The sequence below is a fragment of the Bordetella tumbae genome (assembly GCF_054780995.1).
Map to the genome: position 1 here is coordinate 284,026 of NZ_BAAGVG010000024.1, position 45,017 is coordinate 329,042.

The 45,017-nt window shown below is 56.1% G+C and carries 43 protein-coding genes (1 of these 43 running past the window's edge); 21 read left to right on the top strand and 22 right to left on the bottom strand.

The genetic code is table 11. From position 1 onward, the window contains the following. Positions 1–596, top strand: the 3' portion of a protein-coding gene (locus ACYVI2_RS26495; RefSeq protein ID WP_415817235.1) for a beta-keto acid cleavage family enzyme. 346 nt of this gene lie to the left of the window's left edge; the window shows 596 of its 942 coding nt (coding positions 347–942); the start codon falls outside the window, past its left edge; it ends in the stop codon at positions 594–596. A gap of 63 nt (positions 597–659) precedes the next feature. Here ACYVI2_RS26495 and ACYVI2_RS26500 read toward each other — a convergent pair whose 3' ends face one another. Continuing rightward, positions 660–1,805: an MFS transporter gene (locus ACYVI2_RS26500; RefSeq protein ID WP_460490376.1), complete on the bottom strand. Its 1,146-nt coding sequence runs from the start codon at positions 1,803–1,805 to the stop codon at positions 660–662. A gap of 228 nt (positions 1,806–2,033) precedes the next feature. Here ACYVI2_RS26500 and ACYVI2_RS26505 point away from each other — a divergent pair, with 228 nt between their 5' ends. The 3 genes from ACYVI2_RS26505 to ACYVI2_RS26515 all read left to right on the top strand — a co-directional run bounded on the left by ACYVI2_RS26505 (position 2,034) and on the right by ACYVI2_RS26515 (position 3,907). Continuing rightward, positions 2,034–2,648 carry a TetR/AcrR family transcriptional regulator gene (locus ACYVI2_RS26505; RefSeq protein ID WP_415817233.1) on the top strand — a complete coding sequence of 205 codons (615 nt, stop codon included), beginning with the start codon at positions 2,034–2,036 and terminating at the stop codon, positions 2,646–2,648. A 32-nt stretch (positions 2,649–2,680) separates the two neighbouring features. Beyond that, a complete protein-coding gene (locus ACYVI2_RS26510; RefSeq protein ID WP_415817231.1) occupies positions 2,681–3,400 on the top strand; it encodes a hypothetical protein in 720 nt (239 codons plus the stop codon). A gap of 141 nt (positions 3,401–3,541) precedes the next feature. Continuing rightward, complete coding sequence (locus ACYVI2_RS26515) at positions 3,542–3,907, top strand: hypothetical protein (protein ID WP_415817229.1); 366 nt, start codon at positions 3,542–3,544, stop codon at positions 3,905–3,907. Positions 3,908–4,136: 229 nt separating this feature from the next. Here ACYVI2_RS26515 and ACYVI2_RS26520 read toward each other — a convergent pair whose 3' ends face one another. Beyond that, positions 4,137–4,790, bottom strand: coding sequence for an HAD family hydrolase (locus tag ACYVI2_RS26520; protein ID WP_415817227.1), 654 nt, complete (start codon positions 4,788–4,790; stop codon positions 4,137–4,139). Positions 4,791–4,923: 133 nt separating this feature from the next. Between ACYVI2_RS26520 and ACYVI2_RS26525 the strand changes: the two genes are divergently transcribed. Beyond that, positions 4,924–5,367 carry a GNAT family N-acetyltransferase gene (locus ACYVI2_RS26525; protein ID WP_415817732.1) on the top strand — a complete coding sequence of 148 codons (444 nt, stop codon included), beginning with the start codon at positions 4,924–4,926 and terminating at the stop codon, positions 5,365–5,367. 17 nt (positions 5,368–5,384) lie between these two features. On the opposite strand, the gene gph is transcribed toward ACYVI2_RS26525, so the two are convergent. Both gph and ACYVI2_RS26535 read right to left on the bottom strand, forming a co-directional pair. Further along, the gene (gene gph / locus ACYVI2_RS26530) at positions 5,385–6,077 is read right to left on the bottom strand and encodes a phosphoglycolate phosphatase (RefSeq protein ID WP_415817225.1); all 693 of its coding nucleotides are present in this window, start codon (positions 6,075–6,077) and stop codon (positions 5,385–5,387) included. Positions 6,078–6,086: 9 nt separating this feature from the next. Continuing rightward, positions 6,087–6,875, bottom strand: coding sequence for a helix-turn-helix transcriptional regulator (locus ACYVI2_RS26535; RefSeq protein WP_415817223.1), 789 nt, complete (start codon positions 6,873–6,875; stop codon positions 6,087–6,089). A 112-nt stretch (positions 6,876–6,987) separates the two neighbouring features. Between ACYVI2_RS26535 and ACYVI2_RS26540 the strand changes: the two genes are divergently transcribed. After that, positions 6,988–7,893: a DMT family transporter gene (locus tag ACYVI2_RS26540; RefSeq protein WP_415817221.1), complete on the top strand. Its 906-nt coding sequence runs from the start codon at positions 6,988–6,990 to the stop codon at positions 7,891–7,893. A gap of 113 nt (positions 7,894–8,006) precedes the next feature. Here ACYVI2_RS26540 and ACYVI2_RS26545 read toward each other — a convergent pair whose 3' ends face one another. Further along, a complete protein-coding gene (locus ACYVI2_RS26545) occupies positions 8,007–8,723 on the bottom strand; it encodes a TetR/AcrR family transcriptional regulator (RefSeq protein ID WP_415817219.1) in 717 nt (238 codons plus the stop codon). Between the two features lie 176 nt (positions 8,724–8,899). On the opposite strand from ACYVI2_RS26545, the gene ACYVI2_RS26550 reads away from it, so the two are divergent. Genes ACYVI2_RS26550 through ACYVI2_RS26575 form a run of 6 tightly spaced genes read left to right on the top strand, consistent with a single transcriptional unit; the run spans position 8,900 to position 15,402 of the window. Continuing rightward, on the top strand, positions 8,900–10,159 hold the full coding sequence (locus tag ACYVI2_RS26550; RefSeq protein ID WP_415817217.1) for an alpha/beta fold hydrolase: 1,260 nt from the start codon (positions 8,900–8,902) through the stop codon (positions 10,157–10,159). 20 nt (positions 10,160–10,179) lie between these two features. Further along, on the top strand, positions 10,180–11,076 hold the full coding sequence (locus ACYVI2_RS26555) for a VOC family protein (protein ID WP_415817215.1): 897 nt from the start codon (positions 10,180–10,182) through the stop codon (positions 11,074–11,076). A gap of 18 nt (positions 11,077–11,094) precedes the next feature. Continuing rightward, positions 11,095–12,771 carry an AMP-binding protein gene (locus ACYVI2_RS26560; protein ID WP_415817213.1) on the top strand — a complete coding sequence of 559 codons (1,677 nt, stop codon included), beginning with the start codon at positions 11,095–11,097 and terminating at the stop codon, positions 12,769–12,771. After that, a complete protein-coding gene (locus ACYVI2_RS26565) occupies positions 12,768–13,244 on the top strand; it encodes an acyl-CoA thioesterase (protein ID WP_415817211.1) in 477 nt (158 codons plus the stop codon). Before ACYVI2_RS26560 ends, ACYVI2_RS26565 begins: the two co-directional genes overlap by 4 nt. After that, positions 13,241–14,404: an FAD-dependent monooxygenase gene (locus ACYVI2_RS26570; RefSeq protein ID WP_415817209.1), complete on the top strand. Its 1,164-nt coding sequence runs from the start codon at positions 13,241–13,243 to the stop codon at positions 14,402–14,404. The genes ACYVI2_RS26565 and ACYVI2_RS26570 overlap by 4 nt, the downstream gene beginning before the upstream one ends. Before the next feature lie 26 nt (positions 14,405–14,430). After that, complete coding sequence (locus tag ACYVI2_RS26575) at positions 14,431–15,402, top strand: Bug family tripartite tricarboxylate transporter substrate binding protein (RefSeq protein ID WP_415817207.1); 972 nt, start codon at positions 14,431–14,433, stop codon at positions 15,400–15,402. A 51-nt stretch (positions 15,403–15,453) separates the two neighbouring features. On the opposite strand, the gene ACYVI2_RS26580 is transcribed toward ACYVI2_RS26575, so the two are convergent. The 4 genes from ACYVI2_RS26580 to ACYVI2_RS26595 all read right to left on the bottom strand — a co-directional run bounded on the left by ACYVI2_RS26580 (position 15,454) and on the right by ACYVI2_RS26595 (position 20,293). Continuing rightward, positions 15,454–16,440, bottom strand: coding sequence for a Bug family tripartite tricarboxylate transporter substrate binding protein (locus tag ACYVI2_RS26580; RefSeq protein WP_415817205.1), 987 nt, complete (start codon positions 16,438–16,440; stop codon positions 15,454–15,456). Between the two features lie 103 nt (positions 16,441–16,543). Next, complete coding sequence (locus tag ACYVI2_RS26585) at positions 16,544–17,563, bottom strand: cyclase family protein (RefSeq protein ID WP_415817203.1); 1,020 nt, start codon at positions 17,561–17,563, stop codon at positions 16,544–16,546. Positions 17,564–17,594: 31 nt separating this feature from the next. Further along, positions 17,595–19,103 carry a class I adenylate-forming enzyme family protein gene (locus ACYVI2_RS26590; RefSeq protein ID WP_415817201.1) on the bottom strand — a complete coding sequence of 503 codons (1,509 nt, stop codon included), beginning with the start codon at positions 19,101–19,103 and terminating at the stop codon, positions 17,595–17,597. Then, positions 19,100–20,293, bottom strand: a complete 1,194-nt coding sequence (locus tag ACYVI2_RS26595; RefSeq protein ID WP_415817199.1) for an acyl-CoA dehydrogenase family protein — start codon at positions 20,291–20,293, stop codon at positions 19,100–19,102. Before ACYVI2_RS26595 ends, ACYVI2_RS26590 begins: the two co-directional genes overlap by 4 nt. 184 nt (positions 20,294–20,477) lie before the next feature. Between ACYVI2_RS26595 and ACYVI2_RS26600 the strand changes: the two genes are divergently transcribed. After that, the gene (locus tag ACYVI2_RS26600; protein WP_415817197.1) at positions 20,478–21,260 is read left to right on the top strand and encodes an IclR family transcriptional regulator; all 783 of its coding nucleotides are present in this window, start codon (positions 20,478–20,480) and stop codon (positions 21,258–21,260) included. Between the two features lie 110 nt (positions 21,261–21,370). Here ACYVI2_RS26600 and ACYVI2_RS26605 read toward each other — a convergent pair whose 3' ends face one another. The 3 genes from ACYVI2_RS26605 to ACYVI2_RS26615 form a co-directional block, all read right to left on the bottom strand. Next, on the bottom strand, positions 21,371–22,165 hold the full coding sequence (locus ACYVI2_RS26605; protein WP_415817195.1) for an SDR family NAD(P)-dependent oxidoreductase: 795 nt from the start codon (positions 22,163–22,165) through the stop codon (positions 21,371–21,373). Positions 22,166–22,278: 113 nt separating this feature from the next. Then, positions 22,279–23,292: a DMT family transporter gene (locus ACYVI2_RS26610; RefSeq protein WP_415817193.1), complete on the bottom strand. Its 1,014-nt coding sequence runs from the start codon at positions 23,290–23,292 to the stop codon at positions 22,279–22,281. Positions 23,293–23,389: 97 nt separating this feature from the next. Beyond that, entirely contained in the window at positions 23,390–24,103 is a 714-nt protein-coding gene (locus ACYVI2_RS26615; protein WP_415817191.1) for an SDR family NAD(P)-dependent oxidoreductase, read from the bottom strand. Positions 24,104–24,234: 131 nt separating this feature from the next. On the opposite strand from ACYVI2_RS26615, the gene ACYVI2_RS26620 reads away from it, so the two are divergent. Further along, positions 24,235–25,194 (top strand): LysR family transcriptional regulator, encoded by a 960-nt coding sequence (locus ACYVI2_RS26620; RefSeq protein WP_415817189.1) that lies wholly within the window; start codon positions 24,235–24,237, stop codon positions 25,192–25,194. Positions 25,195–25,348: 154 nt separating this feature from the next. Here the strand turns inward: ACYVI2_RS26620 and ACYVI2_RS26625 are convergent, their stop codons facing one another. After that, the gene (locus ACYVI2_RS26625) at positions 25,349–26,023 is read right to left on the bottom strand and encodes a glutathione S-transferase (protein WP_415817187.1); all 675 of its coding nucleotides are present in this window, start codon (positions 26,021–26,023) and stop codon (positions 25,349–25,351) included. A gap of 114 nt (positions 26,024–26,137) precedes the next feature. Between ACYVI2_RS26625 and ACYVI2_RS26630 the strand changes: the two genes are divergently transcribed. Beyond that, entirely contained in the window at positions 26,138–26,722 is a 585-nt protein-coding gene (locus tag ACYVI2_RS26630; protein WP_415817185.1) for a TetR/AcrR family transcriptional regulator, read from the top strand. 57 nt (positions 26,723–26,779) lie between these two features. Here ACYVI2_RS26630 and ACYVI2_RS26635 read toward each other — a convergent pair whose 3' ends face one another. Then, a complete protein-coding gene (locus ACYVI2_RS26635) occupies positions 26,780–27,676 on the bottom strand; it encodes a LysR family transcriptional regulator (RefSeq protein ID WP_415817184.1) in 897 nt (298 codons plus the stop codon). A 110-nt stretch (positions 27,677–27,786) separates the two neighbouring features. Between ACYVI2_RS26635 and ACYVI2_RS26640 the strand changes: the two genes are divergently transcribed. Next, positions 27,787–28,776: an NmrA/HSCARG family protein gene (locus tag ACYVI2_RS26640; protein WP_415817183.1), complete on the top strand. Its 990-nt coding sequence runs from the start codon at positions 27,787–27,789 to the stop codon at positions 28,774–28,776. A 511-nt stretch (positions 28,777–29,287) separates the two neighbouring features. Then, positions 29,288–29,578, top strand: a complete 291-nt coding sequence (locus ACYVI2_RS26645; protein WP_415817181.1) for a hypothetical protein — start codon at positions 29,288–29,290, stop codon at positions 29,576–29,578. 145 nt (positions 29,579–29,723) lie between these two features. Here the strand turns inward: ACYVI2_RS26645 and ACYVI2_RS26650 are convergent, their stop codons facing one another. Both ACYVI2_RS26650 and ACYVI2_RS26655 read right to left on the bottom strand, forming a co-directional pair. Then, positions 29,724–31,058 carry an MFS transporter gene (locus ACYVI2_RS26650; protein ID WP_415817179.1) on the bottom strand — a complete coding sequence of 445 codons (1,335 nt, stop codon included), beginning with the start codon at positions 31,056–31,058 and terminating at the stop codon, positions 29,724–29,726. Positions 31,059–31,137: 79 nt separating this feature from the next. After that, the gene (locus ACYVI2_RS26655) at positions 31,138–32,466 is read right to left on the bottom strand and encodes an amidase (protein ID WP_415817177.1); all 1,329 of its coding nucleotides are present in this window, start codon (positions 32,464–32,466) and stop codon (positions 31,138–31,140) included. Between the two features lie 163 nt (positions 32,467–32,629). On the opposite strand from ACYVI2_RS26655, the gene ACYVI2_RS26660 reads away from it, so the two are divergent. The 4 genes from ACYVI2_RS26660 (at position 32,630) to ACYVI2_RS26675 (ending at position 37,842) form a co-directional block, all read left to right on the top strand. Beyond that, the gene (locus ACYVI2_RS26660) at positions 32,630–33,691 is read left to right on the top strand and encodes a LacI family DNA-binding transcriptional regulator (protein WP_415817175.1); all 1,062 of its coding nucleotides are present in this window, start codon (positions 32,630–32,632) and stop codon (positions 33,689–33,691) included. Positions 33,692–34,381: 690 nt separating this feature from the next. Continuing rightward, entirely contained in the window at positions 34,382–35,383 is a 1,002-nt protein-coding gene (locus tag ACYVI2_RS26665) for a reverse transcriptase domain-containing protein (RefSeq protein WP_415817173.1), read from the top strand. Further along, positions 35,380–36,939, top strand: coding sequence for an AAA family ATPase (locus tag ACYVI2_RS26670; RefSeq protein ID WP_415817171.1), 1,560 nt, complete (start codon positions 35,380–35,382; stop codon positions 36,937–36,939). The genes ACYVI2_RS26665 and ACYVI2_RS26670 overlap by 4 nt, the downstream gene beginning before the upstream one ends. 288 nt (positions 36,940–37,227) lie before the next feature. Further along, positions 37,228–37,842, top strand: a complete 615-nt coding sequence (locus ACYVI2_RS26675) for a hypothetical protein (protein WP_415817169.1) — start codon at positions 37,228–37,230, stop codon at positions 37,840–37,842. Positions 37,843–37,980: 138 nt separating this feature from the next. Here ACYVI2_RS26675 and ACYVI2_RS26680 read toward each other — a convergent pair whose 3' ends face one another. The 6 genes from ACYVI2_RS26680 to ACYVI2_RS26705 form a co-directional block, all read right to left on the bottom strand. Beyond that, on the bottom strand, positions 37,981–38,277 hold the full coding sequence (locus ACYVI2_RS26680; protein ID WP_415817167.1) for a DCL family protein: 297 nt from the start codon (positions 38,275–38,277) through the stop codon (positions 37,981–37,983). Between the two features lie 26 nt (positions 38,278–38,303). Beyond that, positions 38,304–40,904: a DEAD/DEAH box helicase gene (locus ACYVI2_RS26685; RefSeq protein WP_415817165.1), complete on the bottom strand. Its 2,601-nt coding sequence runs from the start codon at positions 40,902–40,904 to the stop codon at positions 38,304–38,306. Continuing rightward, positions 40,901–41,851: a HamA C-terminal domain-containing protein gene (locus tag ACYVI2_RS26690; protein ID WP_415817163.1), complete on the bottom strand. Its 951-nt coding sequence runs from the start codon at positions 41,849–41,851 to the stop codon at positions 40,901–40,903. The genes ACYVI2_RS26685 and ACYVI2_RS26690 overlap by 4 nt, the downstream gene beginning before the upstream one ends. A gap of 413 nt (positions 41,852–42,264) precedes the next feature. Continuing rightward, a complete protein-coding gene (locus ACYVI2_RS26695) occupies positions 42,265–43,860 on the bottom strand; it encodes a GmrSD restriction endonuclease domain-containing protein (RefSeq protein WP_415817161.1) in 1,596 nt (531 codons plus the stop codon). 339 nt (positions 43,861–44,199) lie between these two features. Then, positions 44,200–44,334: a zinc ribbon-containing protein gene (locus tag ACYVI2_RS26700; RefSeq protein WP_415817159.1), complete on the bottom strand. Its 135-nt coding sequence runs from the start codon at positions 44,332–44,334 to the stop codon at positions 44,200–44,202. A 109-nt stretch (positions 44,335–44,443) separates the two neighbouring features. Continuing rightward, positions 44,444–44,947, bottom strand: a complete 504-nt coding sequence (locus ACYVI2_RS26705; protein ID WP_415817157.1) for an SH3 domain-containing protein — start codon at positions 44,945–44,947, stop codon at positions 44,444–44,446. Positions 44,948–45,017: the final 70 nt, after the last annotated feature.

The window sequence follows — 45,017 nt, forward strand, 5'->3', positions numbered from 1 at the left end:
CGATGAACTTTTCCATCCATCCCGCGGCCCGACGCATCTCGCAATGGCAGCACGATTGGGAGAAGCCTTATGTGGAAGGCATGGAAGACCTTATTTTCCGTAATACCTTCCGCGACATCCGCCACATTCTCAAAGTGCTGGGCGAGGAATGCGGCACGCGGTTCGAGTTCGAGTGCTACGACCTGGGGCACCTGTACAACCTGGCCCACTTCGTAGACGAAGGCGTGGTGCAGGGACCTCTGTTCATCCAGAGCATCTACGGCATATTGGGCGGCATGGGGCCAGACCCAGAGAACCTTGCCACCATGAAGACCACCGCCGACCGGCTGTTTGGCCGCGGCGGCTATCGCTTTTCGGTGCTGGGGGCTGGGCGCCATCAATTACCGCTAGTGACTATGGGAGCCATCATGGGCGGTAACGTCCGCGTGGGGCTGGAGGACAGCCTCTACCTCGGCAAAGGCCAATTAGCCAAATCGTGCGCGGAACAGGTATCCAGGATCCGGCTCATTTTGGAAGCGCTGTCGCTGGAAGTCGCCACACCGGACGAAGCGCGCGTCATGCTGGGCCTAAAGGGCAGAGACGCGGTCGGGTTCTGAACTGGCCAGTTTTCACAGAGTACGAAAGCACGCTTTCCGGCTTCTAGCCCGAAACACACTCTATCAATGACCAAAAGCCTGCGTTTTTGCGCGTCGTGGTCCAGGCGTGAAAGCATGTGAGTGCGCAAACCATGTGGTCAGCAGCGCGACGACTAGCAGTAGTACGAGCGCCCATGGATATGACCTGACACCCCAAATGTCGAGAAGCATGCCCCCCACGACTCCCCCTCCCGCAATGGCGGTATTCCATGCCACCACGTTCATGGAAAGCGCAACATCTGCGCCGCCTCCAGCGGCATCTGCCAGTGCGGTCTGCAGCAACGTGGCGGCACCGCCAAACGTCACTCCCCAAACCATGACACCCAAGTAGACGACGAGCGGAGTGCTTGCACCGATCCCGAAGATGAGAGCTGTGATTGCAAATGCAGCTAGGCTTGTCAGGACAGTGGTTCGCAGAAAGTTGTCGACTAGTTTCCCTGTCATCCAGATTCCCACAAGCGCCGACGCACCAAAGATCAATAGAACAAGGTCAACCCGCTCGCCTAGACCAGCGGGCGCGACGAATGGCGCAATGTAGGTATACAGAATGTTGTGCGCCAGCATCCAAGCTACAACGACCGCTAGAACGGGGCGCACGCCTGGCGTCGTGAAAACGCGACGCAGAGGCATGCGATCCCGGGAGGACTGGCCAGGATAGTCAGGTAATTTTGCGATAACCCATAAAACCAGCGTCAGTGCCAAAGCTGACATGACCCAGAATGAGGAACGCCAGCCGATAGCAGCGCCCATGAAGGTGCCCAACGGCACGCCAAGTGAGAGTGCGATGGGGGTGCCTACCATTGCTACGGCAAGCGCTCGTCCTTGCTGATGGGGCTCGACCATGCGGCGTGCATATCCCGCGACCAAACTCCAGGCCAATCCGGCTGCCATACCGGCACAGAATCGTGCAAACAACGTCAGCCCATAGTGACTCGAATACGCCGTAATCGAGTTGAAAACGAGGAAGCCGCCGATGGTTAACAGCAACACATTGCGACGCCGCCAACCGCGTGTTGCGATGGTAAGGGGGATCGCCGCCAACAACGATCCAAGTGCATAGGCTGTCACCATTTGACCAGCAGCCGCCTGACTGATCATGAGCCCGGAACTGATCTGCGGTAACAGGCCTGCGGGAATCGTCTCCGTGACGATACAGATGAAGCCGGTCATGGCTAGTGCTAGCAATGCGGTGATAGGTAAGCGATCGGACTGTGCTCGCTGGGCCGGTGTTCTTTCCACAACAAATTCCTTCTGAGGCGTAGGGTTCGGCACGTGCTTCGAGCCTCTTTGCTCAATATATGTACCGATTGATATAAATGTATCGATGCACGCCACTCTTGTCAACGATTTATGTATCGACTAGGATATAAATCCGTAAGGAAGCTTTGGGAGGTGCATATGGCGCAGATGGGACGCCCGCGGACATTCGATCGCCAAGAAGCCGTTAAGCAAGCGATGCACCTGTTCTGGGAACAGGGGTACGAAACGACGTCCTTAAGCCAGCTCAAGGCGTGTATGGGCGGTGGAATCTCTGCGCCGAGCTTCTACGCCGCCTTTGGTTCCAAGGAGGCCCTGTTCGGCGAAGTGGTCCAGTGCTATCTGGAGAGCTACGCTCAAGTGACGGCTTGCCTTTGGGACGATGGGATACCACCAAGAGAGGCGATTGAGCGTGCGTTGCGCGGATCGGCGAAAATGCAGTGCGAACCGGGTCACCCCAAGGGCTGCATGGTGACGCTGGGCATCGTGAGCGCCCCCACGCCAGAGCATGCCCACGTTGTAAAGCCCCTTGCGGCATCGCGAGCACGCACTTTGGAAGGCTTTGTGCGGTGTGTCGAACGCGGTGTTGTCACGGGGGAGCTTGCCCAGGGCACGCATGCTCGTGCCATGGGCAATGCCTTCAACAGCTTCCTTCTGGGCGTGTCGATATCGGCTAGGGATGGCGTGAAGCTGTCTACTATCAATATGTCCATTACAGAACTCATGAAGCTGTGGGATATCTGTAAAGTTGAGTAAACATCTAATAGCTAACATAGGAAACATCGACATTGTCGCGCGCCTTTCGATATCTCTCATCGCCGGCCTTACGCTGGGCATTGCCGACGCTGATCCTTCTGGCCGCCGGCGGCTGTGGGTCTAATTACGCCGATACCCAGGCCAGAGTTGACACCACACCCAACACGCTCACGCCGCCGCTGCGCAAGCTGAACCCCACTCCGACACAGGCCTATGAGATACGGCTGACACTTTCCAATGCGTCGGATCTCTCAAGCACAGCCGACGGCAAATCGCCGTTTACGGTGGTAGAGGGCACTGTGCAGTTTGACGCCAGCAACGGCGCCCGTTGCGGAAAATCCAACGCCTTGTCCGGCCACGTGCCGAGCTTATCCAGCCACGAACCATTCCGCCTTTCCCGTATATCCGCCACCGAGTATGTAGGCACCATTTATGCCGACATGCTGCTCGATGAGAATTATTACGGGCGCGAGGTATGCCATTGGACATTGACCGAGGCCCGAGTCGCTTTGCGAGCGCGGCCGGACATCGCCGATACGCGCTTCGTAGCCGGGCTGCCTGCGAAAAAAGTGCTCGCGGGCGGGACACAGGCGCGCTATTTCTGGAAAGGGTATTACCCTCGATTCGAGAACGGGCAACATGCCGATTATGGAAGTAACCAGCTGGATGCCGTTTCGGCCGATAAGCGCGGCGAGTTTTTCACCGTGACGCTGACGGCCAGGAAGATCGCTGGCGACTCGCAAGGCAAGTAAATAACAGGCTGGAGAATACCGAAGCCGCCCCAGGCGCCCTGTGGAAATGCCCGCGGCGAGGCGGCAAGGTTTCTGATACATTGACGCCTTGAAAATCAAGCACTCAGCTCTCAATAGTCGAACTTTGCGGTAATACTCAAAATGAAAAAATTAGCACTGCTTGTTGTTCTGCCGTCGTTGCTCGCGGGATGTACTTCTGCACAGATGAACATGCTGATGGGCAAGCGGAACAAAACCTACAACGACGCCAATGCAACCTGGGTCGGCAGCACAGAAGAGCAATTGATTTCCAAGTGGGGGCCTCCCAAAAATGGCTATACGCTTGAAAGCGGGGCAAAAATCGTTTCGTACGAACATGTCTGGGGCCCTATTTCTGCATATCACGTATGCGTAGAAAAATTCATGATAGAGAAGGGTGTGGTCACCAAGTGGGGGATTTCGGATTGCCCATCGCGCATTTCGGGCACGCTGCCGAAAGACACGCCGATTCCGCAACCTACCCTGTAGGGCGAGCGTCCCGAGGCTCCCAGCCCCTTACGCCCCAGCTCTACACAGCCGGTACTTGGAGAATGTCCGCGCGGCAGTCGCTGCAGATACGCGGCTGACCGCGCTGCTCGCAGCGGGTTCGTATATTCACGGCGGCTTTGACGAATATTCTGACTTGGACGTCGTCATTAGCATAGGTCTTGCCTAAGTATCGACAGGTACGCATCACGCCTGCCACGTTATCCCTTGTTTAACCCCTGTCAGGAGGCAAGACACCCAACTCCTGTAACCGGGCAACCAACTCATCTGCGTTCTGAAAATGAATGCCGTGAAGGCCTTCTCGCTCTGCCGCGTCAACGTTGCGGACGTTGTCATCAATGAAGACCGTTTTCTCGGGGCTCAGATGGTAGCGATCGATGATCAGCTTAAAGATGGCTGGATCGGGTTTGATGACACGTTCGCGGCCGGAAACCACGATTCCCTCAAACCAATTCAAAAATGGGAACCGTGCCTCCGCAATGTGGAACGTCTCTGCCGACCAGTTTGTCAACGCCAGCAATCGGAGGTCGAGGTCGCGCAATTGCGCCAGAACCTTGACTGTCCCCTCGACCTCGCCCGGTATCATTTCTGACCAACGATCGAAATAGGCATTGATGTTCGACTCGTGTTCCGGATGTCGTGCGACCGCTTCTGCGATAGCGTCCTTCCATAGACGGCCACGGTCCTGTTCCTCGTTCCATTCTGGAGTGCACACGACGGATAGAAAATGCTCCATTGCGACTTCGTCAGAACCAAAGATTTTTCTGAACAGATGGCGTGGGTCCCACCGGATGAGAACATTACCCAGGTCAAAGATGATCGTATCTATACAACGAGGCGACGGTCGTGCAATGCGATGGCTCATGTTTTTTGGGTCTTCCTTGTCAGTGGCTATACGATGGGACTGGACCTATTGTAGGAGTCTTCGATTTAACCCAAAATAGCCTGATAACAAGGGGAAAGTCTTGAACACTAAATTCTTGTCGGCAGCGGCCGGCTTGAAGCTAAGCTTTGCTAGTACAGATTCATCCGATGCTGATGTACTGGTCGACATTCGTATCGCTGCAATGCGCGAGAGCCTAGAGCGCATTGGGCGTTTTGACCCACAACGTGCTCGAGAGCGCTTTCTGGCGTCTTTTGATCCCTATCTGTGCCGATTCATAGTCGCTGACGGTGTTCGAGCTGGCTTCATTTTGATTCGCCCACGAGAGGACCATTGGCTTCTAGATCATTTTTACATCCTGCCCAACCATCAGGGAAAGGGGATTGGCGCCGCAGTCTTGCGCGACGTATTCAAAGGTGCAGACGCCCATCACATGGAAATCCGCTTAGGAGCCTTGCGCGGTAGCGGTTCAAACCGTTTCTATCAGCGCCATGGCTTCGTGCCGACTTCTGAAGGTGAATGGGATATCTATTACGTTCGAAAGCCGGGTAGAGAATGACCTCGCCATCCAAGCGGTTACCCGTCATTGAGCAAGGCGACGCAAGCGCCCACTAGGTCATCAAAGTGATGCAGCAGAATGTCTGGGGCCAGTTCGGCAGCGGGGATTTCGGTATAGCCGAAGTCGACCAAGATCAGAGAAGTCCCAGCAGATCTTGCGGCTCCGGCGTCGGTGTCAGCGTCACCTACCATGACTGTGCGCGCAAGATCGCCGCCTACGGCATCCACGGCCTCAATAAGATGGGCGGGATTAGGCTTGGCCGCTTTTACGGCGTCCAATCCTACTATTGCGTCAAACAAATCTGCCATATCTAGTTTGGCCAGCAACGTTCGTGACAAATCGGTGGGTTTATTGGTGCATACCACCAGCTTCGCGCCTGCCGACTTCAGAATCCTCAGAGCATCGATCACGCCAGGGAAGGGCTTACTTTCGTCCGCAACATGCTCAGCATAGTAACTAATGAAACGGCCAAACAAAGCCGCTGTGTGGGCTGCTGGATCTGGATCACCAGCGTTCTCAAGCCCCCACTGCAACAGCCATCGCGCGCCACGGCTAATAAACGGACGGCCTGCTTCATACGCTAGGGGCTTAAAGCCCTCCGACATAAGGATTGCGTTCACAGCACCGATCAGATCTGGAGCTGACTCGACCAAGGTGCCGTCCAGGTCGAATGCGATGGTTGCTCCGTTAAGAATGCTTAGATTCTTCATCTATAAAAATCAATGAAAGACAATTCGACGGTAAATCGTCGGCGAAACCCCGAACCTGGACGTGAACGCAGAAGTAAGATGCGCGTGGCTTGAAAAGCCACAATCCAGGGCTACGGTGGTGACGGGCACATTTGTGTTTCGCAGCAACTTCTGAGCTCTGTTCAGACGCCGACTGACAATGTACTGATACGGCGTGACGCCGGTTGCGCGGCAAAAAGCGGTGGTGAAGTGGAACTTGCTCAATCCCGCCTCATTCGCCATTTGCTCCAGCCCTATGTCCCGGTGCAAGCGTTCTTCCACCAAGTCTGCTAGCCGTTTGACAATAGTCGAATTTAGCGAACTTGACCGTCGGCCTAGAGATACTGGATCTATGCACTGGCGGTACTGATTCGCAAATTCGGCTCCCAACTCTTGCCGCAAGAAATCTGCTTCGCAAGGTGCGGCAGTCAGCACGCGATAAGCAGATCTCATTAATGCCGGAAAATTCGCACATCTATGTCCAGCATCGCAACGAAGCAAATCACGCTCCGCCGCGTCACATCCTATGACATCCTGCCACTCAGCCACGTCGAACTCTACCGACAGCCAGTCTGCATCCAGACCTGTTGTATGAACATGCTCTATTGCGGGAGGAACGAACTCGAACGCCCCGGCAGGCCAACTCACCGAACGTAGCGCTTGACCATAGAATGCCTCTGCACCATATCCGACGCCCATACGAATTCTGATGGTCGGGACCGTATTGATGATCGAGCGCGGCGCACTATGGGCTGCACCTGGAACCCATTTGAACCTCATGGAACCCTCTGCAAAATAATCTGCGCATCAAACCGCAATTTCTTGAAAGCGCGAGGTCGAAGTCACGTCGTAATCTCTGCTCTCACCATACCATGAGAGTAATTCTCAAGCCGTGCCATCGAACAACAACTATCAACGGATGCAAGTGCAAGGTGCCTCGAACCTGAACGGCGTGCTATGGGCTCTCGCTGGCATGGGGTTGTTTTCCTTTATTTATGTATCCGGAAAGCTTAGCGGGACCGGCGCCTCCGCCCTGCAGATCATGTGGCTTCGATATGTCGGCGGATTCGCGACGATGGCACTGGCGCTATTGACGCAACGCGACATCGCCCGGGCTCTCTCCACAACCCAACCGGTTTTGCATGCATGCCGGGCGGCAGCCGGTGGTATCGGCGGTGTTGCTGCCATATTCGCCGCCGCCCACATGCCTGTCGCGTCTGCGAGCGCGATTGGCCTATTGGACGGACTCTTTACCGTTCTATTGGGTGTCATTATTCTGCGCGAGCATGTGTCGCCGCGTCAATGGATGGGCACGATAGTGAGCTTGACTGGCGCGATGACGGTGGTAGGGTCACAAGGAGCGTTCTCTGTGTGGGGTACAGACTCCGCCGGGCCGGCGCTCATCGCGCTGTTGGGAGCGCTGCTTGTCGCACTCGAAAGCATCCTGATAAAGACACTCGTTCGTGCCGAATCCACCTTCACTGTGCTCTTCTATGTGAACTTTTTTGGATCATTGATTCTCGCCTGGCCGGGGCTCGCCAATTGGCATGGCATACCGATACAGTGGCTACTCGCTTTCCTGATACTGGGTCCCGTGGCAATTCTGGCGCAGTACTGCAATATCAACGCATTCAGACGAGCGAGTGCCAGCGTAGTTGGCCCCATTCGATATAGTTGGGTCGTCTACGGTGCCGCGTTCGGGATGTTGTTCTTTAATGAGCCAATCTCTTTAGCCACAGGGATAGGTATAGCATTGGTCCTCGTTGGAGGAGGATGGCTTGCCACATCAAAAGTCTGAAGTTGTTGTGCGTCGCGGTACCACCTGATCTTTCCAAACTGGTGCCTGGGCCAGATAAAACATCGGTCCACGCAGCGCTATTTAATGACTCGAAAAATTGACTCTGCCGAGCGTCATGTAGCATCCGCAGCTCTGTCAATAATCTTCTCGAGGTAATCCAGATCCTCCCGAACCAGGCGCAGAGACTCTCGTGCATCTGCTGGCGAGCGCGATCTGCGCGCCTCGTCACGCAATAGCGCATTGACGCCCATTTCCGCCATCAGATCGGCGACTTCAGCAATGCTCAATCTGCCAGATGGCTTGTACCACCAAGCCGACCAATTGCACATGCCGATGAGACTGAAGGCGGCTACGTGCGCATCAACCATCCGGAATTGACCTTCACGGATCCCGCGCTCAATCACGCTACTGAAGTTATCGAGCACATTGCGCCGCGCACTTTGCATCGCTGCGCGCTGCTTGCTAGTCATATCGGCTTGTGTGCGATCCGCAACTCGAAATTCGGCAGGACGCGACAGTATCAATTGAGCATGTTGAGCCACTAGAGCACGTAACGCGGTCACCGGATCGAGGTCATCGCGCGCGACCGTGTCTCCTGCCAGCTTTCGCGCATCGGCCAGCACCTCTTCCGTCAGCGCGCGCTGAATCGCATCCTTGCTCTTGAAATAGTAGTAGACGGCAGTACGGCTCAGTCCCAGCCGTTCGGCGATGTTTTGAATACTTGTGCCGGCCGATCCTCTCTCAATGAACAGCTTTGCTGCCACGTCCAGAATCGCATTTCGCAACGCGTCGCCCTTCAGATTGACCTTTGTCGAAATGTCATTCACCACGTTTTTCCCCATTGCGATCGTGCATAGCGCCGATACCTGTCCCTAATTGATCTTTTGCAGTCTCTATTGTCCGCAAACTGACGTACGCGTCAAATTGACCAAATCAATTGACACTAGTGTCAATAATTCGTCTAATAAGACAAATTCGATGCGAGGCACATCTGTAGGAGACCAATGTGACCAAAGAACTGACCACAAATGGGGTCAATGCCGGCTTCCTGAATACCGACTGGAATCCGCGTGACCTGCCGTCGGGAGCCACGACCCGCAACGTCGTATTGCGCACGGATGACGACGCCGCAACTTCTGGATCTCTGTACTTACCCGCTGGGGATCGACCAGATACCGTCGTCTGCGTAATGCATCCCCGCGAATTCATGGCCTGTCACTACCTCATTCCCGACATCGTCGAATCAGGATGTGCAGCATGGTCGCAAGGCGCGCGATCCGTCGGCAATGATCTGCGACTGGAGCACGAGATTGCCCTGCATGACGTTGCCGCAGGCATGCGCTTTTTGCGCGATCAAGGTTTCAAGAACATCGTGTTGCTGGGCAACTCAGGGGGCGCGGGCCTCTACAGCCTGTATATCCAACAGTCATCTCTTCCTGCTGCCCAACGAATTGCCCGCACGCCAGGCGGCAAGCGCAGCGGCCTTCCGGAGTTGGATATGCTCGCGGTCGACGGTATGGTGCTCGTCGGCCCTCACCCTGGCCAGGGCGCCCTGCTCCTTAATTGCATCGACCCATCGGTTGCTGATGAAGATGACGCCCTGTCAGTCGTCGCTGCGCTCGATCCGCTCAGTCCCGACAACGGGTATCGGAAGGCGGGAGAGGCGCGGTATTCCCGCGAATTCATTGCTAACTACCGCGCGGCCCAACGGAATCGGGTCGCACGACTGGACCAACGCGCCCGCGAGATCATTGCCATGCGGCTTGATGCGCGCGAGCAGATCAAGACCGGAGCCAACACCTCCGCAGAAGGGCGGAGACGGGCAGCTCACACCCCGGTCATGACCATCTGGCGTACCGACGCCGACTTGCGCTGTTTAGATCTCAGCATCGACCCCTCGGATCGTCACCCAGGCTCGCTGTGGGGCAAAGACCCCTACGCGTCCAACTTCGGAGCCGTTGGTTTCGCCCGCTTCTGCACCCCTGAAAGCTGGCTATCCACATGGTCAGGGCTATCGTCCAACGCCGCCCTCGCGTTGACTGCCCCGTCAATTATCCAGCCGACATTGATCATCGAATACACCGGCGACCAGGCCTGCTTTCCTGCTGATGTCAGGGACATCCATAACGCGATCAGCGCACAGGACAAACAGCACTTGCGCATCCGAGGCGATCACCACGGACGCGCACTACTGGAACAGGAAGAGCCCGGCCGATATCAAGCGGGCCGCGAACTTGCCTCCTGGTTGCAAGCGCGCTTTCTTTAACTCTATATCGGAGTAGCTCAATGATTTCAACTCCTACCAAGCCCCGCTCTTTGGCGCTACATGGCGTTGACCACACCGCACGCCCCACCTGGCGTCTGCGCGAAACGATCAACTTCTATCGCGATATCTTGGGCCTGCCACTGGTACACGTTATTTCGGCGCGCGGCTGGGGGCCCGAAACGCATCCGGACTTCCTGCACTTCTTCTTTGACAGCGGCCAAGGCAGCACTATTGCTTTCTTTTACTACCTGGGATCCGACGAGCCCGATTCGGTACGTGAACGCCGTAGCATGCGCCCTCTCCCTGACGACCATGTTGGCGATGCGACTCACACCGCGTGGCTTGTCCAAGACGAAGACGAGCTGAAGGCGTGGAAACAGCGGCTGGAAACCGCTGGTCTGGATGTCTCCGTCGAAACCCGCCACGAGGTCATTGAATCCATCTACGTTCGTGATCCCAACGGATACTTCATTGAGTTCACCCGCAAGCTTCGTCCCTTGGCTGCAGTAGATGCAGCCGACGCAGCCCTGACCATTCAAGCCGCCATCGAACTCGAAGATGAAGCGATGTCCGCCGGCCGGCGCGTCACCCACGTGGACCACATCTGGGCTCGTAAAGCGGCGTTGCTAGAGTCCGCTGGCGAGGCGGAATCGAAACAGTTCTCGGGCGTTCGTATCTTTGTGCCGCGAGTCGAAGAATTCTCTTCCCTTGTGCGTGATGCCGAATCTCGTGCCGAATGCGACGTCCATGCTGGAGAGTACTTCGATTGCATACAGAGCCCCGGTCCTGTGGAGTTTCGGCGCAAGACGTTGGGATTAAAGCCTGCCGTTTGGTATGGCCTGTTCACCGGTGGGGTAAGCGGCAACATCACCACGATGGACCGAGACCTGGTTCGAATTGAACCTGCCGAAGCTTGATAAACGGGGAGGAGACACATGCGAGATATTAAATTCCCCATAGAGGGCGTCACCTACCACTCGGATGAAAGAGCGCGGGCCTATTTCAGTAGTGGCGCCTGGCGTGCGCAAACGGTTGGCCAGGTTCTACGTGATACCGCGACCCGTTGCGGCGATCGCCTTGCACTCATTACTGATCAGGGCGCCCTGACCTTCGCCGAGCTAGACGCGCAAAGTGAAAGACTGGGCGCAGCCCTGCTAGATACCGGATTAAGTCCAGGCGACCGCGCAATCTTTCAAATGGGCACGACCCTTGAGACTGCGGTGACGCTTTTGGCCTGCTACAAGGCAGGCATCATTCCCATCTGCTCGCTGCCCCAGCATCGCGCGCTCGAGATCGGCCAGCTTGTCCGGCAATCCGCCGCGCGCTGCTACTTTGTCCAAGCCGACTTCGGCTCCTTTGATCTCGTCGGTTTTGCCAAAGAAATGATGAGATCGCACGGCAGCCTGGAACACCTCATTGTCGCCCGAGGTTCTGCCGGTGACGCAGCCTCGCTTCAAGCGCTAATCGACGGCATGCCACTTGAGCAAGCGCGCGCGCGTCTTGCGAAGGACCAGCCTGGATCCGAAGATGTCTTAGCCTTTCAACTATCCGGCGGCACTACTGGTATTCCGAAGATCATTCCCCGCTTTCACGCTGAGTACCTGGCACACGCCCTCGCGTGCGCGCGCATGTACGAAATGGAGGAAGACGACCGAATCATCTGGGCGTTGCCGCTCTTGCATAACGCCGCTCAAGTCTACGTGCTGATGCCCATGATTCTCATAGGGCTTTCCGCGGTGTTGATGCCGCGCGTAGATGTCCCGCGCATGCTGGAGTTGATCGAAGAACATCGCGTCACCCGCGCTATTTCAATCGGCCCCATCGCGCCGCAGTTAATGGCCTACGAGAATCTGGCGCGGCATGACCTGTCGTCTCTGCGGCTATTCACCACGATGAGCGCCGCCGACCGATTGGAAGATCACCTCAAGGTGCGTTGCTCCAACCTCTTTGGAATTACAGAAGGCTTGCTGCTGGGTACGTCTCATACGGCTTCCGAACTTGTCCGCCACCGGACACAAGGACGGTCAGGCTGTCCGGAGGACGAAATCCGCCTGCTTGATCCGGCTAGCGAACGCCTGGTCCAAGCCGGTGAAATGGGGGAACTCTGCTTCCGTGGTCCCGCAACCATTCCCGGCTTCTTCGATGCGCCCGAAGCCAATGCGAAAGCATTTACGTCCGACGGATTCTACCGCACCGGCGACATGATGACCGAGCTGGTTCATGACGGAAAGACCTATTACGCATTTCAGGGACGCCTACGCGACAACATCAATCGCGGTGGCGAAAAAATCGGGTGCGAAGAAGTTGAGGCGTTGGTGAGCGGCCACCCGGCAGTGTCCGAGGCGCGACTAGTCGCGATGCCTGACGAGCTATACGGCGAAAAAGGGTGCATTTTCATTGTCCCTCGACCAGGTCATAACGCCCCGAGCGTCGAGGAGCTCCTGACCTATCTCGTCGCCCAGGGCCTTGCAAAATACAAATGCCCGGAACGCGTAGAAGAAATCGAAGCTTTCCCCGTGACAAAGGTCGGCAAGCTCGACAAGGCAGCCCTGCGCAAAGCGATCGCCGAAAAGCTCAACAACGAAGCCGAAGCAGCAGGACGGGCATCATGATCGCCACCGAATACATCGTCAGCGACTCGCCTTTTGTGATTCGCAGGCGCGTCAAATGGGGTGACTGCGACCCGGCCGGCGTCGTATACACCGTCACGTTTAGCGAGTACGTCATCTCCGCGGCAGAGCTTTTCTACGAACGCCTGCTCGGAAATACCCCGCAATCATCCAAAGACAAGCACGGATTCGGCACTCCCACGCGGGCGCTCACCTTCGATTTCCATGCCACCCTTTGGCCCGACCAAGAATTCGACATGGCCGTCTCTGTCGAACATATCGGCGAACACACATACACCCTGAACATTACGGGTACTGTGCACGGCCACCCCGCATTTGTGGCGAAGCTCACCCCCATCTGCGTCGCGCGCGGCGAACGCCGGGCAATCCCCATTCCCGCCATCATGCGCGACGCCTTGGTCACGTATCAGGCTGCCCATCCTATGGCGGCCTCGTCCCGGAGTCCCCAAGTATGAAAATTGCAATCATTGGGGCCGGTCCCGCCGGCCTGTATTTTGCTCTGCTGGCTAAGAAGAACGACCCAGGTCATGACATTCAAGTGTTCGAGCAGAACCCTCAGGGCGCCACGTACGGTTGGGGCGTAGTCTTTTCAGACATCGGACTGAACTTTCTGCGGGATGCAGACCCGGATTTCTTCAAAGACTTTATCGCGCATCATGAACGGTGCGACTACATGGAGATCGTTCACCGGGACGAGCGGATCCAAGTTCAAGGCAATCACTTCTCCCGTACCGCTCGACTCAAGATGCTTCAAGTGCTGGAAAAAGCTTGTGTCAAGGCCGGCGTTCGAATCAAGTACGACCACCGCGTCGGAGACGTTTCGCTCCTGACCGCAGAATTCGACATGGTCGTCGCCGCAGACGGTTCCAACAGCCAGACCCGCACTCAACTCGCTCAACACTTTCAACCCACGTTCGAAAAGCGACGCAATAAATTCGCCTGGTATGGCACACGCCAGCGCTTCCACCCAGTGTCCTTGATCTTTCGTCAGACTGGGCATGGCATCTTTATCGCCCATAGTTACCAATACAGCCCTGAGCTCAGTACCTTTTTGGTCGAGGTCGACCCCGACACATGGACACGAGCAGGTCTGAACAACGCCAGCGAAGAGGAAAGCCGTCGTTATTGCGCGGACGTATTTCGCAACGACCTAGGCGCCAACGAGCTTCTCGGAAACCGCTCGCTCTGGTTCGAAGCAAACATCGTGCGCAATGAAAACTGGTCGCACGGCAACGTCGTGCTGCTCGGCGACGCTCTGCGCACCGTGCACTTCTCGCTGGGCTCGGGAACACGCATGGCCATGCAGGACGCTATCGCGCTGCACCAGGGGCTTCGACAGTATCCGTCTGATGCACGCGCCGCATTCGCCGTCTTTGAGTCTCTGCGTCGGTCGCCGTCCACAAGCTTCCAAACCGCGGCCGCGCGCAGCTTGGATTGGTATGAAAACGTGGCAGACAAGATGTACCTGGACCCGGTCTCCTTCGCCTACGACTACATGCGGCGCACAGGACAAGTCAGTCACGAAGACCTGCGTCAGCGAGACCCCACCTTTACCGCAGCCTTTGAAGCAAGAACCGAGCGTACGGGCAAAAAGGACGCCCAGCTCATTCCATAAAACCACCCATACAATATGGGGGAGACATGAAGAAAACTCTGATTTTTTCCTTGATTGCGTTCACGGCAACTTGGAACACCTACGCGCAAGCACCCGCATATCCCAACCGAAGCGTACGGGCCGTTCTCCCCTACTCCGTGGGAAGTGGCCCCGACGCGGTCGCTCGAATGGTAGGAGAGCAGCTCTCGAACGCATGGAAGCAGCCATTCATTGTCGAAAACAAGCCCGGTGCCAATGGCTGGCTCGCCATCGGCGAAGTCAAACGGTCTGCCCCGGATGGCTATTCGATTGCTATCGTCGACAACACCCATATGACGTTGCAGCCTCACCTATATAGCAAGATGCCGTTCGACCCCATGAAGGACTTCACGCCAGTCGCGCCCATATACACGACGAACTTCTTCATTGTCGTCGCTGCGAATTCCCCATGGAAAAACGTGACCGATCTCGTTGAGGCGGCGCGTCGGGCTCCGGAGACATTGACTTATGGAAGTTGGGGAATAGGCAGTGTCGCACACGTTGGCTCGACGCTCTTTCAGCAGAAAACGCAGACGTCCATGGTCCACGTCCCTTTCAAGGAATTGCCGCAGCTGTATACGGCTGTTGCTAACGGAGAGATCAGTTGGGCCTTCGGTACAGCAGCGACCGTGCAAAACCTGTACCAAGCCAAACGTGTGAAGCTCTTAGCCCTGGCCGCACCGCAACGCCTAAGCCTCTATCCTGATATTCCCACGGTATCTGAGGCTGGAGGGCCCGCGGATTTCACGCTCAAGACCTGGGTTGCCGCATTTGTTCCAAAAGGAACGCCATCAGACGTTTCTCAAAAACTCGGCGGATCCATCGCCACCGCGTTGACCACGCCGGCGCTGCAAGAGCGCTTTAGAACCTTCGGCTTCGAGCGCTGGCCGACGGACGCAGCGGGCGTTACTCGCGCGCAAGAACAAGACTCCGCTCACTTTGCCGACGTCGTCAAGCAAGCGAACATCTCCCTCAATTGATTCGTATAGGACTCCCTATGACAAACTCATCATGGATAGGGCAAATCGTCCCTACTCGATGCGTGCCCCGGCCTGTTCTACCACCTTGCCCCAACGATCGTATTCCGACTTGATATAGGCGCGATATTTTTCCACCGAACCGCCCAGTACGATGGTGCCCTGCTGGTCCAGTTTTTGGCGTACGTCGGGCGAAGCCAGAGCGCTGTTGATGGCGGCGTTGATCTTCGCTAGCACCGGTTCGGGCGTGCCGACCGGCGCCACGATGCCCTGCCAGGCCAGGCTCTCGAAACCCGGGATCAGGGTTTCCGCCACCGTCGGCACGTCGGGCATGCCCGACCAGCGTTCTTTGCTGGTGATGGCCAGCGCGCGCAGCTTGCCGGCCTGCACTGGCGAAATCACCGTATTCAGCGTGGTCGTGGTGAATTGCGTGGCGCCTGCAATCAGGTCCACCTGGGCCGGCGCCGTGCCTTTGTAGGCCACGTGGGTCGCTTTCAGGTCCAACATACTCAATAGCTGGGCAGCGGTCAGGTGTTCGATGGCGCCCACGCCCGAGGATGCATAGTTGTATTTGCCGGGCGCGGCTTTGATCATCTCAACCAATGCCTTTGGGTTCTGCGCCGGTACCTGCATGTTTGCCGCCAGCACCAGCGGCACCGCTGCCGTCAGGCCGACTGGCGCGAAATCCTTCATAGGATCGAAGCCGGGCGATTGATAGACCCAGGGCGCGATGACAATGGACGAGGTGTTATAGAGCAGCGTATAGCCGTCGGCGGGGGCCTGCGTCAGCGCGGTGGCGGCGATATTGCCCGCCGCGCCTGCCTTGTTCTCGACGATGACCGGCTGCCCCAGTTCGCTGCTCATTTTCTCGGCCAGGATGCGTGCCACGTTGTCGGTCGGTCCGCCCGGCGCAAAGCCTACCAGTAGGCGGACGGGTTTGGACGGCCAGTTGTTAGCCTGGGCAACGGCGTTATTACCTGCGGCAAGCGTGGCAACGCTGCACAACAGTGCGGCCCGCAGGATTCCGGTTAGTTGTTTCATGTCTCTCTCTCCTTGTTGAAATCGTCGTTCTTATACGATGCGCGGAGTCTTGCGCCCTACCCATGCCATCGGCCTCCTGAATTTCCAATGGCATGGCAGGCTGTTATACGGTGGCGATCGGGTTCAGCGGCGAGCCCACCGCACCGGGTAAATGCAACGGTGGTGCGGTCAGCAGGAAAGCATGACGCTCGTGCCGCGCCAGCCACTCAGCCAGCGGAGTCAGGTGCCACAGTTCACCCAGATGCAGGCCCAACTTGAACAGGCAACGCTCGTGCAATGGCAGCAGCGCATGGCAACCATCGCCTTTGAAATCGTAGGGCCGGTCCTCGACCGCATAGTTGTCCGCGATCAACGCGGCGATGCCACTATCGTCGATCCAGTCCAGCAGGCGGCTGTCCGAGCCGTCGAGCACAGCGCACGAACGTGCCAGCCGCTGCGCGTCGGGCTTGCCGCCCATGCCCAGCACCACGTCGGCAAAACCGGTGTGCAGGCAGAGCATGTCGCCCTTGCGCACCTCGACGCGGTCGCGTTCGATCACGCGCATCAGATCGTCGTAGCCAACGCGCTTGCGCTCGTCGCCGAAATGGCGCCGCAGGTCGAGCAGTACGCCGCGTCCCTGCACGCCTTTGGCCGCCATGTGCTCGATGCCCAGGCGATGCGCGCGCGACGGGCTGTCGCGTTCTTCGCGTTGGTGCGAGAAATTTTGCTTGCCGGTGTAGCCGTTGTAGAACACGATCTCGGCCACCCCATCACCATCGGCATCGAAATGCGAACCGATGTGCGACAGCGCATCCCATTGCGTCGAGTACTGCAGGCTCATGGCGACCATGTCGTCGCACGCCACGTCGGTGGTGTTGTGGTCGTGCTGAAAGGCGTGCAGGTACATGGGCTTGTCATCGCGCCGGGTCGGCATCAGGCGTGGCGGATGGCGCGCCGGGTTCAGTACGTTGCCGCCCGGCAGGTCCAGCGGCAGGCTCAGGCTGAACACGATGCCCTCCTTCACCTCGGCTACGGCCTCGCGCACTTTCTCGGGGGTCAGCAGATTGAGCCGACCCAGTTGGTCGTCATCACCGAAATCACCCCAGTTCGAGCCAGGGGGCCGTTGTTTCCATCGTCGGGTCATGATTGTGTCTCCTGTGTTATCGGTGCAGGGGTCAGCGGCGCGCCACGCTCAGATCCACCATTTGCGTCGGCAGGTCGGCCAGCAAGTGGCGCTTGATTTTCTGGGTTTCGGTTTTGGGAATGGCGGGCACGAACGAGAAATAGCGCGGCGCCATATAGGCCGGCAGGCGCGCCTTTAGAAATGCCTGCAGGGCCTTGGCATCAGGCTCGCCCTGCAGCACCACGTATGCGTGGACCTCCTCGCCCATGATGTCGTCGGGCACGCCAACCACTGCGCAATCGCGCACCTGCTCGTGCTTGAGCAACTGCTGCTCTACCTCGGTAGGCGCGATCATTTCGCCGCCGCGCCGGATCAGTTCCTTTTGGCGTCCGTCGAAATATAGAAAGCCGTCCTCGTCCAGGTAGCCGCGATCCCCGGTATGCAGCCAGCCCTGTTTGAGCGTGCCGGCTGTGGCTTCGGGATTGCGCCAGTACTCAGAGAAAAACACGTGCGGGCGTTTGGAGCGCGCTACGATTTCTCCCTTGACTCCGGTGGCTACCGGCGCGCCAGCGTCGTCCACCACGGCCACCTCGATCCCCTCGCGGGCATACCCCACCGAGCCAAAGCGCGCGCGCTCAGGCGTATTCATCGACACCCAGCCGCCGGTTTCCGTCATGCCGTACAGCTCGCGCACCGAGATACCGAAGCGCGATTCGATCGCCTCCCACACGCGGGCCGGCGCGCCACCGCCCACGCACCAGCGCAGCGAGTGATCACGGCGCGGCTCGGGATAATGTTTGTCCAGAATCGACAGCACCGTGCCGACATACGTAAAACCGGTAGCGCCATGCGCTATCGCTTCGTCAAAGAAGCGGCTGGCCGAGAAATTCCGCAACAACACCAAGGTGGCACCGCAGCCCAGCACCGAGGCCACCGCGTACATCTGCGGGTTGGCGTGGAACAGTGGTAGGAACACCAGGATGCGATCCGCGCGAGTCAGCTTCAGCGAGTGCAGCATGTCGTCACTGGCAGCCACGTACGCGCCGTGCGGCAGCGTCACGCCCTTGGGCAGGCCGGTCGTGCCCGACGTGAACAGGATACTGTTCACGTCGCCCGCAGCGTGCAATGGTCCGGCCCAACGCGCCGGCGATTCGGCCGGCGGCAAATCCATCGCGGCGTCGATCTCCAGTACCGGCGGCGCGCCCTCCATGTTCGCCAGCGTGTCGCGGCGTGGCGCCAGCAACTCGGGCTCGATGATCAGCAGGCGCGATTCGCTCTTGGCCAGCGAGTAGCAAAAGCCCTCCCCCACCAGCCCGGTGTTCAGCGGCACGCACACCGCGCCCAGCTCGCTCAGCCCGAACCAGCAGGCCAGAAAGGCCGGGCGGTTGCCGCACATCAACGCGACATGATCGCCCGGCCGCACCCCGGCGTCGTGCAGGCGTACCGCCATGGCGCTGACCATCTCTGCCAATTCCCGGTAGCGGTACTGGCGGGTTTCAAAAACGAGCGCAATGGCGTCGGGCTGGCTGTCGGCCAGGCTATACAGGCGGTCGGTGATCACGTCTTCTTGGGTCCGGACAAATGGTTGGCGGCAAAGGCGAGCAATTGCTTGCCGATGGTGTTCTTGAGAATTTCGGACGAGCCGCCGGCGATCTCGTAGGCCTTGGCGTCGCGCAAATAACGGCCGAACGGCGCGTGTTCGGTCACCCCGTAGGCGCCGCAGATTTGAATCGCCTGCTCGGCCGCGCGCGTGGCGACTTGGCTGGCGGCGAGTTTGGCCTCGCTGGCGTAGCGCGCGATCTCGCGGTGTTCGTCCAATGCCACACAGGCCTCGTACACCAACAGGCGGGCTGCGTCGATCTGAGTCGCCAGATCGGCGAAATACCACTGAATGCCTTGGAACCCCAACACCTTTTGGTCGAACGCCTCGCGCCCGGCTGCATAGGCCAGCGCGTTGTCGAACGCGGCGCGGGCGATGCCCAGGCTGATGGCACCGGCCATCGTGCGCGAGAAATCCAGCGTAGTCACAGCCTGGCGCACGCCCTTGCCTTCCATGCCGATCAGGTGGTCATCCGGCAGGACCACGCCGTCCAGGATCAGATCCACGTGCGGACCGTTGCGCAGGCCGAATGTGCCAGATGTCGGGCCGTTAAACGTTGACACGCCGGGCATGTCGCGGCGCACGAAAAACGTGGACACGCCATGGTCAGTCTCGGCCAGGACGATATAGGCCTCGGCGGCCGAACCCGAGGTGATGAACGACTTCCGGCCGTTCAGCGTCCATCCGCTGGCGCTGCGTTGCGCCTTGGTATCCAGGCTGCGAATATCGCTGCCATGATTCGCCTCCGTGAGCGCGTAGGCGGTGATCAGGCCCTGGACGAATTCCGGCAACACCGCCGCCTTTAGCGAGTCGGCGCCGAACTGGTTGATCAAGGTCTGCGCCTGCAAGATGGTGATCAGGCTGATCCCCACTGCTGCGCTGCCGTACGAGGCCTCCTCGAACACCGCGGCGCAGTGCCCGTATGGGGCCGCGCTGCCGCCCCACTGGCGCGGCAGCGTCAGACTGGTATAGCCGTGGCGCGCCATGGTCTTGACGATGTGCACGGGGTACACGTCCTGCCGGTCGATGGCCTCGGCCTCGGGCAGCACGGTATCGGCCACCACGCGCCGCAGCTCGCGCAGGAACGCCGGATCCACTCTGTCGCGCCACAGCGCGGGACTGCATTGGTATGAGTTCGCGATTTCGATCATGTCCTTGCCTCCTCCCGAACGCGGTGACGCCGCCGGGGTTGGGTTTGGACTATAGAAACGAAACGCGGCAAAATCGCGGATACCTACAAAAAGTTCCGCACTGCGGAACAGTAGTACCAGCAGCCAGAAAAAAGGCGGCGCGCCCGGGTGGCGCGTAACCACAACGACGAGGCAGGAGACAGCAATGGAGGACAACGGCACCCCGCGGGCCAGCGGCGATACCGTGCAAAGCGTCAGGCGCGCGCTGGAGATTCTGCGCATCCTTTCCTACAGCTCGTCATCGAGCGGCATGCGTTTTTCCGATCTGCAGGCCCAGAGCGGGCTGAGCAAAGGCACGCTACATCGATTCCTGAAAACCCTGAGCGCTGAGGGTTTTGTCGAGCAGGCTGCGGGTAGCCGCGTCTATTACCTGGGGCTGGAATTTCTATCTATGGGCGAGCGTGCGTCCAACCGCCTCGACATCCAGGCAGTGACACGGCCGGCGCTGGAGCGGCTGGCACATAGTACCGGCGACACGGCCATGCTCACGATACGCAGCGGGCTGGATGCGGTCTGTATAGACCGCAAAGAAGGCTCCTTTCCGGTCAAAGTGCTGACCCAGAACATCGGTACTCGCCGCCCGTTGGGAGTGGGTTCGGGAAGTCTGGCGCTGCTGGCTGCGTTTGACGATGGTGAGGTGGAGAACGTGCTGCGCCGCATTCAAGGCCGCCTGCAACCCTATCCCAGCTTGGACGTGGATAAGCTGCGCGCGATGGTAGCCGACACGCGTGAGCGAGGGTATGCGTTCAACCCGGGGCACCTTCTCAAGGGGATGTACGGCATCGGTGTTGCGATTTACCTCGCGCGCCAGCCCGTTGCTGCGCTGAGCGTTGCTGCGCACTACGGCCGCATGGGTCCGGAGCGCCGCAGGACTATTGCTGCTGCGCTCAAGCGCGAGGCGGATGGGGTGACTGAGGAATTGGGGTGAGGCCGCGATGCGCAAGTGAGACCGGTTGGCGAGGTTCGCTGCAAACTTTCACTGTGCGTGTCGATTCTGGAGCATCAGATTCGTCGTTAGAGCATTGCCCCCAAAAAGGATCACAGTGCGCTGTGGTCCTTCACCGCATCTTCAAGTGCGTTTTTCAGCGATAGGAATCGAGCGTCCACAGCGGCAGGATCTGTGCGATTGAGCGCGATCATCTGCGCGCGTGCCTCCCCTCCACGAACCACCTCGAAGACATCTGCTTCAATGCCCTCAATGATGGCCATGGCCACTGCTTCGGCAGGCTCGCGCGAAAAGCCCAGTTCAGGCCCCGCACGATTCGAACGCATCATCGGCGTATCCGTCCCACCAGGATAGGCAGTGAGGACATGGATGCCCTCGCCTTTGAGTTCGCGCCGCAATGATTCTCCGAAATGTGCCAGACCAGCCTTCACTGCCGCGTACGTCGTGTAGAACGGGGCGCCAACCAAGGCGATACCCGAGGCAATGTTCACTACCATAGCCTCTCCGCTCCGCCGCAACGCACCCAGGGCAGATTGCGTAAGCAGGATAGGGGCAAGCAAGTCGACAATCACCATTTGTTCGATCTCAGCCTGCGGGGTGTGCTCCAACCGGCCGGCCCTCACGCCACCGGCATTATTGACGAGCAGGTCGATGCCACCCAGCCATTTCAACGCCTCATCCAGCGTAATCGCACGCCCTTCGGCCGTGCCCACATCAGCATGAGTACCGCCAGCTGAGGAGAGGCTCCTCAATGCATCTTCGAGCACGGCCTGGCGCCGGCCAGTAATGAATACTTTCGCACCACGCGCAATCATTGCCTGGGCCAGTGCGAAGCCAATGCCGCTTGACCCACCCGTAATAAGAACACGCTTGTCTCGTAATTGCATATCAGACTCCTTTCCTCGCGGCGCGGGGACAATTGGACAGGAACATCACGACAGTAGTCATTTCGTCGCTGATCACTTCAAACTTATGCACCTTGATAGGTCCTGAAAGTGGATCATGACCGCACCCGCGTCATAGATGACGTCGATAGAGACGATTGAGCCGACGGTTTCGCGGATGAGCCTGCTGCCAGCAACACCCCAAGAACGACTATTAAAATAGCGAAAGCCTCCGCCTCGCTTGGCCGCTCTCCGAGCACAGGAATGGCAACCACCGCAGCGACAGCTGGGATCAGTGCAATGATGGCAGTGGCGATTGATGATCCCAGTAATGCAACGGACCGATTGAAAGCAACGATGGCGACGCCAGTCATCAAAATCCCCTGATAGATCGCTTGCAGCGCGATCTCCCCTGCCGATGCGTAAGACAGACGACTCAACCCAGTCCCCACGTAGACCGGCAGAAAAAGCAACGCAGACCAGAAGCAGATAAGCGCGGCGGATTGGATCGGTGTCAGTGTGCTGCGTCGAAAGAGCATCGTATAGACTGCCCACATCATGGCCGCCATGACGAGAGCGCAGATGCCCAACGGGTGCACAGCCCCATCTGCAATAGCCCCAATAACAACCAGCCAGATCAAGCCCAGAACGATAGCGGCATAGCCGCACCACCGTCGCGTACCCTGACGCTCACGAAAAATGATCCATGTAAAGACGCCTGCGAACACCGGCATCAGCGCAGGCGTGATAGCTGCAGCGCGCCGAGCCGAGGAAATTTGCAAGCCAAACGCGACCGCCAACACAAAAGGCATACCCCATAGGCACGCATATACCAAGCCCTCGGCCCATTGCTTAGGAGAAATGCGACTCTTGCTCGCAAACAGCACGGGAAGCAGCACAAGCGCACCAATTCCAAACCGCAATGCCGTGACATCCCAAAGCCGTAGCTCATGCGTAACGCTCAAGCGAGTCACCACGAACCAGCCAGCAAAGATTGTGAGGCTTAAAGCAGCCCAGCAAAGTCCTTGCCAAAGGTTACCCTTCACCGGCATCAGTCGTGCAACGTCGCTACGGGTACCATTTGCAATACCCATTTCTCTCCTCACTTGTATCGAACACCAGTCGCTCAACTAAAGCTGAAGATAGTTTTATAACATATGTTCTAAAACGTGATGATCGATGAGAGGAAATGCATATTTTTGAACTACCGAGCAGCGTATTCCCTGATCACCACCGAACAGTCCGACCACGATAGTCGAGGTATTCGAGACCGGGGTGACCCAACTTGGTCAGAAGCACGTTCACAACCCCGGGAACACTTTCCTCGATCGACAATCTCCCCTCAGCTCCCCCCAGGTCGGTGCGCACCCAACCCGGCGCGATCAGCAGCATAGCCCGTGGCGTTTGCACTTGGCGCGCGGCAAAACTGCGCATGAATTGGTTTAAGGCTGCCTTGCTGCCACGGTAAACCTCCCGCTGGCCGGATTCGTTGTCGGCGATACTGCCTTGTCCGGATGACATGACCCCGATCAGGCCGGCCGGCGTGACAAGGTCAGACAAGCTCTCGACCACCCGCATCGGGCTAAGCGCATTGGTGATCATGAGATTCACGAAATCCTCTGTCGACACCTCACCGATGGTCTGAGTCGGGTCCGGATTGGTCGTACCGGCATTGACAAACAGAATGTCGAACATCCGGCCGGACAGGCGCTCGTGTAAGGCTCGGATCTGCTCGGGTCGGGTAATGTCCAGCATTTCAATGTCGACCCGGTCCGGATGCGCATCGGCCAAATCGTGCAAGAGAGTTCGGCCGCCACCGGCGCGGACCGTGCCCACGACGTGCCAGCCGTTTTTCAGGAACTCGGCCGCCATGGCGTGGCCGAGGCCGCGCGAGGCGCCGATGAGCAGGACGGTGGGGGTGTGAACGGGTGCTTGGTGCATAGGATTCTCCTTTTTGCACTATTGAAGCCATGAATTGTCGAACCTGGCTCTAATTTGCACCAGCCGCCTGGCCTACAATCCTTGATTGCGCCAAACGCCATGCCCGGGCGGTTTTCGATTATTCTGGGCGCATGACACGCGTCGACCTCAACCTTCTTCCCGCGCTAGATGCATTGCTGAGTGAGCGTAGCGTCACGGGGGCCGCCCGGCGACTGAAACTCAGCGTCTCTGCAATGAGCCGTACGCTCACTCGCCTGCGCGCAGTGACGGGTGATCGCCTGCTGCTGCAGGCTGGGCGCACGCTGGTGCTCACGCCATACGCAGAACAACTGAGCCAGCGTATCTCAGCGCTGACCCGAGAAGTAGAGGTGGTACTGAGTCGCACCAAGCATCAGTTCGACATTGCCACCCTTGAGCAACGCTTCACCCTGCGAGTGGGTGAGGGTTTTATTGACCTGCTTGGCGCGGCGTTGATGGATCGGATCCGCAGCCTGGCACCCGGTGTGCAGCTTCGCTTCGCCCCCAAGCCGGACTGGAATGCTCAACCGCTGAGGGAAGGCGTGATTGACCTGGAGATCGGTATCGTCAAAACCTCGGCGCCCGAGGTACGTACGCGTTTGCTCTTTCGCGATCGCTATGTCGGCGTGTGCCGCATAGGCCATCCGATTCTGAGTGCAAGGAGCATCAGCGTAGAGCAATGGGCCGCATACGACCATGTGATGACGTCACGTACCGGCGAAGCGGAAAATTCGATTGACACAACCATGGAACCGCCGAATATGCGGCGGAAGATACTGATGGTGGTGCCGTCTTATACGAACGCTATGCAGCTAGTTCGTCATTCGGACTTGCTGGCCGTTGTCCCGCATTCATGCCTCGGCAACTCCTTTGTGCCGGATTACGCGACTGCCAATGGCTTACAGTGCTTCGAACTACCCGTGCCCATACCCGCTTTCAATATCTCGGCAATCTGGCATCCGCGCCTTGATCACGATCCGGCTCATTGCTGGTTTCGTGCCGAAGTGCTGGATCTCTGCTTGGAAGCTTATCCGCGAAATCTGCCTCAAGCTTCGCCACAACGCCATCGCTAGTGTGGTCCGCGCTGGCGGTTTTTTCTCTTCCGATATAGACATTGGACTACGCGCGGGTCCTCGTTCAGCCCCGTTTTCACACCGCCTCGGCCGAGAGCGGATATCTTCCAGTGCGAACTGGAAGATGTCCTCGCGCTTTATCTTGCGTTAAGTTCTACTGACCGATAAAGGCAGGTTGAGACGCAACGCTTGGACGCTGCATCATTCGTTCAAACCAATCTAGCAATGCCTTGCATTCAGTTGGAATATCCAGTTTGACGATTGCTGCAAACACCAAGCCGCCGATGAGAGTGATATCTGCCATCGAAAACCGCTCACCGGCAACATAAGTTTGCTGCTGCAACACCTTATCAAAGTAGTGCATGCCTCGAAGTGCCTTATCGCGCTGACGAAATCCCCATTCTGGATTTTGATATAGCTCTACCGATGGCCCCAATCCTGGCGTGCCGTGGTGGAAATACACACTAATTGCGTCCAGTAATTCGATTTCTGCGCGTTTGCTCATCATGTGGATTACACCTTGTTCCAAAGGCGTCGTACCAGTCAGGATAGGCTTGCCATCCAGCCTATCAAGATATTGAGTAATTGCGGTGCATTCAGCTATCAGCGTACCGTCCGCCAACTCCAGCACCGGCAAAGTCCCGGAGTAATTCTTCTGTTCGATGAACTCAGGCCTTTTATGTTCGCCTTTGTACAAATCAACAAGTTCAAATTTCACTTTGCTTTGCAACTGCTTTTCTGCCAGTGCGATACGTACGCGGGTTGGATAAGGTCCGACAGGAAAATCATAGATAGTCAATTGTTCATTGTTTAATGCGGCGGTTGTCATCACATGCTCCTGAGACGGCGAAAATGGAAAAAATGCCTTAACTAACAAACGTTAGGTAGATTCAAGATAAGCGCTATAATTCTTTCCGTCAATTCATTTTTCAAGGAAATTATCTTGAGCAGTGACACAGCCCAAAATTCAAGCGAAAAGATTCTGGCAGCGGCTACACGCATTGCACAGGCTCATGGCTACGGAGGATTGAACTTAAGAGCCTTGGCTGAGCAAGTTGGAATCAAAGCGGCAAGTCTGTATCACCACTTCCCAAGCAAAGCTGCTCTAGCTGCTGCGGTGGCGCGACGTTACGCGGAAGAGTCTGTGATGACACTGGAAGCGATACTGAAAGAATCTGAAGGCGCGGAAGAGTGCCTGCTTCGCTACCCCCAGACTTTTCGACGCTCCTTAGAAAACGAGAATCGGATTTGCCTTTGCAGCTTCATGACGGCTGAATACGACGATTTACCAGCCGAGGTGCAAAAGCAAGTACAAGCATTTGCAGATGTAAACGTGGATTGGCTAAGCAAAGTGCTTCAGATGGCAGGCGTGAAGCGAAAGCAGGCTGAACAACGTGCAAGAGGAATTTTTGCAGCTGTCTCTGGAGCACAGCTAATGGCGCGAGGTAGAGCTGACATCAAGCTCTTTGATTCCATCATGAAAGGCTATAGAGACGCTGGCCTCTTTTCAGCGCATAAGACGGACTGACGGCGAGACTTCAACAGTATTCGAAAGCTACGTATTCAACGTTATCTGGCGACAAAATCAGCTTGAGACTGCTGCCAGCTCTTCGCGCACCCAGCGCTGGCCGGGGTGACTGTGGTTTCGTTCGTGCCACACCATGCCTACTTCGAATCCGTCCACCGGAAACGGGCATTCGACAATCCGCAACTGACTGGCGCGATCGCGCACCAGCCGCTGGGGCACCAGGGCCACGAAGTCCGACTGCGACACGATCTCCGGCAGAAACAGGAACGACGATGTCGATAGCACTACGTTGCGCTTATATCCCTGCGCTGCCAGCGTGTCGTCTACTGGTGTGACGAAATCACCGCCGCGCAGCGACACAATGACGTGTTCGAGCTGCGCGAATTCTGCCACTGTAATGCTCCTGCGCAGCTTGGGGTGGCCACGTCGACCGATCAGCACATAGCGTTCGTCGAATAGATGCCGCGTGCGCAGGCTGGGCGCTGCGACGCCCGGCGTCATGAGCGCAAGGTCCACTTCGCCACGGGCCATCTGCGCGTCCAACTGTGGTAGATCGAGGCTGCGCAGCGCCAAGCGCACGCCTGGTGCCCGCTTGCGCAGCTGCAGCACAAGCGGCTGGGCCAGCGCAGCTTGCAGGTAGTCAGTGCAGGCGATAACCGTTGTAAGGGTCGCCTGCGCCGGGGCGAAGTCGCTGTGCTGGGACACCGTGGTGCGAACCTGATCCAGTGAGCGTCGAAGCGGATCCAGCAGATCCAGCGCCTTGGCCGTGGGCGTCATGCCTCGTTGCGCGGGAATCAGCAGCGGGTCGTCGAACATATCGCGCAGACGGCTTAGCTGCGCGCTCACCGCCGGCTGGCTCAGGTGCAGGCGATTTGCCGCCCTGGAGACGTTCTGCTCCACCAACAGGGCTTCCAGTGTGACCAGCAGATTGAGGTCCAGGCGTTTGGTATCCATAAGACGGATAGCAGGATAAAAGAATAACAATTTTACATATACCAACGACCGATCGAAACTAGGCACTCGTTCGCGAGCGCGAGCTGCTTGCCCATATCCGGAGAAACCGCATGTCCCCCATTTCACAGAAGCCCCTGATCACCGTAGCCGGCGCGTCCAGCAAACAGGGCCGCAGCGTCGCTAATGCCTTGCTGGCCAGCGGTCGTTACCGCGTGCGTGCGCTCACCCGAAGCAAGGACAGTCCCCCGATGCGCCAGTTGGCTGAGCACGGTGCCGAAGTCGTTGTGGCGCCGCTGGCGTTGGGTCATCAGGCCGCGCTCACCGACGCGATGCGCGGCTCTCATGGAGCCTTTCTGATGACGCCGCCAACCCCACCGGTGCCGCCGCCAGGTCAGCCCGAGCTGGCGCTCGGCCGTGAACTCGCCGATGCCGCGTACGCTGCGGGCGTGCAACACGTCGTGTGGAGCGGTCTGGAAAACGTCGAGATGCGGACCCGCGGTAACAAGTGGGCACCGCACTTCACCGAGAAGGCGCTGGTGGCAGAGCACATCCGCACGCTACCGCTGCGCAGCTCTTTTATCTACCTGGCGTTTTTCTACAGCAACTTCCTGGAATACTACGTACCCCGGCGCGGCGCTGACGGCAGCCTGACCTTTGCCATCTACTTGCCGCCGGACATACCCATGCCATTCGTAGACCCACTCACCGCGACTGGCCCCGCCGTGCTGGAGGTATTTGACCATCCGGAAAAATACGCCGGCAAGACCCTGCCGGTGATCGGCGAGATCCTGACGGCGCGGCAGATGGTGGACACATTCGTTCTCGTGTCAGGACAGAAGGCACATTACGCCTCGGCATACACGCGTGACGAACTGCTGCAGCACTTTCCCGAATTCGGTGCCGATGAGTACCTCGTACGCGAGCTGGTGGGCATGGTGGAATACGCGGTCGAATACGGCTACTACTCGCCCAACCGCGACGTGGAATGGAGCCGAAAGATCGACCCTGATGCGTTGACCTGGGAGCAATTTCTGCTGCGAACCAAATGGCAGGGAGAACGCGTGAGCTATGGCGCGCCAGCGGAGTCTATCCAGCCTTGAGACTGGGGCGGCCGAACTGGACGACGGCGTTGCTCAATTTGCGTCGCTTGCGGGCGAGACGAAGCCGCTGTCCCAAGGCGAAGAGCAAGCGCTGTTCTTGCGGAAAGACAACGAGCGGCTTGCGCGACATGTTTTCTATTATGGTCAATAATTCTAATTATTGTCCATAATAGCGTTAAATATGATCGAAAATTGTCCTCTGAGACAGTGGGATCCGCGGATAGACAAGGTTCTTGTCGACTTGTGAGTGGGGCAATAGCAAACTGCTAAAAAATACTGGCTCTCACACTCGAGGCTTGGAAAACATTCTCTCTAACATTGCCTGACGAAGACTGGTCTGCACGAACTATCGCATCTGCATCTGGACAGTCTGGAAGAGGGTTCTTCGCTGTTGATAGAAACGAGGTCTATGGCTTGGTCTGGTGCCTGTTACTCTGTTTCGCGGGACATTGTGGCGGCCGATACAGAGCAACGTAAAATCTCAGGCTTTCAGCCTCCACATGCTTCCCTTATGAACCTTGAACGACTGCGTCGCGAATTTCCCAACTTCGACATAACAACCCTGCCTACCCTACCCGACGGTTTCTTCGACGCGTCGAGTTACATCGATGCAGCTCCTTCGTTCGAGAACGAGGAGCGCAGCTTGAAAGTGTATGTCGACTACGCTAGCTATGCCGACCGCGAATCCGGCAGGAGCCAGCGCTTCTGCGTTTCCCGCTATGACGAGGAAGCAGGCGATTTTGAGGACGTCGCCCTGTCGACTAACGATTGGGCCGAAGTCATGCGCTTCCTGACCGCCTGAAATCCCTGGTCAGGAGCGATCGGTTTCCGCTCCGACCGTCGGATGATCGCCGTGGAGCTTATTCCGATGGAGTTCTATCTGGCTCTATGAGGGTTTGGAAGCCGCAGCGCTCGCATATCCTGGCCACGCTGCGGTCAAAATCTCATTACTTCACGGCCATCGCTGCCCAATTGGTTTGGCCCGGCCGGACAAATAGCATTGCCAGCACGCCCACTCCCGTCGCAACGGCAGCTGCAATGAACATGGACGAATAGCCATACTGCATCGTGAGATAGCCGGTCAACGTAGGCGCAACAATAGCGGCCGTATTGGCAACGGCGTGCGTCATTCCGCTGAAAGCGCCGGTGCGAGTGGCGGGCGCTGTATCAATGACGACAGCCCAAAACACTGAGTTCGGCAAAGAATTAATCGCGTTGGCCAAGGTCAACAAACCAACGGCCACCCATACCGTCTCTGCTTTCGACACGAAGAAAAAGCACACACTGGTGCACAACAGGCAGACAGCAGCAAATAGGCTCCGAGCTTTTACGAGGCTGCCCGTGGACTTGTATATAGCGTCAGAAATCTTGCCTCCTAACAACACGGTGAAGCAAGCACCGACCCAGGGAATCATCCCCATGTACCAGAGTGACGAGAGATTGAAATGGAATTGATCCTCGAGATACTTTGGTGTCCACGTCAGCAGCAGGAAGTTGACGTACATGAATGAGAAATACGCCAACGCATTGAGCACCAAGGTCCGGCTTTTAAAGTATGACCACCAAGGCACACGCACGGATGCGCTGTCATCGGCGTTGCCCGGCTTGGCTTGCTCTTCTTTTGCTTTTTCCTGAGCCAAGTAAGCTTTTTCTTCGTCTGAGATGTACTTGTTGCTCTGAGGAGTATCAGTGAACACGCGCATCAAGAAGAAAAGAACGACCAGCGACACCACCCCGAGGATGATGAACATCGCCCGCCAGCCGCCCGTGGCGTACTGTAAACCAGAGGCGATCGGTGCTGTCAGCAAAGCGCCCAATGGCGTGCTGACCAAACCCAGGGCCACGACAAAGCCGCGCTCTTTAGGTGCTGCCCAGCGGGAAATGCTCTTGTTGATCGCCGAGTACGCGGGCCCCTCGGCGAAGCCGAAAACGATCCGGATGACCGCGAAACCGGCCAACGCAGACCCGCCGAACATCGCAACCCCGAGATCGCCTGCATAGGCTGTAGCCATGGCGAGAATAGACCAACTGCCCGCTGCCCAAAGCCAGACTTTTCGAGGCCCCAAGCCGTCAGCCAGGAATCCGCCGCACAGCGCGCCGAACAGATAGCCGTACCCAAAGTATCCGAGCAGAGCGCCCCATTGCGCCCTGTTCAATCCGTATTCCGAGGTGATGCTCGCCGCCGCATACGACATGGCGCCGCGATCAATGTAGTTCAGCAGCGCAAGCAGCATGATCAACAAAAATATGTTGTATCGGCGCCTTGGTTCTATGGTGCTCATTTTGTTTTCTACCCTTTTTTTGATCCTGTTGGCAAAACCGTTTCGGCCTGCGTTTTCGATTTGGTCAGTATTGAGTCAATCAAATCCGATTGGCGGACTCGAGCACGGCGCCGACTTGGTACAGCGTGGCTTCATCGTGATACCGGCCGATCAATTGCATGCCATGCGGCAATCCGTTTGTCTCGCCGAAAGGCACTGACAGGCTCGGATGGCCAGAGAGATTTGTCGGTGCTGTCAGTCGCGTGATCAACCAAAAAGTCGGATGCGCAGTACCGTCCACCAACGTTTCCCGTTCGTCGATCCGCGGCGCAGGCACACCACATGTCGGGCTCAACAGAATGTCCACATCGGCCAAAGCCGCATCGAATGCCGACTGTGCCGAATGGCGTTGCGCCATCGCGCCTAGATAATCAGCCGCCGACACGTCTGCCCCGGTCATTAAGCGAGTGCGAACCTCTGGCAGATAGGGTTTATTGGCATCCAGCGCTGCCCGGTGTGTTGCATAGGCCTCTGCACGCAGAATCAACTGCTGGTTGTCGTAGATCGCCTGCGTCTCTGGCACCTCGATATCGACAACACGCGCGCCGGCTGCCTCCAGAGCCTCTCGCGCACGGCGCACACTTGCCTGCACGTCATTACTGACAAAGTCGGCGAAATAGCCTCCGAGCACGCCGATCGTCATACCTGCGATGGGTTTTCCGACCTTTTCGGCGTAGCGGCCAGGCGCAGCGCCGCTCAATACTTCGAGGACCAGGGCGTTGTCCAGAATAGTCGCGCTCAAATGGCCTACATGATCGAGCGTGGGGCTCAGCGGAAATACACCGGTGCTAGGCAACAAATCAACGGTCGGCTTCAGTCCCACCACGCCACAAAACGCTGCCGGCAAACGCACCGAAGCACTGGTGTCCGAACCCAAAGCGGCCAGGCAGAGACCTGCCCCGACGGCGGCAGCCGAACCACTGCTGGATCCACCCGACACGTGCTCAACGTTTCGCGGGTTACGTACCGGCCCGAAGTCCGACCGATCACCCGTGGATCCATACGCAAATTGGTGCGTGTTGGTTTTGCCAAGCACCACCGCGCCCGCGTTGCGCAAACGTTGCGCCACCAGCGCGTCCGTGCTGGCGACGTTCTCGGCGTATTGGGTCGAGCCCATGGTGGTGCGCATTCCCGCCACATCGATGAGATCCTTGATCGCCACGGGGACGCCGTGCAGAGGCCCCAGCGCTCCGCCGGCCGACATTACCTTGTCGCACAGCTCTGCGGTTGCCAGGCTCGCCTCTCGATCCACCGAGATGAAGCTATTCAGCTCGGATTGCCCAATTTGCTCCAAATAGGTCTGGACGACCTCGGACGCGGTGCCCTGCCCCGAGCGATACGAAGCTAGAAGTTGATTGATATTGCCCACGATTTCCTCTGCACAACAATTTACCCAAACGATTGGGCTGAAGTTTCACGCAAAGATACATGTGCTATCAAGCATGGTTTACCCTAACGTTTGGGTAAATTTAGGTGCGTTTGTGATCTGGGGTGGCTTGGTATCATTTGGGATTGATTCAACCCTTTGTCCAATGAAACAAGGCCCTGTCACTCTGAGCGCGCTCGCGCGGCTGCTAAACGTGCACGTATCCACCGTCTCGCGCGTGCTGAACGGCTCAGACGAGGATGCAAAATCGGCAGCCGCGCCCGAAACCGTCCAGCGGATCCGGGACCTGGCTAAACAACTCAACTACAGGCCGAATCCGAACGCCATTGGGTTGCGAACGCAGCGCACACGCACGATAGGCGTGCTGGTGCCGCAACTGTCTGACATCGTGGTCGCCATGATTTACGAGGGCATAGACGCGGCGGCCGTGCAGGCGAATTACCAGACATTTGTTTCGAACACCCAGGACATCCCTGCCCGGCAACGTGAGTTGGGAGAGTCGGCTTTGGCGCGACGGGTGGATGGAATCATGTTTGCAGATGCGCGGTTGGATGATCCCTACTTCATTGACGAGATTGCGAAACGAGGCATCCCGATGGTACTGGTGAGCCGCCGATTGGGGCAACACTGCTCTGTCACGTGTGATGATTTTGAAGGTGGGCGGTTAGCGGCTGATCATCTGGTAGGGCTGGGGCATAGGGATATTGCCGTGCTTGCGGGACAGGCACATGCGAGCACTGGGGTGGATCGCACGGCTGGGTTTGTGGCCAGGTGCGAGGAGCTCGGGGTTGATATCGATAAGGCCTGGCGGCCTACTAGCCCGTTTAATACTGAAGCTGGCCGGAGCGTGGGAGAAAGACTGCTGAGTGGATCGCGAAAGCCGACGGCGTTTTTCGCAGTGAACGATTTTTTGGCTATCGGGCTGATGGGGGCTCTGCGGGATTATGGGATGACGCCGGGGTCGGATGTGGCGGTGGTGGGATATAACGATACGCCTGTGGCTGCGGATTTGCCTATTAGCTTGACGTCAGTGCGGTCGCCTATGCATGAGATGGGGTATAGGGGGGCTGAGTTGTTGATTGAGCAGATGAGGGGGAGTAGGCCGGAGTCGGAGAGGTTGGCGCCGGAGTTGGTTGTTCGGCAGAGTAGCGGGGGGGGTATTGGCGGATGGACTTGGCGCGGGGCTTCCGCACTGAGGCCGCCATGAACCAGTTTGCTATCCTCTTCGGAGATCGCTTTACTGATGCGCGTGGATAACAACTTTTAAAACGCCTCGCCCACAAAAATACGGACACTCCCAGGAGTGTTTATGTCTCGCACACAAAATCGCGGTTAGGCCCACTTTCGATAAAAAACTACTTCACAGCGTCATCGACGAAACAACAATCAACCCATGATCGCCCATGGAACCCTCGTGTGAGGTAGAGGCACGATGCCACAACAGGAACTGCCGGATTCCTCATCCGAGCTGAAGAATTAGCTACTGGCGACTAAGATGATTGTGCAACGCCACCATAGTGATGTAGCACTCTTGCAAGCGTCAATTGCCCACCTAACAGGCTGCCCCCCGCCCCGCCTAGCCGGCATTTACGAACAGCCGAAGCGGGCCCATTGTCATCCAACTACAAAGATTTACAATGGGGAAATCGAGCTCATGCTCAAGACGGGGTCAGGGTAGGGGATCGGGAGGCGGCGGCGCAATCTGGTTTGTTGGATCTACTATTGCGTGGCTTGAATTTGATTCAAGCCACGCAACCAGGTTGGGTAGAATTAGACGGCCTAGAGGTCAGCAAAATGACTGGAGCTACTCCTAGTCACTGACATGCACTGATTATATAACTACAAAGCGGATTGACGCAATACGTCCCAACGTTGCCCACTCAATACTAAAGCGACTATGACAAAACAACCTTTGCAAAAGCTCTTTGACGCGATGTATCACGGCAAGTTTAGTTTTCATGACTTTTTGCAAAGCCCCGTTGAGACGAATTACGAAATAGCTGCGGGCAATGCATCTGGAAGCAGAACGCTTTTCAAGCCTAAAGAAAATCTCAAGACGTACCACCGATTCCTGAATTTATTTCTATTTGAGCTTTTGCCGATCAACGAACGGGTCGTATTCTCCTACCGAAAAGGCTTTAGTGCCGTCAATGCCGTCCAAAAGCATACCAAAAGCAAATATTTCTTTCAAACGGACATTAAATCTTTTTTCGACTCCATTGATAGATCATTGACGCAGAAAACCATCCTTGCTGGCGAAGAATGCTGCCCCATTGAAGATCTTCACAAACACATTGATCGAATCGTTGATCTTGTCTGCGTTGGCGACTCACTCCCCGTCGGACTGCCCGCGTCAGCACCATTAAGCAACGCCGTCCTAGTTAATTTCGATCACGAACTAGAGCAACTCTGCGAACAGCGGGAGCTTATTTATTCAAGATATGCTGATGACATCATCATTTCCGGACAAAAGCATGAGCACCTACTTGACCTAGAAGTGCTAGTGCAGGAAACGTTACATCAGTTTTGCTCTGAGAAATTCTTTATTCACTACGGAAAAACACGATTCTTCCAAGTTGGAGGTAAGGTAAAAATCCTTGGAATGATGATTCTTCCTACCGGAAAAATTAGTGTTGACACGAAGAAAAAAAATGACTTGGAAGTCTTAATTCATTTTTACTTAAATGATCGCGGGCGGTTTAAAGATATGGTCAATAAGAACAAGAAGCGCTCGGAATCTGATGAAGAACTATCCGAAGATGACTACATCGCTTATTTGAGCGGGAATATCAATTACGTAGATTCTATTGATCCGGCTTATACAGATAAGTTGCGCAGAAAGTTTGGATCGACAACTATCGATATACTCAAATATAGCGGATTCGCAAAAGAAAAATGAAATTAGACATCTCGATTCGAAATGTTCAGCATATTAAGAAGATAGAGTTTTCTTTCGATTTGGCCGACAAATCCTTGGTTTGTATCACCGGAAAAAATGGATCCGGGAAGACAATGCTCATCAAGGCGATTGGCAACCTAATCAATGCAGATATATTATCGAAAACAAGCGCGCCCAAGATCGTTTCAGATAACAGCGAAATTCACTATGAAATTGGCGGACAAAGCATTGTTTTCAAATACAACAAAAAACTCAAAATGCTCGACTCGCGGGATACGCTGTCGAAGGCTCTGAAGGATAAGCTATCAGTAGAGCTTCCGATTCCCTACGGAGAACGCTTCAACTTCTTCCAAAAAATCAGTGGTATCGATAATGATATTCGGCGCCAAGTTGTACTTCAACGATATTCCAGGCCCACTGAGCTCATCGAGTTCTTGAAAGCCATCTACGCCACAAATAAGTTTGACAACCTCGTAGAGATACAAGTAAAGAATGTTCCATATTACGTTATTCCGTATGAGGACAATTACTACTTGCGCGAGGACTATTTTAGCTCGGGCGAATACTTCCTTATTAGCCTGTACCGGCGCATTCGCTCAAGGTACTTGGCTGTTTTTATCGATGAAATCGACATTTCATTGGATGCTGCGGCACAAGTTCGCTTAGTTGAGTGGCTGAAGAAATTTAAGGAAATCTACAAGACGAAGTTCATCTTCACTACCCACTCCCTAGCCATGATGCGAACAGTCTCTGATGATCTGTTTTGCATGGAGGAGCAAGCTGACGGAACGATCGCTATTGAAAAAAGGTCTTATGGATTCATCAAAAGCACCTTATTCGGGTTTAATGGATGGGAAAAATACATCCTCACAGAAGACGAGGTGCTTAAAGACTTTCTCCGATATTTGATTGAGCAACGCTGCATGAGGCCGTTTTATCAACTCAAAATAATTTACGTCGGGGGAGGCACGAATACAGCCGATCTAATGCAGAGAAATAAGATTGAGAAATTTTTCTCAGACGAACACAAAAATGTCATGGTTGTATTGGACGGCGACCAAAAAGGGAAAGCGCACGCAAAGAAGGAAAATGTCTACTGCATTCCCATTGAGAGTGTTGAAAAGGAGCTACTTACCAGATGCCTCTTAGGTGAATTCTGGGACACGGCCAGATTCCGAGCACTCATTGAAGATCATGAACGGCTAGCCGATTTCATGCAGAAAAAAAACAATGGCACAAAGAACCTGCTCAAAGTGTGGTTCTATAAGTTCCTCTTGCTATTCAAAAAAAATACCGAGTTGCGGAGAAGGCTCAGTTCTGCCCGAGGAGAACCCATTAAAGAGAGGGATTTCTCAAACGCAGGGAAACGACTATTTAAGTATTTAACTCAGCACGAATATACCCAGCAGCAAATCTTCGAATTCCTGATTGAGAAAAATCTCACGGGAATTTCAGCATTGCAACGTACTGTCGAAGAATTCCTGTCTGCTCGTACCAAAACAAAAGAAGAAGTTCAAGCTATCGAACCAATTGCCTCCCCTCAGCAAGTCACTTAGGATTGGCTATAAAGCCCCCTCCGAAAAGTCCGGCCAATCAACACTAATATTTCTCATTACATAAAAGTTCATTGTCTAATGCTTGGCACCCGCTTGTCGTTTTTACGTTCAGCGGCCGCTTTCGATCCAAAGCGATCTGCGGCCTTGCGTATTTTGATGACCACTTTGAGCCGCTCTTCCCTCGGCGGCAGTTCTAATCACGCCGTAATGAGGCCAAAATAGACGTCAAGCTGCAAGGTGGCCTGTAAAGTTCTCATTCCATTGCGAATCATGTTCCCGCCAGCTAACATGATCGCCATGCAGGCGATGAACTTTCAAAATAAAACGAAGAAAGAGCTCGAGGCAATGCTGTCGATCCAGGCGGATTTGAATAGAGCCGAAAGATCTCTGGACGCGATTCGTCAAAACTACGCCACTTCGTCTGAGGTGATGGCAGCCTTGTATACGCAGTTTCTTGTCTCCTACGTACGTTCGTTCGCGAGCGGTCGGAGAAAGGGATTACGTGAGGACATCTTCACTGATCGGGAACTCCTCGCCATTCACAGAGAGCTCAAGGGCGTGCGCGATCGACACATCGCTCACCCTGTGAGCGATCACGAACAATGCGTTGTGCTTGCGGCCGTTCCCGAGCCAAGCCGCAACGAGCTTGTCGGACTCGGGGTCAGGTATTGGTTCTTCGTAGCGGACGCGCCAGAGAAGTTGAGCGAATATCGTAGGCCTCTTGAATTTGCCCTCTCCCATGTCAATGCTGAGGCCGAGCGACTCGGCGATCAATTGGCTCAAGAGCTCCTGGGTGAAGGTCATACATGGGAGTCCGCCCAGGGCGCCTTCTGGTCGGTGCTGTCTGCCGAAGATGTGTTTGGCCCGGGCGCAGACGATGCAATGGGGCAGGCACAAAGGTAATCCCCTGGGAGAGATCCTAACCCCGCACACATTACCGAAGTTCCCGCAGTCTGCAAGCAAGTGCGTGATGACAGCTGATATAGGCATATGAGCTATCACTTTTAGTGCCGTGAACGAGTGCGGGCAACGCTATTTCGCTTAGCTACCGTGGATGGAGCCGGTAATGGAAAACTTTTCGGTCGTTCCATCAGGACGATTCACCCAGAAGCACTTCGTGCCGAAGTCAGCAGTTCGAACACTGAAGTCGGTAATGCCGCAACCAATTTTTGCGGCGGCATTTGGATGGCGCTCCAGCGCCGCTCGCAGAATCACTGCGTCGTCGGCGTTGACTCGATCGCCCACGTCATACCGGTGGAGCATCGCCTTCAAGTATTTGACAGCATCCCCCCTCCTGTCGAACTGCAATGGGCCGAGGACAATAGGCTTTGCGGGCATGTGTAACCTCCGATTCAGTGGTGGTATTACGTGGCTATGTCGCCAGGCAGCGTGAGACGTTCGCGCACCTCGCGGATGATGATGGCTGGGACACCCATTGTTTGGAGCTGACCCACACGCTCGGCAATCCACGCTACGCATTCCTCTCTGCTGAGGTCATCGCGGGCAATCTTCTCGTACAAAACAACGGCGCTCATGCGGGAAAGGCCAAGCTCCATGAGCGAGAGAAGTGTCGTCGACGAAACACCGAACTCAAGCTGCGTTCCGATATCCAAACCGTCGTCAATTAAATCTTCGCGGCCAATCTCACGCAGATGCAAGTGCAGCACATCCATATAGGCTGAAAGGTACTTTGGCGCCCTGAAGCGAGCGATCTGTTCCACCAATTCCATCGTGCCGCGGATCAAGTCCGGGAGTTTGAAAGACCTCCCGGTGTTTTGGTGCCATTCGATGCTATCTCGGATGATCCTAGCCAACGAATACCCCTTTAGCCATTTGACGACGATCAACGCATATAGCCTAATACGGCTATCAGGGGCGAAGGCTAGAAACATGTGCTTGTTAATCCTTCCCATAATCGTTATGAACCGGTCGTAGCTGTCATTGCTCGCCACCTCGGCCAAGAGCAGGTTTTCGACATCACCGCCATATGAACGGAAAGCGTCAAGAAGGCGCTGTAGACCAACCGCGCTAACCCCTGGGTGCCGAGCGGCCAGATCAACGTCGATTTCGATCTGCGCTGCCAAGGCACCTAGAGCCTGATCGAGCTTCGCAATCGACGCAGCGTCATGGCGCTTCGAGAGGCTGGCCGCTGATATAGAGCCAAGCCGCATGAAAGTGGTGAGCAGATACGCGCCAACCTGTTCGAATTTATCCGTGTCCTCAATGCTGGAAATATCCGATAACCCACGCTCGGATAGATAGTCCGCCATACCGTCGCCAAGGTCGAGAACAGCGTCGCTTTCGCGCTTAATGGGATAGCGTGCGCGGCTGGGCACACCACTGGGCCAAGCCTGCGTGTCCTCCGGATCGATACAGATGATGTTTCCTTGGAACTCATCGCCCCATCGGCCTGCGCGGCCAGCCAGGTTCCAGAAGTCGTGCGGCTCCATCGGATGGCCTTTCCCTTTTCGCGGTCCACGCACAACGATTGTGCGACACGACAGGTTCACGCCCTCGATCAGAGTTGAAGTACATACAAGGAAGCGAATTTTTCCTAAACGGAACAGCCGTTCTATCTCCAGCCGGAGCAGCGATGGCATGTTGCCGTAGTGGAACGCCACCCCTCGCTCAACTAACGGTGCAAGCCGAAAGTCCTGGTGCACGCCCTTCCGAGCAAGCTCGGCGAGTTCTAAGAGCTCCGAATCGACGGGCCTAAGCTTGGGGAGAAGCTGACTGATCAGATCGGCGACCTCTTCCGCCTCTCCGGCGCCATTCGTGTAAACGAGCGTCCCCCCCCTCTCGCCGACCGCTGCGGCGATAAATGCAAGACGCTTCTTGAGTCCATCCGGCGTGCTCGCGAGCTGAAGAGTCCCCACTGGAAGTGTTGACCCCTCGTGTCGAAGAGTAAGCGTCCAGAGCTTCGATTTTCGTGGCACCTGGGTCGCGACCATGAGGTTCTGAAGGACAGTGGAGGAGTCGCTATCGACGGCGACGGTCTGTACGCCATCAGGGGCATCCGTAAGTAACTCTTCCGGGTTCTGGGTCGCCGGGCTGATAAATACAGCCTTCAACTTTGGGTTAGCACGGGTAGCCCGCTCTATTGCATCCTGCAAAATCACGCCCCGCTGGTTGTCACCGATCTTGTGCGCTTCGTCCACGATGAGCAGATCGATCGAAAGCACGTCACTGAGGACGTTGGCGAGAAAGTGCAACCGTTCCTGTGTGAATACGAGAATCACTCGTGCGCCGCCAGCGCGAGCAGCTCTGTACTTATCAGGAAGGGGAAGAGACGACACCTCAATCACCTCGGTATTACCTAGGAGTCTCTTGAGACTGGTTTCTATCTCGGAGACCAGCGCGCGGGTCGGCGCGAGGTAGACGGCCACCCGCGCCTCACGCGCAATCACTTGGTCGATCAGCCACTGAAGCACGAGAAACGTCTTGCCAGAGGCGGTAGGCGCAGATGCCGAGAGCCAGCGTTCCCCGCCCGCATTGCTCCAGAAGCGTTGCTGAAAATCGTTTACTTGTAGCCAAGCACCACTCGATTGCACCAAGATGGAGCGGTCCATCTCGCGGCGCTGAGCTTCGAGACGCAACGCGACGCCCAGCCGCCCGTCAATGTCAGCTGCCAGCAGGCCCCGATTCGTGGCTAACGCGATGGCCCGGAAGTTGGAGAGCTTACCCAAGAGGACGGCACCCGCGTCTTTGAGTGCTTGACCGTTCGCCAGAGAAATTGCAGCGGTTGCGATCCGGAGCGCGGCTTCTTGATCGTGCCTTCGATCGGATCGCGCCAGAATGCTACCAGCGAGCAACAATCTGGGCCAATCAATCGCCGTGGCGGACGGTGCGGACGGATCTGGCGCCAGATTATCTAGTTCGTTACGTACTGTGAGTTGTGTAATTGCATCGAGATCGTCTCGGACGCCTTCCTGGAGCAGCCAGGATTGGAGGTCAGCGAGGCTCATTGTTCCTTGATCCCCATCGCCTTGAGGAACGCGGTGCGGAAACCTTCGGCTGAAGGTAGAGGGATACAGAACATCTCGATTTCCATCTGGGCAAGATTCTCCAATTTGAGCCGTTCTCCAATGCTATTGCGCCAACCAGTAAGTTCCGTGCGGGATGCCTTGATTATCTCCTCAGCAACCGCCTTCACATTGGCTTCTGGGTAGAATGATGCGTCGAAGCCTACAAGGGCCACGCCGCAGTACTGGACCCGCTTCGACATGACCGACGACTTGTCAAAATAGTTCTTGAGCGCATCGGTGAGAACTGGGTTACTAAGGTCGGCCTTGTCGCTCAGGAGTATCAGGTCGCGCTCCCGCCCCGCCTCCTCATGTTCGAGTTCGATCAAGAAGGGGGCGAGGGAATTGAGGCAGGCACGAATCGCAGCGCTCGCATTCCCGTAGATTTTTGATTCACCCCAGTAGAGCTTTAATACTCCTTCCGGCGTCACCCCGGCATACACCCCATCCGCGCCGTGATAGTGCATTCGCGTGTCCGTCTTGAGATCCATCTTGCAAAGAATTTGTGGCAACTTGAGGAAGCGCTCCGTCAGTAGGAACAGCAACATCTCGCCACCCTCGCCGGTGTTCGCTAAATCGGTAAATGAGCGTTTGGCCCGCTCGACGAGTTCGGTGACTGCCTCGGTGCTATTGAACCTATGGTCGCGCGCCTTCGCATCGGCGAGCTTCGAGCGCGGGATCGCATAGTCAACGACGGCGTTCCGCATGAACTCCGCCAGTCGATGCGGTTGAACACGGCCATTCCCATCCACCGAAAGACAGTGACAGTGGATCTTGACTGAATGTCCCTCAATGGGGACGTCTCGCTCCACCAGCGTAAGATGAACTTCAAGTGCTTCTGGATTTCCCGTTAAAGCAGATTCGAGATCAGTGGCAGTGATGGTCGACAAACGGCCTCCATATCGTCCACCCGTCTCCCACAGACGGGCAACGAAAGAAAATGTAACCGAACATACCTCCATAGTCCCCGAAATGGCGCCTAAGGCGCTTTAAGCAGGAGATTAAGTCGGTCGAATCACAACATAATTGCTCCTCTGCCGAGCTCGTACCTCTCGGTTGATGGCCATGATTGCATAACAACATCCATGCCATTCAACTGATACCCGATGACCCGTGTTGGGACAGTCCATGCAGCACTTGAAATTGAGATCAATGGAGTCCTGCATTGGTAGGTAGATCACCAGGCTACGATAATGTTTCAAACTTCTTCGTATTTCGCATGCTTGATTCGGTCTGACAGCGGCTGTTGCATCGCAGATTTCGGATGAGTGAAAACTGGAATTAGGCGTCACTTTGTCACGTTTCATCCAATAATGAGCTTGGTGACGTGATCCGTCAGAATCTTGCCGCGCTCATTTATAAAGTCAGTGTAGGTCGCTCTTCCATAGTCGAAGTTAGACGGAGCAGGAAGAAGGTTCGACGCGAAGACCACATCGCAATTGGCGCCCAACGATGCAACCAGCGGCGGCACGTACTTTGACGGCGGGTTGTCCGAAATTGTCTTGTTAGAAGCAGATGTCAACATGACAATGTTGACCAGAACGTTGGAAGATTCACTCTCCCCAATCGCTTTGAGATAGGCTCTCGGATAGACGTGGTGGTACTCTTTCTTGTTGTATGACGACAAGGCGTGCTGCACATCCACATTCATTCCGTTTGGGAGGTTCTTGGGGCCTGCTGCTGCAAGTGCCAAGATGAACGCGCGTGAACGAGAAACATTGCTTTTGAACTGTGTCTTGCCCCATTCAGCCGGCTGCGGAACGGAACCAAACTGTTCAGCTTCACCCCTGCCTTCAATAACGTAGGTCGCGACGTTTTCAAGGTCCTTGGAGACGAAATTCTCTCCCCCGACCTTGTATCTCTCGCCAAACGACGCGCGCCAGAACCACTGGCGTAACCGTGCCGACTGTTCCGCAGAGAGATGTTTTGTCTCCCGGAAAATGTAGGTAGTGATGATAAGTACAGCCTCGTATGACAAGAAGTCCCAACTGTGTATCTTGAACTGGGTGCTAAGTGCATCGACGGCGTGTTGTAGTGCAGCTTCTGTCTTCGAAGCCAGTGCGTCGATCTCTGCGGTCGTCAGGTTGCGCAGGTCACGCAACGCCTTGTCTTGAATAGCCCCAAGGTGGATTGCCGATACCGACTTGAGAATCGTGGAGCGTTCCGTCTCTCCGTAGCCTTTAGCGTCAACGGAGGCGAGGATCGCACTGACTTTCTCGTTAAGATCGAAGTCTTCCGCCCAGGTAGCCGCAACCATGAGATCGTAGGTTGATAGCCTTGTGCCAGAGCTATTGATTCGCTCGAAGATTGGGCAAACCTCGTCGATTGTGAGGTCCTTCAGCGTTACTACAGGCAGCTTATATTGAGTAAAAGCTGCAATGAGCTCGTCAAGTCTCTGCTGAAGCAACTGTGCATTCGGGAGTGTCAACAGCGAAGTTCGAAAGTTCAGTAGGCTCGTGGTGTTGAATAGTTTCCGCAGGGGAAATATCTCCGGCTTTGTGGCCCCAGATTTCAGCTCGACAAACGTCTCTTCGCTCAGGTCGTATCCGGCTTTGTATCCGTCAGCGTTCTCCGGCGCCCCCAGGCATGAATATATGACCGTGAGGCGTTGTTGGCCGTCTAGAACGTAGCTGGTAGGAGTGAGGTCATCAGTCTTCGGAAGTTGAAAGACTCCAATATCGCGTGCGGCGTGGAGCTTGTCTTTGGTCTTCCAGAGAAGAACACTTCCAATCGGATAGCCGTTCGCCACTGAGTCGAGGAGGTCCAGCGCTTGACCATCCTTCCAAACGAATTTTCGCTGGAACTGTGGAATCTTGACTTCGCCTTTCTTGATATCAGCTACTAGCTGACTGAAATAATAAGTCTCGGTAGTGAGTTGTGAAGATAGATCTGCCTTCATGCACAGCGCTCCGGAAAATCGAAGTTGACGCGAGTACGACGCGGAGGGGATTGGGAGGTAATCAATCCTGTTCTTTGGCGGCAAGCTTGCGCGCATATGTGAATGCAATACACATTGCAAGGTGACATGGACATATGGCGCCCGCCTAACCTGAAAGCATCACGTTTCTGCCAAACGGCTGCTATTGTGCTGCCGGTCCTGGCTGATAGCAGATGGCGATACCTGCGCGGCAGCTCTGTTAGTTTGGTAAAGATGTTTACACCCGCAAGACGCCAGTGGCCCACTTTGAGTAGTGTCCGTTTGATTAGATAACTGAACGAGCGTCATTCCCTTAATGAATTAAGGTCGAAACTCAGTCCCATGACATTTCGGGCATGGCGGCAAGACATCAGAGTTATCGTCAAGAAAAATCCGTTGCCCGCAGCTAATACAAACGTATGTCCCTCTTCCAGGCTTCTCTCCGGTAGTCGACATTTTCTTCTCCTGTGAAATGTATAGTCCATAATTAAATTCACCGTGGCCGGACTAACTCCCTCGGTTCTTTTTCTCTAATAACAATTCGCCAATCGCAATTTCCAAATCCCTATCGATACCGCTTATTGCCTCCAGACGTGATGCAATACCTGCCCCCTCTCGGCCCGAAGCAATTGCTAGAGGATGAACAAGGGCATCCTCCCGAATACGTTGATGTGAGGCGATTAATACGAGGAGATGACGACGTGCTTTGCTGTAGCAGCGCGGAGCTTTTCTTCGGCGCGTCTTTCTGCAAACAATTCCGATCCGAACAAAGATGCGTCATTGATACCCAGCGTTCCGACTGACCATCTGGAGTAATACGCCCCCAGTCCCCCTGACGCACGTACACTTTCACTGAAACCCCTCGCATTAGGCTTCCAACCACGGTGCCGTTAGGTGATGCGCGTTGCTTCAATGATGACGGTCGAGCAAAAAACTCTGGCTCCGGGACGTGTGCCGTCCTCGGATCGACAATAGGGGCAGTAGCGGCAACATGTGTAGAGGCAGTACTCGTGACGTTCGACACGGGAGCCTTTTGCACTGTTTTTTTCTCAGAGCAATTGCCAAGCATCGTAAGCGTCCGGCCATCCCATATTGACACGCCCGCATAAGCGGGCGTTGCTGTTTATGGTGTTTGCGGT

Excerpts from the sequence above, each read along its gene's own strand:
- ACYVI2_RS26500 (WP_460490376.1), bottom strand. The coding sequence starts at position 1,805 with ATGACCGGCTTCATCTGTATCGTCACGGAGACGATTCCCGCAGGCCTG.
- ACYVI2_RS26505 (WP_415817233.1), top strand. The coding sequence starts at position 2,034 with ATGGCGCAGATGGGACGCCCGCGGACATTCGATCGCCAAGAAGCCGTT.
- ACYVI2_RS26515 (WP_415817229.1), top strand. The coding sequence starts at position 3,542 with ATGAAAAAATTAGCACTGCTTGTTGTTCTGCCGTCGTTGCTCGCGGGA.
- ACYVI2_RS26520 (WP_415817227.1), bottom strand. The coding sequence starts at position 4,790 with ATGAGCCATCGCATTGCACGACCGTCGCCTCGTTGTATAGATACGATC.
- gph (WP_415817225.1), bottom strand. The coding sequence starts at position 6,077 with ATGAAGAATCTAAGCATTCTTAACGGAGCAACCATCGCATTCGACCTG.
- ACYVI2_RS26535 (WP_415817223.1), bottom strand. The coding sequence starts at position 6,875 with ATGAGGTTCAAATGGGTTCCAGGTGCAGCCCATAGTGCGCCGCGCTCG.
- ACYVI2_RS26555 (WP_415817215.1), top strand. The coding sequence starts at position 10,180 with ATGATTTCAACTCCTACCAAGCCCCGCTCTTTGGCGCTACATGGCGTT.
- ACYVI2_RS26560 (WP_415817213.1), top strand. The coding sequence starts at position 11,095 with ATGCGAGATATTAAATTCCCCATAGAGGGCGTCACCTACCACTCGGAT.
- ACYVI2_RS26565 (WP_415817211.1), top strand. The coding sequence starts at position 12,768 with ATGATCGCCACCGAATACATCGTCAGCGACTCGCCTTTTGTGATTCGC.
- ACYVI2_RS26570 (WP_415817209.1), top strand. The coding sequence starts at position 13,241 with ATGAAAATTGCAATCATTGGGGCCGGTCCCGCCGGCCTGTATTTTGCT.
- ACYVI2_RS26575 (WP_415817207.1), top strand. The coding sequence starts at position 14,431 with ATGAAGAAAACTCTGATTTTTTCCTTGATTGCGTTCACGGCAACTTGG.
- ACYVI2_RS26580 (WP_415817205.1), bottom strand. The coding sequence starts at position 16,440 with ATGAAACAACTAACCGGAATCCTGCGGGCCGCACTGTTGTGCAGCGTT.
- ACYVI2_RS26585 (WP_415817203.1), bottom strand. The coding sequence starts at position 17,563 with ATGACCCGACGATGGAAACAACGGCCCCCTGGCTCGAACTGGGGTGAT.
- ACYVI2_RS26595 (WP_415817199.1), bottom strand. The coding sequence starts at position 20,293 with ATGATCGAAATCGCGAACTCATACCAATGCAGTCCCGCGCTGTGGCGC.
- ACYVI2_RS26600 (WP_415817197.1), top strand. The coding sequence starts at position 20,478 with ATGGAGGACAACGGCACCCCGCGGGCCAGCGGCGATACCGTGCAAAGC.
- ACYVI2_RS26605 (WP_415817195.1), bottom strand. The coding sequence starts at position 22,165 with ATGCAATTACGAGACAAGCGTGTTCTTATTACGGGTGGGTCAAGCGGC.
- ACYVI2_RS26615 (WP_415817191.1), bottom strand. The coding sequence starts at position 24,103 with ATGCACCAAGCACCCGTTCACACCCCCACCGTCCTGCTCATCGGCGCC.
- ACYVI2_RS26620 (WP_415817189.1), top strand. The coding sequence starts at position 24,235 with ATGACACGCGTCGACCTCAACCTTCTTCCCGCGCTAGATGCATTGCTG.
- ACYVI2_RS26625 (WP_415817187.1), bottom strand. The coding sequence starts at position 26,023 with ATGACAACCGCCGCATTAAACAATGAACAATTGACTATCTATGATTTT.
- ACYVI2_RS26635 (WP_415817184.1), bottom strand. The coding sequence starts at position 27,676 with ATGGATACCAAACGCCTGGACCTCAATCTGCTGGTCACACTGGAAGCC.
- ACYVI2_RS26640 (WP_415817183.1), top strand. The coding sequence starts at position 27,787 with ATGTCCCCCATTTCACAGAAGCCCCTGATCACCGTAGCCGGCGCGTCC.
- ACYVI2_RS26645 (WP_415817181.1), top strand. The coding sequence starts at position 29,288 with ATGAACCTTGAACGACTGCGTCGCGAATTTCCCAACTTCGACATAACA.
- ACYVI2_RS26650 (WP_415817179.1), bottom strand. The coding sequence starts at position 31,058 with ATGAGCACCATAGAACCAAGGCGCCGATACAACATATTTTTGTTGATC.
- ACYVI2_RS26660 (WP_415817175.1), top strand. The coding sequence starts at position 32,630 with ATGAAACAAGGCCCTGTCACTCTGAGCGCGCTCGCGCGGCTGCTAAAC.
- ACYVI2_RS26665 (WP_415817173.1), top strand. The coding sequence starts at position 34,382 with ATGACAAAACAACCTTTGCAAAAGCTCTTTGACGCGATGTATCACGGC.
- ACYVI2_RS26670 (WP_415817171.1), top strand. The coding sequence starts at position 35,380 with ATGAAATTAGACATCTCGATTCGAAATGTTCAGCATATTAAGAAGATA.
- ACYVI2_RS26675 (WP_415817169.1), top strand. The coding sequence starts at position 37,228 with ATGATCGCCATGCAGGCGATGAACTTTCAAAATAAAACGAAGAAAGAG.
- ACYVI2_RS26680 (WP_415817167.1), bottom strand. The coding sequence starts at position 38,277 with ATGCCCGCAAAGCCTATTGTCCTCGGCCCATTGCAGTTCGACAGGAGG.
- ACYVI2_RS26685 (WP_415817165.1), bottom strand. The coding sequence starts at position 40,904 with ATGAGCCTCGCTGACCTCCAATCCTGGCTGCTCCAGGAAGGCGTCCGA.
- ACYVI2_RS26695 (WP_415817161.1), bottom strand. The coding sequence starts at position 43,860 with ATGAAGGCAGATCTATCTTCACAACTCACTACCGAGACTTATTATTTC.
- ACYVI2_RS26700 (WP_415817159.1), bottom strand. The coding sequence starts at position 44,334 with ATGTCGACTACCGGAGAGAAGCCTGGAAGAGGGACATACGTTTGTATT.
- ACYVI2_RS26705 (WP_415817157.1), bottom strand. The coding sequence starts at position 44,947 with ATGCTTGGCAATTGCTCTGAGAAAAAAACAGTGCAAAAGGCTCCCGTG.